The organism is Scandinavium sp. M-37 (assembly GCF_043558715.1).
GTDB classification, from domain to species: domain Bacteria; phylum Pseudomonadota; class Gammaproteobacteria; order Enterobacterales; family Enterobacteriaceae; genus Scandinavium; species Scandinavium vulneris_A.
On record NZ_JBIGIN010000010.1, the window covers coordinates 1 to 57,671 of the forward strand.

Annotated in this window: 47 protein-coding genes (1 of these 47 running past the window's edge); 15 read left to right on the forward strand and 32 right to left on the reverse strand. The window is 56.9% G+C overall.

What is annotated here, in order from left to right; all coding sequences use genetic code 11:
- Positions 1-161 precede the first annotated feature (161 nt).
- The 6 genes from ypfH to dapA all read right to left on the reverse strand — a co-directional run bounded on the left by ypfH (position 162) and on the right by dapA (position 6,705).
- The gene (gene ypfH / locus ACG0Z5_RS09315; protein WP_394446662.1) at positions 162-857 is read right to left on the reverse strand and encodes an esterase; all 696 of its coding nucleotides are present in this window, start codon (positions 855-857) and stop codon (positions 162-164) included.
- A gap of 78 nt (positions 858-935) precedes the next feature.
- Positions 936-2,936, reverse strand: coding sequence for a tRNA(Met) cytidine acetyltransferase TmcA (locus ACG0Z5_RS09320; RefSeq protein WP_394446664.1), 2,001 nt, complete (start codon positions 2,934-2,936; stop codon positions 936-938).
- A 3-nt stretch (positions 2,937-2,939) separates the two neighbouring features.
- Complete coding sequence (locus ACG0Z5_RS09325; RefSeq protein WP_394446666.1) at positions 2,940-3,824, reverse strand: neutral zinc metallopeptidase; 885 nt, start codon at positions 3,822-3,824, stop codon at positions 2,940-2,942.
- A gap of 127 nt (positions 3,825-3,951) precedes the next feature.
- Positions 3,952-4,665 (reverse strand): phosphoribosylaminoimidazolesuccinocarboxamide synthase, encoded by a 714-nt coding sequence (gene purC, locus ACG0Z5_RS09330; protein WP_394446668.1) that lies wholly within the window; start codon positions 4,663-4,665, stop codon positions 3,952-3,954.
- A gap of 113 nt (positions 4,666-4,778) precedes the next feature.
- Complete coding sequence (bamC, locus tag ACG0Z5_RS09335) at positions 4,779-5,810, reverse strand: outer membrane protein assembly factor BamC (RefSeq protein WP_394446670.1); 1,032 nt, start codon at positions 5,808-5,810, stop codon at positions 4,779-4,781.
- A gap of 16 nt (positions 5,811-5,826) precedes the next feature.
- On the reverse strand, positions 5,827-6,705 hold the full coding sequence (dapA, locus tag ACG0Z5_RS09340; RefSeq protein ID WP_319628043.1) for a 4-hydroxy-tetrahydrodipicolinate synthase: 879 nt from the start codon (positions 6,703-6,705) through the stop codon (positions 5,827-5,829).
- A gap of 154 nt (positions 6,706-6,859) precedes the next feature.
- Between dapA and ACG0Z5_RS09345 the strand changes: the two genes are divergently transcribed.
- A complete protein-coding gene (locus tag ACG0Z5_RS09345; RefSeq protein WP_394446672.1) occupies positions 6,860-7,432 on the forward strand; it encodes a glycine cleavage system transcriptional repressor in 573 nt (190 codons plus the stop codon).
- Positions 7,432-7,902, forward strand: coding sequence for a thioredoxin-dependent thiol peroxidase (bcp, locus tag ACG0Z5_RS09350; RefSeq protein ID WP_394446674.1), 471 nt, complete (start codon positions 7,432-7,434; stop codon positions 7,900-7,902). Before ACG0Z5_RS09345 ends, bcp begins: the two co-directional genes overlap by 1 nt.
- 37 nt (positions 7,903-7,939) lie before the next feature.
- Here the strand turns inward: bcp and ACG0Z5_RS09355 are convergent, their stop codons facing one another.
- The 4 genes from ACG0Z5_RS09355 to ACG0Z5_RS09370 form a co-directional block, all read right to left on the reverse strand.
- Entirely contained in the window at positions 7,940-9,076 is a 1,137-nt protein-coding gene (locus tag ACG0Z5_RS09355; protein WP_394446675.1) for a glycerate kinase, read from the reverse strand.
- Positions 9,077-9,081: 5 nt separating this feature from the next.
- The gene (locus tag ACG0Z5_RS09360) at positions 9,082-10,350 is read right to left on the reverse strand and encodes a GntP family permease (RefSeq protein ID WP_394446676.1); all 1,269 of its coding nucleotides are present in this window, start codon (positions 10,348-10,350) and stop codon (positions 9,082-9,084) included.
- Positions 10,351-10,415: 65 nt separating this feature from the next.
- Positions 10,416-11,597, reverse strand: coding sequence for a sugar diacid recognition domain-containing protein (locus tag ACG0Z5_RS09365; RefSeq protein WP_394446680.1), 1,182 nt, complete (start codon positions 11,595-11,597; stop codon positions 10,416-10,418).
- Between the two features lie 34 nt (positions 11,598-11,631).
- Positions 11,632-12,699, reverse strand: coding sequence for an AI-2E family transporter (locus ACG0Z5_RS09370; protein ID WP_394446683.1), 1,068 nt, complete (start codon positions 12,697-12,699; stop codon positions 11,632-11,634).
- Between the two features lie 223 nt (positions 12,700-12,922).
- Between ACG0Z5_RS09370 and bepA the strand changes: the two genes are divergently transcribed.
- Complete coding sequence (gene bepA / locus ACG0Z5_RS09375) at positions 12,923-14,386, forward strand: beta-barrel assembly-enhancing protease (protein ID WP_394446685.1); 1,464 nt, start codon at positions 12,923-12,925, stop codon at positions 14,384-14,386.
- A 9-nt stretch (positions 14,387-14,395) separates the two neighbouring features.
- Entirely contained in the window at positions 14,396-14,752 is a 357-nt protein-coding gene (arsC, locus tag ACG0Z5_RS09380) for an arsenate reductase (glutaredoxin) (RefSeq protein WP_394446687.1), read from the forward strand.
- Here arsC and ACG0Z5_RS09385 read toward each other — a convergent pair.
- On the reverse strand, positions 14,745-15,575 hold the full coding sequence (locus ACG0Z5_RS09385; RefSeq protein ID WP_394446689.1) for a helix-turn-helix domain-containing protein: 831 nt from the start codon (positions 15,573-15,575) through the stop codon (positions 14,745-14,747). The two genes, arsC and ACG0Z5_RS09385, sit on opposite strands and share 8 nt — an antisense overlap.
- Before the next feature lie 156 nt (positions 15,576-15,731).
- Here ACG0Z5_RS09385 and celB point away from each other — a divergent pair, with 156 nt between their 5' ends.
- The 3 genes from celB to ACG0Z5_RS09400 are packed head-to-tail and all read left to right on the forward strand — an operon-like array spanning position 15,732 to position 19,450.
- Positions 15,732-17,051 carry a PTS cellobiose transporter subunit IIC gene (gene celB / locus ACG0Z5_RS09390; protein ID WP_319785639.1) on the forward strand — a complete coding sequence of 440 codons (1,320 nt, stop codon included), beginning with the start codon at positions 15,732-15,734 and terminating at the stop codon, positions 17,049-17,051.
- Between the two features lie 2 nt (positions 17,052-17,053).
- Positions 17,054-18,007: a N(4)-(beta-N-acetylglucosaminyl)-L-asparaginase gene (locus tag ACG0Z5_RS09395; RefSeq protein WP_319628033.1), complete on the forward strand. Its 954-nt coding sequence runs from the start codon at positions 17,054-17,056 to the stop codon at positions 18,005-18,007.
- A gap of 3 nt (positions 18,008-18,010) precedes the next feature.
- The gene (locus tag ACG0Z5_RS09400; protein ID WP_394446692.1) at positions 18,011-19,450 is read left to right on the forward strand and encodes a leucyl aminopeptidase family protein; all 1,440 of its coding nucleotides are present in this window, start codon (positions 18,011-18,013) and stop codon (positions 19,448-19,450) included.
- Positions 19,451-19,529: 79 nt separating this feature from the next.
- Here ACG0Z5_RS09400 and ACG0Z5_RS09405 read toward each other — a convergent pair whose 3' ends face one another.
- The 5 genes from ACG0Z5_RS09405 to bglK all read right to left on the reverse strand — a co-directional run bounded on the left by ACG0Z5_RS09405 (position 19,530) and on the right by bglK (position 24,839).
- Positions 19,530-20,231, reverse strand: a complete 702-nt coding sequence (locus ACG0Z5_RS09405) for a DnaA inactivator Hda (protein WP_319628083.1) — start codon at positions 20,229-20,231, stop codon at positions 19,530-19,532.
- Positions 20,232-20,328: 97 nt separating this feature from the next.
- Positions 20,329-21,615 (reverse strand): uracil permease, encoded by a 1,287-nt coding sequence (gene uraA, locus ACG0Z5_RS09410; RefSeq protein WP_394446694.1) that lies wholly within the window; start codon positions 21,613-21,615, stop codon positions 20,329-20,331.
- A gap of 94 nt (positions 21,616-21,709) precedes the next feature.
- On the reverse strand, positions 21,710-22,336 hold the full coding sequence (gene upp, locus ACG0Z5_RS09415) for a uracil phosphoribosyltransferase (protein WP_319628030.1): 627 nt from the start codon (positions 22,334-22,336) through the stop codon (positions 21,710-21,712).
- Between the two features lie 183 nt (positions 22,337-22,519).
- Positions 22,520-23,950, reverse strand: a complete 1,431-nt coding sequence (locus tag ACG0Z5_RS09420; RefSeq protein WP_394446696.1) for a 6-phospho-beta-glucosidase — start codon at positions 23,948-23,950, stop codon at positions 22,520-22,522.
- A 13-nt stretch (positions 23,951-23,963) separates the two neighbouring features.
- Positions 23,964-24,839, reverse strand: coding sequence for a beta-glucoside kinase BglK (gene bglK / locus ACG0Z5_RS09425; RefSeq protein WP_394446698.1), 876 nt, complete (start codon positions 24,837-24,839; stop codon positions 23,964-23,966).
- A gap of 254 nt (positions 24,840-25,093) precedes the next feature.
- On the opposite strand from bglK, the gene purM reads away from it, so the two are divergent.
- The 4 genes from purM (at position 25,094) to ppx (ending at position 30,583) form a co-directional block, all read left to right on the forward strand.
- Positions 25,094-26,131 carry a phosphoribosylformylglycinamidine cyclo-ligase gene (purM, locus tag ACG0Z5_RS09430; protein ID WP_394446700.1) on the forward strand — a complete coding sequence of 346 codons (1,038 nt, stop codon included), beginning with the start codon at positions 25,094-25,096 and terminating at the stop codon, positions 26,129-26,131.
- A complete protein-coding gene (gene purN, locus ACG0Z5_RS09435; protein ID WP_394446702.1) occupies positions 26,131-26,772 on the forward strand; it encodes a phosphoribosylglycinamide formyltransferase in 642 nt (213 codons plus the stop codon). The genes purM and purN overlap by 1 nt, the downstream gene beginning before the upstream one ends.
- Positions 26,773-26,974: 202 nt before the next feature.
- On the forward strand, positions 26,975-29,035 hold the full coding sequence (gene ppk1, locus ACG0Z5_RS09440; RefSeq protein ID WP_394446704.1) for a polyphosphate kinase 1: 2,061 nt from the start codon (positions 26,975-26,977) through the stop codon (positions 29,033-29,035).
- Positions 29,036-29,038: 3 nt separating this feature from the next.
- Positions 29,039-30,583, forward strand: coding sequence for an exopolyphosphatase (gene ppx, locus ACG0Z5_RS09445; protein WP_394446705.1), 1,545 nt, complete (start codon positions 29,039-29,041; stop codon positions 30,581-30,583).
- Here the strand turns inward: ppx and ACG0Z5_RS09450 are convergent.
- Positions 30,563-32,818 carry an EAL domain-containing protein gene (locus ACG0Z5_RS09450; protein WP_394446707.1) on the reverse strand — a complete coding sequence of 752 codons (2,256 nt, stop codon included), beginning with the start codon at positions 32,816-32,818 and terminating at the stop codon, positions 30,563-30,565. The two genes, ppx and ACG0Z5_RS09450, sit on opposite strands and share 21 nt — an antisense overlap.
- Before the next feature lie 311 nt (positions 32,819-33,129).
- Here ACG0Z5_RS09450 and ACG0Z5_RS09455 point away from each other — a divergent pair, with 311 nt between their 5' ends.
- Together ACG0Z5_RS09455 and ACG0Z5_RS09460 are read left to right on the forward strand one after the other, a co-directional pair.
- The gene (locus ACG0Z5_RS09455; protein WP_394446709.1) at positions 33,130-33,327 is read left to right on the forward strand and encodes a YfgG family protein; all 198 of its coding nucleotides are present in this window, start codon (positions 33,130-33,132) and stop codon (positions 33,325-33,327) included.
- 125 nt (positions 33,328-33,452) lie between these two features.
- Positions 33,453-34,763, forward strand: a complete 1,311-nt coding sequence (locus tag ACG0Z5_RS09460) for an MFS transporter (RefSeq protein WP_394446711.1) — start codon at positions 33,453-33,455, stop codon at positions 34,761-34,763.
- Between the two features lie 88 nt (positions 34,764-34,851).
- Here the strand turns inward: ACG0Z5_RS09460 and ACG0Z5_RS09465 are convergent, their stop codons facing one another.
- Positions 34,852-35,298 (reverse strand): winged helix-turn-helix transcriptional regulator, encoded by a 447-nt coding sequence (locus tag ACG0Z5_RS09465; protein ID WP_394446713.1) that lies wholly within the window; start codon positions 35,296-35,298, stop codon positions 34,852-34,854.
- Between the two features lie 107 nt (positions 35,299-35,405).
- On the opposite strand from ACG0Z5_RS09465, the gene ACG0Z5_RS09470 reads away from it, so the two are divergent.
- Positions 35,406-36,599 (forward strand): MFS transporter, encoded by a 1,194-nt coding sequence (locus ACG0Z5_RS09470; protein WP_394446715.1) that lies wholly within the window; start codon positions 35,406-35,408, stop codon positions 36,597-36,599.
- Positions 36,600-36,655: 56 nt separating this feature from the next.
- On the opposite strand, the gene guaA is transcribed toward ACG0Z5_RS09470, so the two are convergent.
- Positions 36,656-38,233 carry a glutamine-hydrolyzing GMP synthase gene (gene guaA / locus ACG0Z5_RS09475; RefSeq protein WP_394446717.1) on the reverse strand — a complete coding sequence of 526 codons (1,578 nt, stop codon included), beginning with the start codon at positions 38,231-38,233 and terminating at the stop codon, positions 36,656-36,658.
- Between the two features lie 66 nt (positions 38,234-38,299).
- A complete protein-coding gene (gene guaB, locus ACG0Z5_RS09480) occupies positions 38,300-39,766 on the reverse strand; it encodes an IMP dehydrogenase (protein WP_394446719.1) in 1,467 nt (488 codons plus the stop codon).
- A 161-nt stretch (positions 39,767-39,927) separates the two neighbouring features.
- On the opposite strand from guaB, the gene xseA reads away from it, so the two are divergent.
- Positions 39,928-41,313 carry an exodeoxyribonuclease VII large subunit gene (gene xseA, locus ACG0Z5_RS09485; protein WP_394446721.1) on the forward strand — a complete coding sequence of 462 codons (1,386 nt, stop codon included), beginning with the start codon at positions 39,928-39,930 and terminating at the stop codon, positions 41,311-41,313.
- A 30-nt stretch (positions 41,314-41,343) separates the two neighbouring features.
- On the opposite strand, the gene ACG0Z5_RS09490 is transcribed toward xseA, so the two are convergent.
- The 12 genes from ACG0Z5_RS09490 to ACG0Z5_RS09545 form a co-directional block, all read right to left on the reverse strand.
- Complete coding sequence (locus tag ACG0Z5_RS09490; RefSeq protein WP_394446723.1) at positions 41,344-41,562, reverse strand: zinc ribbon domain-containing protein; 219 nt, start codon at positions 41,560-41,562, stop codon at positions 41,344-41,346.
- 48 nt (positions 41,563-41,610) lie between these two features.
- Complete coding sequence (locus ACG0Z5_RS09495) at positions 41,611-42,702, reverse strand: Gfo/Idh/MocA family oxidoreductase (protein ID WP_394446725.1); 1,092 nt, start codon at positions 42,700-42,702, stop codon at positions 41,611-41,613.
- Positions 42,703-42,776: 74 nt separating this feature from the next.
- Positions 42,777-44,255 (reverse strand): ribosome biogenesis GTPase Der, encoded by a 1,479-nt coding sequence (gene der / locus ACG0Z5_RS09500; protein ID WP_319628013.1) that lies wholly within the window; start codon positions 44,253-44,255, stop codon positions 42,777-42,779.
- An 83-nt stretch (positions 44,256-44,338) separates the two neighbouring features.
- Complete coding sequence (gene bamB, locus ACG0Z5_RS09505) at positions 44,339-45,517, reverse strand: outer membrane protein assembly factor BamB (protein ID WP_394446728.1); 1,179 nt, start codon at positions 45,515-45,517, stop codon at positions 44,339-44,341.
- Positions 45,518-45,527: 10 nt separating this feature from the next.
- Positions 45,528-46,148: a YfgM family protein gene (locus tag ACG0Z5_RS09510; RefSeq protein ID WP_394446730.1), complete on the reverse strand. Its 621-nt coding sequence runs from the start codon at positions 46,146-46,148 to the stop codon at positions 45,528-45,530.
- Positions 46,149-46,181: 33 nt separating this feature from the next.
- Positions 46,182-47,456, reverse strand: a complete 1,275-nt coding sequence (gene hisS, locus ACG0Z5_RS09515) for a histidine--tRNA ligase (RefSeq protein WP_394446732.1) — start codon at positions 47,454-47,456, stop codon at positions 46,182-46,184.
- 93 nt (positions 47,457-47,549) lie between these two features.
- The gene (ispG, locus tag ACG0Z5_RS09520; RefSeq protein WP_394446734.1) at positions 47,550-48,671 is read right to left on the reverse strand and encodes a flavodoxin-dependent (E)-4-hydroxy-3-methylbut-2-enyl-diphosphate synthase; all 1,122 of its coding nucleotides are present in this window, start codon (positions 48,669-48,671) and stop codon (positions 47,550-47,552) included.
- A 26-nt stretch (positions 48,672-48,697) separates the two neighbouring features.
- Complete coding sequence (gene rodZ / locus ACG0Z5_RS09525; RefSeq protein ID WP_394446736.1) at positions 48,698-49,729, reverse strand: cytoskeleton protein RodZ; 1,032 nt, start codon at positions 49,727-49,729, stop codon at positions 48,698-48,700.
- A 263-nt stretch (positions 49,730-49,992) separates the two neighbouring features.
- Positions 49,993-51,159, reverse strand: a complete 1,167-nt coding sequence (locus ACG0Z5_RS09530) for a bifunctional tRNA (adenosine(37)-C2)-methyltransferase TrmG/ribosomal RNA large subunit methyltransferase RlmN (protein ID WP_394446738.1) — start codon at positions 51,157-51,159, stop codon at positions 49,993-49,995.
- 149 nt (positions 51,160-51,308) lie between these two features.
- Positions 51,309-51,740, reverse strand: a complete 432-nt coding sequence (gene ndk, locus ACG0Z5_RS09535) for a nucleoside-diphosphate kinase (protein ID WP_319628006.1) — start codon at positions 51,738-51,740, stop codon at positions 51,309-51,311.
- A gap of 157 nt (positions 51,741-51,897) precedes the next feature.
- A complete protein-coding gene (pbpC, locus tag ACG0Z5_RS09540; protein ID WP_394446740.1) occupies positions 51,898-54,222 on the reverse strand; it encodes a peptidoglycan glycosyltransferase PbpC in 2,325 nt (774 codons plus the stop codon).
- 1 nt (position 54,223) lies between these two features.
- Positions 54,224-57,671, reverse strand: the 3' portion of a protein-coding gene (locus ACG0Z5_RS09545) for an alpha-2-macroglobulin family protein (RefSeq protein ID WP_394446742.1). Its footprint extends 1,508 nt past the window's final position; only the last 3,448 of its 4,956 coding nucleotides appear in the window; its start codon lies beyond the right edge, outside the window; it ends in the stop codon at positions 54,224-54,226.

Consider the following 57,671-nt stretch of genomic DNA (forward strand, 5'->3'; position numbering starts at 1 on the left):
AGTGATAAAACGAATGGCATACGGATACCGGGATAACGACTACTTTTTTATGAAGATAAAAGCAGCGTTCCCCGGTAAGGCGCGATGAACCTTTTTTATTGGGTCTGATAGCTGACTGCAGGTAGGTCTAACGCCCAGCCATCCACCTGAGCGTTTTCCATTTACAGAAACTCAACGATATCCCCGTCCTGCGGCTTGCTGCCGCTGAGCGCTTCGTCGAAATAGTGCTTCGGCACGGTAAAGCGCAGGTGATCGAGTGCGAGCTGCATGCTGCGGTCATCTATCGCGTGCCCGAGCTCGTCGACGATATCCAGGGTAACGTCGCCGCCAGCCTGGATGAGCGCTTCCTGAGCCGCTACCGCATAGGCCAAATCAATCACCCGGTCTTCACCACCGTGAATCAGATGCACGGTGGTCGCGGTGCTGGCCTGTGTCGGTAACGTGGCGAAACGCCCATTGAAGGCAATCACCCGTGATGCGAGACCCGGCGCGGCTTTGGTGCTTTCGAGCGACATGATAGACCCCTGCGAGAAACCAATCAGCGCGGTGGCCTGTGGGCTGACGCCGCTCTCTTTCTGCCAGTGGCGCACGGTATCGATAAAGGTCGGCATGATGGCATCGACACGCTGCTGACGGTTTTCTTCCGTTACGCCCTGCACCGAAAACCACTGCCGACCCGTAGAGCCGCACGGTTCAACGCCACCGACGCTAACAATCAGCGCGTCCGGGAACAGCGGCGCAAACCAGCTGCCAATCTGTCCCATCGCCACTGGGTTATCGCCCACACCATGAAACAGCAACAGCAGTTGTTTCGCCGGTGCCGACGGACTTTGCACAACAAAATGATCGTGTTTCATGGTTATCTCCTTACGTTGTTGCCCGAAAGTTTACGCCGCTGGAGGGTAATCACCATGACATTTAACTGAATGACTTGGTTAAAAAAATTGCAGGTTTTTGACCTGTTCCGCCAGCGTCCGGCAACGGTCTGCGTCGAGAAACTCCAGCGCGGTAGCGACTTCCTGGCGCTGCATCGCCAGCAGGGCTTTACGGCCGCCCTGCACTGAAAGCGGACTGTTTTGTGGCTGAAGGGCATTTCTCAGCGCAGGTAGCGGTAAATCAACCGACGTTATCAATCGGTTGAGGCTGCCCATTGCCGCCATCAACGGGCGATGGGCGAAGGCAAACCCGGCCAGTTCGCGCCAGTCGTCTTCTGTAAGAATAGCCTCTGACGGCGGACTCGCAGTCGGAATACCCTCATCTCGCCAGACAGCGAGCCAGGCCGCATCACGCTCGAAGCGGGCCTGTTCCCGGTCTGCCAGCTGATGGCCTGCGGCTGTGAGAGGATAAACCGCCATCGCGGTATAGCAGCCGCTACTGGCCTCACGATGCGTGCCAAGGCGCACCAGACGAAAGCCGCAGCGCTGCCAGAAACGCCACAGCTCGTCGGTGTAACCAAAGCTGACCGACAGGTAATCGCAGTCGGGTGCCCGGGCGATAACGCACTCAATCATTCGCTGGCCGATGCCGTGGCGCTGCCGCTGCGGGTGAATGGCAATCCGGCTGATACGTCGGCTACGCAGCGTTGCCGCCTGCGGGCTGCCGCCATGCGCCGCCAGAGACTGCGCCACCAGGTTGCCGCGCGGTCGACGAAAGCCTGCCCAGACCGCCTCGCTCAGCGCCGGGCTGAGGCCCCCCTCTTCCACCAGCCACAGCGCCCCGGTCAAAGCCTCTCCTTCATCGGCGCGGATAAAATGCTGGCCCGGGGCGTCCATCATCCGCCGTAAATCGAGCGGCGAGGTGCGATAGTGCGCGGCACTCAGCAGGCGATACATTGCCGTGGGCAGGTCGAGTGCCTGTTCCCAGGCACTTTGTTCCACAGGCTGAATGTTAAGCGGGCCGGGTGCCGACAGCGCAGGTAAGTGGTCGTCAAACAGCAGCGCGCGGCTGATAAACGCTTCAAGCGGACAGCCGCTGGCCCAGCGCACGGGTTGATTAAGAGTGAAGGCGGTCAGATGTGGAAAGCGGGCGCAGAACTTGAGCAAAAAACCGCGCCCGGTGCCTTCATAACCCTGCACGGTGGTGGTCAACAGCGTGCGGGGAAAACGGCTAACCAGCCGCTCGAGCAGCGGGCCGGGAATGGCGGCGGCTTCATCAACGATTAGCCAGTCGGCCTGTGCCGTGGAAGCCAGGAGCGCATCGGGGGCCATAAAGTGAAAATGCTCCCCGGCGAAGTGGGCCAGCACGTCGGTGGCGGCTTTCGCCGGAGCGGTGACGACTGCCGGGGTAGAGAGCTTACGCAGGTGCATTCCCGCCAGTGCCGATTTACCGCGTCCGCGTTCGGCGGTTACTACCGCCACGCCCGGCGGCAGAGTGCTCAGGGCGGCGAGGATCTCAGCCTGTTCGGCTTGCGGCTCCCCGTTCGCCGCGTGCCAGCGCGGACGAGGGATAAAGTCCGGTAATACCAAAGGCTGATGCTGTTGCCAGACCAGGGCCTCAGGATCGGCCTGTAAGGTACGGCAGAAATGGTGGACGAAATGCGGGGCGGGAATGGCGGCGGCGCTGTCGCTCCAGCGAACCGAATCGGTATCAGGCACCAACGGCCAGCGGCGGAAATCCGGCACCAGAAGAACCAACCAGCTGCCTGCGGTGAGCGTTCCGGCGAGGGCAGCGAAGGCCGCGACGTCAAAGCCACTCCGGGCATCAAAAAAGGCGTGTTCAAACTCACGCCCGAGCAGAGTTTTGAGCGCCGACGGCGCGCAGTAGGGTTCCGGCTGCGGGTCCGGGCTGACAAAAAGCCCATCGCCACCCAGCCACTGGCGCAGGCATGATGCCTGCTGCGCGCTCCAGTCGGCCTCGCCGCTGAGCACCAGCAGGCGACGAATGCCCTGCGCTTTCATGGTCGCGCTGAGCGCGAGAAAACCTTCCCTGTCGGTCATGATTTAGTTGAGCGCGGTTTTACCGAAGGTGTTGCACTGCGCCGGGTCGCCGCCGTCGAAGCCACGTTTGAACCAACTGTAACGCTGCTCAGATGTGCCGTGGGTGAAGCTGTCCGGTACTACGCGGCCCTGGCTCTGCTGTTGCAGACGATCGTCGCCAATCGCTTCGGCAGCGTTCAGCGCTTCCTGTACGTCCCCGGCTTCCAGCACGCCCTGCTGCTGCATACTGTGACCCCAGACACCCGCGAAGCAGTCCGCCTGTAACTCCATTTTGACCGACAGACGGTTAACCTCAGCCTGCGAGGCATTCTGCTGCATTTGACGCACTTTCGGCTCGATGCCGAGCAGTTTTTGCACGTGATGGCCGACTTCATGCGCAATCACGTAGCCCTGGGCGAAATCGCCATCGGCGCCAAGTTTGTTTTTCATGTCATCGTAGAAGGAGAGATCGATATACACGGTCGCATCTGCTGGGCAGTAGAACGGCCCCATTACCGACTGGCCGGTGCCACATCCGGTCCGGGTCGCGCCCCGATACATCACCAGCTTTGGCTGCTGATACTGACGGCCCATTTTCTGGAAAATCTGGCCCCAGGTGTCTTCGGTGGTGGCGAGTATAACGGAGGTAAATTTAGCGGCTTCGTCATCATTAGGGCTGATAGAGCGCTGTGTCGATTGCTGTTGCTGCATTGGCTGGCCGGTAAGCATGCCGGTGAGGTCGACGCCGTAATAGCCTGCGACCACCACCACAATCAGCAGAATAATTCCGCCTTTGCCGCTGGGGAGACGAAAACCGCCGCGCCCACCACCCATCATTGGGGGCATTCCGCCGGAATCGTTTCGTCTGTCTTCTACATTGTCGCTTTCACGACGACCTTGCCAACGCATAACAACCTCTGTATTTCGTGTTTCTGATACAGTGATCGTAGGCGGTTAAGCGGATAATTACCATAGTTAACAAGGCAGATAACAAAAGAGGATGCCAGGCATCCTCTTAGTTTATAAGGCGTTAGCCTTAATCCAGCTTAACGCCCAGACGACGCGCCACTTCTTCGTAGGCTTCAATCAGGCCGCCAAGGCTCTGGCGGAAACGATCTTTGTCCATTTTATCCATGGTGTTTTTATCCCACAGGCGGCTGCCGTCCGGGGAGAATTCATCACCCAGCACCACTTTGCCGTTGAACAGACCGAACTCCAGTTTGAAATCGACGAGGATCAGGCCCGCATCGTCAAACAGCTTCTTCAGCACGTCGTTGGCTTTGTAAGTCAGCTCGCGCATGGTCGCCAGGTTTTCTTTATTGACCCAGCCAAAGGTTTCGCAATAGGACTCGTTCACCATCGGGTCGTGCATTTCATCGTTCTTCAGGAACAGGTCGAACAGCGGTGGATTCAGTTCGATACCTTCTTCAATGCCCAGACGCTTGACCAGCGAGCCCGCCGCACGGTTACGGATAACGCACTCCACCGGCACCATCTCCAGCTTTTTAACCAGACATTCGGTATCGGACAGCAGCTGTTCCATCTGGGTCGGGATGCCCGCTTCTTCCAGTTTGGTCATGATGAAATGGTTGAACTTGTTATTCACCATCCCTTTACGATCGAACTGTTCAATACGCGCTCCATCACCGGCTGACGTATCGTTGCGGAATTCGAGCACCAACAGGTCCGGGTTTTCCGTGCTGTAAACGGTTTTCGCTTTGCCGCGATACAACTCAGCTTGCTTTTGCATCTTTCAATACTCCGGGTAGGAAATTAGACATTAAAATCGGGTTTTTCTGCCGACGCACACGTTTGCGTATGATAACAGAAAAAAGGGCCGGATTGCTCCAGCCCTTTTATTTCTTACTTAAATGCTGCCTGGAATACGGCTACCAAGGCATCGTTCTGCGACTGGGTCAGCGTATGTCCTTTCGGATCGATGAACTGCATGCTGCTGCGGTTATCGAGGTCGCCGACCTGGAGTTTGTAGTCTCCAGAGCTCAGACCTGGATCGCTTGCACCGAGGTCACGCCAGCCGCTGTCAGACAACGGTTTGTAGGTGACGTTGATGCTGCCCTGAGAACGGGTGCTGTCAGTCACTTTCATGCCCGCTTTCTCAAGCGCTGCTGGCAGTTTCTGCCACACCTGATTGAACGGTCCACGCACCACCAGCATTGGCAGGCCGGTGTCATCCGCAGCGCTCTGCACGTCAAAGGTTGCCCCATCACGGCTCTGCGCGGCGTTCTGCGCGGTAGTCGCGTTCTTATCGAGACCCGCAGAAATCACGTTCAGCATTTCAGCGCTGTAACGCTGCAGGGACGCGGCGTCCGCTACCGGTTTGCCAGCCTGTTCCAGATTCAGCAGTTTCACCACCACGGCTTGTTGATAGCCCTGCGGTTTGACGGAGACCTGATAACGACCACGATACTGCTGATCTTCATCCAGACGGCTCCACTGGACCCAATCGGTGGTCAGAGACTGAGAGGCATCATCACGCTTGTCGATGGTGTAATTCTTGCCCTGAATGATGCTCACGACCTGCGGCCACAGGTTACCGCTACGGCCACTTTCGACCAGCAGCGACGCGGTATCGCCGGTGAACTGGGTACGCGCCCCGGATACCAGAGCTAACGGCTGCGCAGGCGGACGAATGTCCAGCGCTTTACCCGTGGCACCGTCGCCGCGAGCAACCGGGATGTTGTAGTCGCCGTTCTGAATCGGCAGGATCATGCCAGCAGGCGCGTGAAGTTCAGCCAGCGGCGGCGCCTGCAGATAGGCCTCATCACCACTCACCTGGCGCTTATAGCGCGAATCCGAACTACAGGCTGCGAGCAGCAGAACAAGCGAAACACCCGCAACTTTTGCCAGCTGCGACTTCTGTACTGAGTAAGCCATCAAATCTCCCTAAACTTTACAGCAAACCGGCATGCTTCAGCGCGGATGCCACCTCGTCACGGCCATGGGCAGTGATCGGGGTCATTGGCAGGCGCAGCGTATCGGTCGCCACAAGACCCAACTCCATACACGCCCATTTCACTGGGATAGGATTGGGTTCGACAAATAATTTATTGTGCAACGGCATCAGACGCTGGTTAATCGCACGCGCTTCGGTAAAGCGACCTTCGGCGGCCAGTTTACACATTTCTGCCATTTCGCGCGCGGCTACGTTAGTGGTCACGGAAATGACCCCGTGGCCGCCCAGCTGCATGAAGTCGAGCGCGGTCGCATCGTCACCACTGAGCAGAATAAAGTCGTCTGAAACCAGCTCTTTGATCTGGTGAACGCGACTTAAGTTCCCGGTGGCTTCCTTAATACCGATAATATTTTTTACGTTGGCCAGACGTCCTACGGTTTCCGGCAGCATGTCGCAGCCGGTACGGGACGGCACATTATACAGAATTTGTGGCAAATCAGTATGTTCTGCAATCGCTTTGAAATGCTGGAACAGGCCTTCCTGCGTCGGGCGGTTGTAGTATGGGGTTACCGTCAGGCAACCGACAATACCGCTGTTATTGAAGCGCTGGGTCAGGCTGATCGCCTCTGAGGTGGCATTTGCCCCCGTGCCTGCAATCACCGGAATGCGGCCATCGGCAAGATCAACGGTCATCAATACCACATCCCCATGCTCGTCATGGCTGAGAGTGGCAGACTCACCGGTAGTCCCTACCGACACAATCGCCGAGGTTCCATTGGCGACATGGTAATCAATCAGTTTTTTCAGGCTGGAGCGGTCGACCTGACCTTTGTCATCCATCGGCGTGACAAGCGCTACAATACTTCCCGTGAACATGGGCCATCCTCAGTGCAGATGTGCGGACAAGAGCCTCAATGGTACGTTTGGTCTTGTTATAAAAGCAAGAGACCGGAGGCACTCAGGATGTTGTATGCCGGTTTTTTTTATGCTTTCCTAGACGCAACCTCCCCTTTTCACAGGAAGAACAGGTTTGACAGCCTCCCTACATCACTATTTGGTGATTACCGCGCTGGGTGCCGACCGCCCAGGGATCGTAAACACCATCACGCGTCACGTCAGTAGCTGCGGCTGTAATATCGAGGACAGCCGCCTGGCGATGCTCGGCGATGAATTTACCTTTATTATGCTGCTCTCCGGCACCTGGAATGCCATTACCCTCATTGAATCTACGTTGCCGTTAAAAGGGGCGGAACTGGATCTGCTGATTGTGATGAAGCGCACCTCGGCACAGCCACGCCCGGCGCAGCCTTCCACCGTATGGGTGCAGGTGGAAGTGCCTGACTCACCGCATATTATCGAGCGCTTCACCGGGCTGTTGGACGCGCACGGGATGAACATCGCCGAGCTGGTTTCCCGCACCCAACCGGGTGAAAAAGAGCGCGCGCCGCAGCTGTTTATTCAGGTAACCGCCCACAGTCCGATGTCGCAAAATGCGGTAAAGATCGAGCAAGCGTTTAAAGACCTGTGTACAGAACTGAAAGCGCAAGGCAGTATAAACATCGTCAATTATTCACAGCATGATGAACAAGATGGAGTTTCGTAATGACCCCACTGAAAGCCGGTGACATCGCACCGAAATTTAGCTTGGCCGATCAAGACGGTGAGCAAGTAAATTTAACCGACTTCCAGGGACAGCGCGTTCTGGTTTATTTCTATCCGAAAGCCATGACTCCGGGCTGCACCGTGCAGGCCTGTGGCTTACGCGACAATATGGACGAGTTAAAGAAAGCGGGTGTTGAAGTGCTGGGTATCAGCACCGATAAACCGGAAAAGCTCTCCCGTTTTGCCGAAAAAGAACTGCTGAATTTTACCCTGCTCTCTGACGAAGACCATCAGGTCTGCGAACAGTTTGGTATCTGGGGCGAGAAGACCTTCATGGGTAAAACCTACGACGGCATCCATCGCATCAGTTTCCTGATCGACGGCGATGGCAAAGTCGAGCACGTATTCGACAATTTCAAAACCAGCAATCACCACGACGTGGTGCTGAACTGGCTGAAAGAGAACGCCTGATAGCTGTGTGCCCGGTGGCGCCACCGGGCACACAAACTCAATGACCAGCCATCTTCCATACCGCCGCCACGTTACGGGCGGTCAGTCGCAGATTATATTCCGCCGCCTCTAAGGCTTCCGGCAACGTTACCACCCCGGTCAGAATCGAAAACGCGGCATCAATCCCGTGCTGATACACCACCTCGTGATCGTTTTTCAGGCCACCGGCCAGGGCGATAACCGGCTTACCGTGCAGCTTAGCCACCCGCGCCACGCCAATTGGCGTCTTGCCGAAAATACTCTGGCTATCGAGCCGCCCTTCACCGGTGATGACCAAATCCGCATCCTGCACTGCCTGTTCAAGCTTGAGCGTTTCGACCACAATCTCAACCCCGGCCCGCAGTTCGGCGTTCAGCAGCCCGAGAAGCGCGCTGCCCATGCCGCCTGCCGCGCCTGCCCCCGGCGCGTTCAGCACTTCACGCCCGGTCTGCTGTTCGATGAGGGCGCCCCACTGTGCCAGCGCGGCTTCGAGTATGTCGACCCTCTCTGGCGTCGCCCCCTTCTGCGGCCCGAATATCGCCGATGCGCCCTGCGGGCCACACAGCGGATTATTCACGTCGCAGGCCACGGTCAGCGTCACGTCACCCAGTTTCGGGTGGCACGCGCTGAGGTCGATGCTCGTAAGCGTGCTGAGCGCCTCACCGCCGGGTGCCAGTTCCTGCCCTTGCGCATCGGTCAACCGCGCACCGAGGGCCTGCATCATGCCTGCCCCACCGTCGTTAGTCGCGCTGCCGCCAATACCCAGAATGATGCGCTTCACGCCGCGCTCGAGCGCCGCCTGAATAAGCTCTCCGGTGCCGTAACTGGTGGTTATCAGCGGATTACGCTGCGCCATCGGCACATGATGCAGCCCAGACGCCGAGGCCATCTCAATGATGGCCGTTTCGCCATCGCCCATCAGTCCCCAGCGCGCCTGTACCGGCAGCCCGAGCGGGCCTCTCACCTGCAGATGCTGATACTGGCCGCCGCTGGCTTCCACCATCGATTCCACCGTGCCTTCGCCACCATCGGCCATCGGCACTTTGACGTACTGTGCGTCCGGGTAAATCTGGCGAAATCCCTGTTCAATGGCGGTCGCAACCGCCATCGCCGACAAACTTTCCTTGAATGAATCCGGGGCAATAACAATTTTCATAACGGTTATCCTGCAAGTCCAAAGACGCCAAACATCAGGGTAGAAACAATCGTAATAGCCAGACCGACCAGCGTTTCATACGGCATCAGTTTCAGACGTTCGCGGATGATCATACTGACGCTGCCCCCGGTGGCGTGGAAGAAGCTGCCGTGCGGCAGATGGTCGAGCACCGTGGCACCGGCGTGGATCATCGCCGCTCCGGCCAGGGCGGAAACGCCCAGCTCAATCAGCGTAGGCGCAAACACGCCCGATGCCACGGCGGTGCCTGCGGTCGTTGAGGCGGTCGCCATCGACATGATCGCCCCGGAAATCGGTGCCAGCAGATACGCCGGTAAACCCGAGGCGGTCAGGCCGTTAATCAGGACATCCTTCAGTTCCGAATTGGCGATGATCCCTGCCAGCGTACCGGTGCCCAGCAGCATGATCGCCACCGGCGCCATACGCGTCAGACCGGCGGTCATATAGTGGTTGCTTTGCTTAATGCGCCCCATCAGCAGCGCCCCGATCAGCCCGCCAAGCGGCAGCGCAATCAGCGGATCGATAGCAATCCCGGCAATCGGACGCAGCGACAGCAGCACAATCGCCACCAGCGGAGCACTGATTGAAACCAAAAAGCCCGGCTTTGCGCGCGTGTCGCCGTGGGAAATCACTTCGTCTTCGGTGACCGGGCTGCCTTTTTTGCTCAGCCGTTTTGCGAGCAGATAGGCCAGCGCCAGCCCGAACAGGCCCGGGATCACCCCGGCCAGCATCACCGAGGTCAGCGGCACGTGGAAGTTATCAGCAGCGGCAATGGCGTTCGGGTTAGGCGACATCACGTTCCCCGCTTTACCGCCGCCGACCATCGCCAGCAAAATGGCCGTTTTTGACAGCGAAGCCCGACGGGCAATCGACAGCGCAATCGGGGCCACGGTGATCACCGCCACGTCGATGAAAACCCCCACCGCCGTCAGGCACATTGTAGCAATAGCCAGCGCCAGCAGGGCCCGCGTTTCGCCCACCTTCTTCACTACCGTTTCGGCGATGGTGTTGGCCGCACCGGATTCAATCAGCACGCCTGCCAGCACCCCGGCCGCGAGAATACGCAGCACGGCGTTAGTGATGCCCTGCGCCCCGGTCACCATCAGCGTCACGGTTTGCAACAAATCTGCACCGCCCACCAGGCCACCCACCAGCGCCCCGACCATCATGCCGTAAGCGGGAGAAACCTTTCTCAGAATTAAAACAATGGCCACCACCAGTGCAGCAATGGCTCCTAATGCGGATATCGACGTCATGCGTTGCGCCTCCATGTTGTGAAGGCGCAGTATGCGAACGATCGTCGACGGTTTACCTGGCGCTTTTAACGAACTTTGGCCGTCGAAGAGGGGGGTAAATTGTGGGATCCGACAGATTCACATTGCAGCTCCATGCCGATATACAGCCAGAGCATATTCTTCAACTCGTTGATTTTTATCTGGGTAATCTCTTCGCAACGCTGCAAACGGTAACGTAAGGTATTGACGTGAATGTGCAGCGCCTTCGCCGTTTGAGTAAGGTCACAGTTCTGCTCAAACCATGCCCGCAGGGTTTGTTGCAGGACGCCTTTGGGATCGCTCGCCACCAGATGCAGCCACAGACGCGACAGTTCCTGCACCTGCCAGCTCTCGGACACGCCGCCGAGCAGCGCAGGCAGCGCATGGTCGTGATAGAAAACGTACTGATTTTTGAGCTTCTGCCGTTTAACCAGCGCCTGGGTGGCGCGGGCTGACTGTAACGAGCGGTGCAGCCCGGTATCGCCGGGGAAATAGCCGCCAATAATAATCCGGCTAAAGCCCGAGGAGGTCGCCCAGGACTTAAAGCTTTGCAGGGCGCTCATCTCCTGGCGGACGTCCCATTCGCCATTTTTCAGAACGATAGGTTTGATGATTATCAGCTCATTGAAATCGGTGAAGGTCACCAGATGGTCACGGGCGCGGGTATCGAAATAGTCAATCAGATTGCGCAGCGCTTCCCTGTCCGGCTGGCGCAGTTCGATAACCATCACCACCCGCGGCTGCGCCAGGTCGATCCCCAGATATGCCGCCATCGACTGCAGCGATTCCGGGGAGTTTTCAAACTGAATCAGCTTGTTGATCAACTCCTCTCGATAGCGCTTATCCCACTGTTTCTGTTCGATAAGCGCCATGTGCTCGATGATCAACTCAGAGGCCATTTTCACCAGTTCGGCGTAGGCTCTGACTTTGTCCGGCTCGCCGGTAATGCCCAGCACGCCAATCAACTGCCCGTTAAAGGAAATCGGCAAATTAATGCCCGGCCGTACGCCCTTCAGCTGATTGGCGGTGGCTGAATCAATCTCGACCACCCGGTTCTCTTTCAGCGCCAGAATCGCCCCTTCATGGCGCTGCTGAATACGCGCAGGCTCCCCGGAGGCGATAATTACCCCATGTTCATCCATCACGTTAACCGAGTAGGGGATGATGCGCATCGCGCGCTGGACTATCTGCTGCGCGGTGTAATCCTTTAAATAATGGCTTCTCAACATCGTTGTTACTCAGCCCCTGTGAGCCCTGAAGCGTTTAGTCCGTATTCTCAACCGCCACGGTATCCGGCCAGGCGTGAACCACCGCTTTGATAAGCGTCGCCAGCGGAATGGCGAAGAATACACCCCAGAAACCCCACAGGCCGCCGAAAATAACCACCGACAGAATGATCACCAGCGGATGCAGGTTCACCGCTTCGGAGAACAGCACTGGCACCAGCAGGTTACCGTCGAGGCCCTGAATAATCAGATATACCGCGAACAGGCTCCAGAACTCGGTGCCGAGCCCGAACTGGAACAGCGCCACGCAGATAACCGGAATAGTGACCACGAACGCGCCGATGTAGGGGATTAATACCGACAGCCCTACCAGCACCGCCAACAGCAGCGAGTAATTGAGGCCAAAGAGGATGAAGCCAATCCAGGTGGCCACCCCAACCACGATCATCTCCAGCACTTTGCCGCGAATGTAGTTGGTGATTTGCTGGTTCATCTCCTTCCATACCTGCCCCGCCAGCCCGCGATTACGCGGGAGCACGCGGCGCACCGCGTTCAGCATCTGCTCTTTATCTTTGACGAGGAAGAACACCATCAGCGGCACCAGCACCAGATAGACCGCCAGCGTCAGCAGCCCGACCAGCGACGCCAGCGAATATTTCACCACCGAGTCGCCCATACCGAGCATACGGGTGCGCAGATTTTCCGCCATCGCGTCAATAATTCCGGCATCCATCAGGGCCGGATAACGACGCGGCAGCGTGGCGGCGAAATCAGAGAGCTTGTTAAGCATTCCGGGCATATCACGGATCAGATAGATGCCCTGTTGCCAGGCCACTGGCATCACCACAAACGCCATTAGCATCAGAATGCCGACAAAAAAGATCAGGACAATGGAGGTGGCCCAGCGCCGCGAGCAGCCAATGCGCTCCAGTCGGACGGTAGGCCATTCAAGCAGGTAGGCCAGAACAATCGCCACCAAAAGCGGGGCCAGCAGCCCACTGAAGAAAAACAGAATGCCGAAACCGGCAACTAAAATGACCAGCAGCGCTATCGCTTCCGGGTCGCTAAAACGACGACGATACCACTGCATTAACATTTGGAGCATAACCACACCGTTCCCTGAATTGCGGGCAAAAGGCCCGCGTGAATTGTATCGAAATGTCACAAAATTGCCTGCGCTTTTTAACCCCCATCGCACCGGATAGCAAAAGTCACGCCGGGGTATTTCCAGGCGTGCAACAGCCAGCTAAACTGCCAGTGCAGCCGACAGTGGAACGTTACGCCGTGTTGTCGGTCAAACTGGCACACCCTACTTACAGGACCGAGTTATGTTCAGGCAGTTAAAAAAAACGCTGGTTGCGACTCTCATCGCGTCGTTGACCCTGGGCCCGGCCTTACCCGCCTTCGCGGACCCCGCAGACTCGCTGCCGGATATGGGCACCACCGCAGGAAGCACCTTGTCTATCGGACAAGAGTTGCAGATGGGCGACTTTTATGTGCGTCAGTTGCGCGGCAGTGCGCCGCTTATTAACGATCCCCTGCTGGTGCAATACATCAACGGCCTCGGTATGCGCCTGGTGTCGCATGCTAACTCGGTGCGAACCCCGTTCCATTTCTTCTTAATTAACAACGACGAGCTTAACGCCTTCGCCTTCTTCGGCGGAAATGTGGTGCTGCACTCAGCGTTGTTCCGCTATGCCGATAGCGAAAGCCAGCTGGCGTCGGTCATGGCGCACGAAATTTCACACGTCACCCAGCGCCACCTTGCCCGTGCGATGGAAGATCAGAAGCGTAATGCGCCCCTGACCTGGGTCGGCGCCTTAGGTTCTATTCTGCTGGCGATGGCCAGCCCGCAGGCCGGGATGGCGGCGCTGACCGGCACCCTGGCAGGCACCCAGCAGGGGCTTATCAGCTTCACCCGTCAGAACGAAGAAGAGGCTGACCGCATCGGCATTCAGGTGCTGCAACGTTCCGGGTTCGATCCGCAAGCGATGCCGCAGTTCATGGACAAACTGATGGACCAGTCACGCTATTCGTCCAGACCGCCAGAAATGCTGCTGACGCACCCCCTGCCGGAAAGCCGTCTGTCCGATGCCCGTAACCGCGCCAACCAGATGCGCCCGGTGGTGGTGCAGTCTTCGGAAGATTTCTACATGGCCAAAGCACGCACGCTGGGCATGTATAACAACGGTAAAAACCAGCTGGATACCGATCTGCTCAATACCTGGGCGAAAGGCAATATTCGCGAGCAGCGCGCCGCCCAGTACGGTCGCGCCTTGCAGGCGATGGAGTCCAGCAACTATGCGGAAGCCACGAAACAATTGCAGCCATTGCTGGCCGCCGAGCCACAGAACGCCTGGTATCTCGACCTCGCCACCGACATTTCGCTGGGGCAGAATAAAAACGATGAAGCGGTCAATCGCCTGAAAGCGGCGAAAGATTTGCGCGTCAGTCCGGTGTTGCAGCTGAACCTCGCCAACGCCCTGCTGCAGTCAGGCAGAGCGGCGGAAGCCGCTACCCTGCTCAATCGCTACACCTTTACCTACAAAGACGACGTGAACGGTTGGGATTTGCTGGCGCAGGCAGAAGGCAAGCTCGGCAATCGTGACCAGGAACTCGCCGCTCGTGCCGAAAACATGGCGCTGGTTGGCCGCCTCGATCAGGCGATATCCCTGCTGAGCAGCGCCAGTTCGCAGGTCAAACTCGGCAGCCTGCAACAGGCCCGGTATGATGCGCGTATCGATCAGTTCCGGCAGTTACAAGAGACGTTTAAACCCTATACCAAGATGTAAGGACCCCCGATGAGTCATGCGGTTACGATTTACCACAACCCACGCTGCTCCAAGAGCCGCGAAACCTTAGCGCTGTTGAATGAAAACGGCGTTGAGCCGGAAGTGGTGCTGTACCTCGACACCCCACCGACGGCGGAAACGCTGAAAAAACTGCTGAAAATGCTCGGCATGAACAGCGCCCGGGAGCTGATGCGCCAGAAAGAAGATCTGTATAAAGAACTGAATCTGGCCGACAGCGCGCTGAGCGAAGACGCGCTGATTGCCGCAATGGTTGCTCATCCGAAGCTGATTGAACGCCCGATTGTGGTGAAAGACGGTCAGGCGCGAATTGGCCGCCCGCCGGAACAGGTGCTGGAAATTATCTAGACCGTAACGCCGCAGCGTAGGTTTGTAGAAAACCCTGCGGCGTACACTCCCCCAGTTTCTTCTGCGTTTTCCCGGTATTCCACAGTTCGCACAACCGTTGCACCAGCGCATCTGCATCCTTTGCAGCGGGGATAAGCGTCGGCAATGGCTCGCTGAAAGCGAGGGTCGTCATACCCGGCGGCGGCAGACGGGTGGTAGTCATGCCCGGTACGTCAATCTCCAGCCACTTCACACTTTCCGTCTCAAGACATTGAATCTCAACCGGACAGAGTGCCAGGGTGTCATTCAGCCAGTTTTTGACCAGCGCCAGCGAGATGCCGGAATAGACCCGCGCCTGACACCAGCCGCTAATCGGTTCCCGAGCCCACAGCAAATGGCGATCGCCGCCGTCATCCATCACCAGCGATAAACGCCGATAGTGCAGCTGTAAGGTCCCTGGCACCGCGCCTGCCTTCAGCGCTTTTTTCCCCTGCGCCGGGCTTTTGGGACGCTGATGTGCAGGGTGCAAATAGCGGTTCAGCGTGGCGCGCGACACCGCAATTCCTAGCCCGTCGTTTACCATAAACAACAGCTCATCCAGCGGCGCATGCAGAGTGTCGCGCAAGGCATTCACCAGTGCCACCTGCTCAGGTCTCATTGCTTTGTGTATCACATTCGGGGTGGTGCTCCGATCGCCCGCCTGCTCGCGATTGCGCCAGCGCCGGACGGTAGTAACCGAGATCCCCAGCTCTTTTGCCAGCTCACGGTCGCTTTTGTCGGACTGTTGCAGATAGCGGCGCACGCGTGGCGTGGTGGTGGCATTGGCGTGCAGCTTAATTTCCATCGTCATCCCCAGTGAATTTTCACAAACTAATCATATGAGATTTATATGATTAACACGCTGGCATTGTGAGCGGTTTCACCTTTCATCTGCCACCTTTCATTGATAATCCGCATACATAACACACAACCAAACAGTCAGTCTCGTGCGGAGATCACAATGAACAATGTTCTGGGATTTTTAGAAGCCAAACTGATGCCGCTGGCGGCGAAAGCCGCGCAGCAACGCCATCTGTGCGCCATTCGTGGCGCCTATGTTTCATTCATGCCGTTTATTATTGTCGGGTCGATTCTGCTGGTGATTTCATCGTTCCCGAATCAGGGCTATCAGCAATTTATGTCTCACACCTTTGGTGACAGCTGGAGCAGCATCGTCGAAATCCCGTTTAACGCGGTGTTCTCGACCATGTCGCTGTTCGTCAGCTTTCTGGTCGCTTATCGTCTGGCTGAGCACTATAAAGAAGACCGCGTCTCCTGCGGCATTCTGGCGCTGGTGAGCTTCCTTATCCTGACCCCGTTTATCAAAGTGGCGGAAAACGGCGGCATCACGGTTATCCCGGTGGAGTGGATTGGCAGCAAAGGCCTGTTCGTGGCGATGATTGGCTCGCTGCTGTGGACCGAGCTGTTCTGCTGGCTGAAGCGCAAAAAACTGGTCATCAAGATGCCAGACGGCGTGCCGCCTGCGGTGCAGGAATCTTTCGCCGCGCTTATCCCGGCGCTGGTGGTGATGATCCTGGTGCTGGCTATTCGCATTGGCTTTGAAAATACCCATTACCACACCATTCACCAGTTCATTTATGAAGTCGTCGCCACGCCGGTGCGCCACTACGGCACCTCTTACTTCGGCGCGCTGATGACGGTGTTCAGCATCACTATCCTGTGGTCGGTGGGAATTAACTCCGGCTCCATGATCAACGGCATTATTCGTCCGCTGTGGATGGAAAACCAAACCGACAATATCGCCGCCATTCAGTCAGGTGTCACCCCGCCGCACATTATCACCGAACAGTTTTTCGACATGATCTGGATGGGCGGCGCGGGGGCTACGCTGTCACTGGTGATTGCGATGCTGATTTTCGCCCGCAGTAAAAACATGCGTGAAGTGGCCCGCCTCGGGGCCGGGGCATCGATTTTCAATATTAATGAACCGGTGCTGTTCGGCCTGCCGGTAATCATGAATCCAATCATGCTGATCCCGTTCAACCTCGTGCCGCTGGTGCTGGTGACGATTCAGTATGTGGCAATGAAAATCGGCGCGGTGGCGGTGACCACCGGGGTATTTATCCCGTGGACGCTGCCGCCGGTGCTGAGCGGATTTATCGTCACCGGACACCTCTCGGGCAGCGTGATGCAAATCCTTAATCTGCTGATCGGCGCGATGCTGTATCTGCCGTTCATGCGCATTCTTGACAAGCAGTATCGCGCGGCGGAAGTCGTTAGCGAAAATGAAACCAGCCCGTTAGCAAAACAGGAGTCGTAACGATGTGGGGAATTATTGCAACCTGGCGTATGGCGCTGGAAGGGGTGACCGAATCCGCGTCGGCGCTGGCCGCAGGGAGAGCAGCATCCGCCGCCGTGGTGGATGCCGTTGCCGCCGTTGAAGACTTTCCGCTGTATAAATCCGTCGGCTACGGCGGTCTGCCCACTGAAAACGGTGAAGTGGAACTGGACGCCGCGTTTATGGACGGCGATAGCCTGGCGTTCGGCGCGGTGGGCAATCTCATCGACATCGCCAATCCGGTGCGGGTGGCGCAGGCGTTGAGCCGCCAGCGTTACAACGCGCTGCTGGTCGGCCAGGGTGCGCGCGAATGGGCGCTTGAGCAGGGATTCGCTGAGAAAACCATGCTCACCGACCGGGCGATGCAGCACTACCGTAAGCGCTGTCGTGAAACGCTCGATAAAGGCCTCAGCCCGTATGACGGGCACGATACCGTCGGCATTATCGGCCTCGATCAACAGGGTTCGATGAGCGTCGCCACCTCCACCAGCGGCCTGTTTATGAAAAAACGTGGCCGCATCGGGGATTCGCCGATCATGGGCTCCGGCTTTTACTGCGACAGCGAAACCGGGGCGGCCACCGCCACCGGCGTCGGAGAAGACCTGATGAAAGGCTGTACCAGCTATGAAATCGTCCGTCGCATGGCGGGGGGGATGTCACCGCAGGCTGCGGCGGATTCGGTGGTGTTCGAACTGGAAGATAAACTGATGTCGCGTTTTGGTCGTGCTGGTGACCTGTCGGTGGTGTGCATGAACCGTCACGGAGAGTTCGGCGCGGCGACCAACATCAAAACCTTCTCGTTCGTGGTGGCGACCGCTACCCAGCCGCTGACCGTGTATCGCGCCGAGCGTCGGCAGGAACAGACCCACTACCAGCCGGTGGACGACGAATGGATGCAGGCCTACGCCGCACGCATTCGCGCCCCGATTGAGGAGTAAGTTATGCAATACCGTTTAATCACCCAGCCATGTGCCGTGCCGCACGGTAGCCATCTGATCACCTCCCCCGACAGTCCGCTGCTGGCCACCCTGGATATGGCGCAGTTGCCCGACATGGTCGCCCAGGCCAAAAACGGCGAACTGGCGGATAGCCGCTTTGGCTGCGCGCCGTTCGCCCGCATCACTCTGGTGCCCGCTTCAGCCTGGCAGGATACCTTGACCGACAGCCTGGTGGCGCATTTGCGCCCGCTGTTTAAAAGCCCGATCAGCGAAAACGTGGTGCTGGATGGCACCCCGCTGACCGAGAGCCGGGTGCGCGATACCGTGCTGCGCGTGTGCTTCAATCTCGCTCATAGCCTGGACGATTTGGGGCTGAAAACCAGCGGAGACTCGCGCCTGCGGATCAACACCCTGAGCGTATTCTGCCTGCCCTCACAAGAGGACGTTTTACAGGCTGCGCTGCGTCAGCAATATGCGGTGGCGAACGGAATGTTGGCCGCGCGTCGGCTGGCGGATATGCCGTCTGAGACCTGCACCCCACAGTTTGTGGTCGAGCAGGCGCAGCAGCTGTGCGCTCAGTTCCCGGCGCTGCGCTGCGAGGTGCTGGATGAAAAAGCGATTGTTGAGCAAGGTCTGGGCCTGCTGCACGCGGTCGGCAAAGGTTCATCGCGCCCTCCCCGCCTGTTAGCCATCCATTATGACGGAGCAAAAGACGGCCCGGTACGCAGCTACGTCGGCAAAGGCGTGACTTTTGACACAGGCGGTCTGTGGCTGAAAGAAGGCGCGGGCATGTACACCATGAAATACGACATGTGCGGGGCGGCAAACGTGCTGGGATTGATGCTGAGCATCGCCGAACTGGCGCTGCCGGTGCGGGTGATGGGCGTTTTAGCATTGGCCGAAAACGCCATCGGCCCGGACGCCATGCAGCCCGGCAGCGTGGCGCGCGCCTGCAACGGTATGACGGTGGAAATCAATAACACCGACGCCGAGGGCCGCCTGGTGCTGGCCGATGCAATCGCCTGGGCCAGCCAGCGTCACGCACAGACGCACTCTATTATCGACATGGCGACTCTCACCGGGGCGGTGGTAAAAGCGCTGGGTTATGAGTTGAGCGGGTTGATGACTCAGGATGAGATGTTACGCGAACGTCTGACCAGGGCAGGATTAAAAACCGGGGATGACGTCTGGTCGTTGCCGCTGGACGGACGCCTGAAAAAGCAGACCGAGAGCGCGATTGCCGACCTGTGTAATACCCCGACCAACAACGCGGCGATCAGCGCCTCGGCGGCGTGGCTGCTGCATCACTTCTGCCCGGCGAATATCCCGTGGGCACATCTCGACGTCAGCGGCACCGCCCTGTGGCGCGAAGGCGGCAGAAGCGTGGCCTCCGGGCGACCGATTCCGCTGCTGATGCAGCATTTACTGGACGATCTGCAATAACGGCAGCGCCCGGCGGCGCAAGCTTGCCGGACCTACGAACGATTGTAGGCCTGTGCAAGCGCAGCGCCGCCGGGCGAAATCACAGCTTGAGAATTTCTTTCACAAACGGAATGGTCAGCTTGCGCTGGGCGGTGATCGACGCCCGATCGAGCTGATCGAGCGTCATAAATAGAGTACGGGTCTCGCGGTCGAGGCGCTTCATCAGGAAGCGACAGACATCTTCCGGCATCTCGAAGCCGCGCATTTTAGCCCGTAGCTGCAACGCCTGAAGTTTGTCCTCATCGGACAACGGTTGCAGCTTGTAGATCTGACCCCAATCAAGACGCGAGGCTAAATCGGGCAGGCCTAAATTCAGCTGACGTGGGGGGCGATCGCCGGTGATCAACAGCCGGGTTTTACCGGATTCGAGCACGCGGTTATAGAGATTGAAGATAGCCATTTCCCAGGGTTCATCCCCGGCCACGCATTCGATATTATCGATGCACACCAGCGCCAGATTTTCCATGCCATCCAGCACTTCCGGCACGAACCAGGTACGTTTATCCAGCGGCACATAGCCTACGGCATCCCCGCGCTGCGAGAGTTCGGCACAAGCGGCATGCAGCAAATGACTGCGGCCCGCGCCTTCGCGCGACCAGACGTAAATGTATCCGCTATGATCCTGACGCAGCATGGTTTGCACCGCGGCAAGTAAAGAAGGGTTATCGCCCGCCCAGAAACTCGCAAAGGTTTCGTCGTCGGGAAGATAGAGTGGCAAAGAGAGCTGAGCCGGAGCGTTCAGAATGACCTCAACATGGAACTGCTAAAAACGCGGTGAGTGTACCACAAAAGGATTGCCAGAGAGAACCGGGCGGATCGTCCGCCCGGCTGCACGATCTTTACGCAGACTTATCGCTGTCCGCCGGATCAAGCACCACTTCTTCCGGGCGTAACACGCTGATCAGTTTGAAAATAAGGCTCAGTGCAACGCCTACGATGGTCGCCAGCGCCATCCCTTTCAGCTCTGCGGCACCGATGTGGACCGTCGCACCGCTGACGCCGATGATCAGGATAACGGCGGTCAGGATCAGGTTTTGCGTTTTGTTGTAATCCACTTTCGATTCAATCAGCACGCGAATACCGGATGCGCCGATCACGCCGTACAACAGCAGGGAAACGCCACCGATCACTGGCACCGGGATAATCTGAATAGCCGCCGCCAGCTTGCCGACGCAGGAGAGCAGAATGGCGATGATCGCCGCCCCGCCGATGACCCAGGTGCTGTACACGCGAGTGATCGCCATTACGCCAATGTTTTCACCGTAGGTGGTGTTCGGCGTCGATCCGAAGAAGCCGGAAATGACGGTGGACAGGCCGTTGGCAAACATTGAACGATGCAGGCCCGGGTCGCGGATCAAATCTTTTTTGACGATATTCGCCGTCACCACCAGGTGGCCTACGTGCTCGGCAATCACCACCAGCGCGGCAGGCAAAATGGTAAAGATAGCGAACCATTCAAAGCGCGGGGTGTAGAAGGTTGGCAGCGCAAACCACGGCGCGTTGGCAATCGGTGCGGTATCAACGATACCCATCGCAAACGACAGCGCGTAGCCGGTCAGCACGCCAATCAGAATCGGGATAATCGCCAGGAAACCCCGGAACAATACCGAGCTGAATACCGTTACCCCTAACGTCACCAGCGCAATCATAATGCTGGTGGTATTCGGCGCCGTCCCCGCCGCAGGCAACAGGCCCGCCATGTTCGCCGCCACGCCCGCAAGCTCCAGACCGATAACCGCCACAATCGCGCCCATCGCCGCTGGCGGGAACATCACATCCAGCCAGCCGGTCCCGGCTTTTTTCACGATGAACGACACGATGCAGAACAGCACGCCACACATGATGAAACCGCCAAGCGCCACTTCATAGCCCAGCGGCAACAGCAGCAGCACAGGGGAAATAAACGCAAAGCTTGAGCCTAAGTAGGCCGGAATTTTACCCTTACAGATGAACAGGTACAGCAGCGTACCGATCCCGTTGAACAGGAGAACCGTTGCCGGATTGATGTGGAACAGGAAAGGCACCAGCACGGTTGCGCCAAACATGGCGAACAGATGCTGCAAACTAAGCGGGATGGTCACCAATAGTGGCGGTCGTTCACTTACCCCGATAGCGCGGCGCGTCATAGTTTTATCCTCTGTCTGAGTGTTGTTGTGGGTCTTGGTGTGTTTTAGTCAAAAAAAAGCCGACTCTCAAAGTCGGCTATTTTTAATGAATCACTTATTTGGTACCAAAAATCTTGTCACCGGCATCCCCGAGACCCGGAATAATGTATCCGTGCTCGTTGAGGCCCTGATCAATGGACGCGGTGTACAGTTCAACGTCCGGGTGCGCTTTCTCCAGCGCGGCGATACCTTCCGGCGCCGCCACCAGAACCAGCACCTTGATGCTGTTACAACCGGCATTTTTCAGCAGGTCGATAGTGGCAATCATTGAACCACCGGTCGCCAGCATCGGGTCAACCACCAGCGCCATACGCTCGTCGATGTTGGAAACCAGTTTCTGGAAATACGGAACCGGCTCGAGGGTTTCTTCATTACGGTAGATACCAACGACGCTGATACGCGCGCTTGGCACGTGCTCCAGCACGCCTTCCATCATGCCGAGACCGGCACGCAGGATTGGCACTACGGTAATCTTCTTGCCTTTGATCTGCTCAACCTGCACCGGACCATTCCAGCCTTCGATGGTGACGGTTTCAGTTTCCAGGTCAGACGTGGCTTCATAAGTCAGTAAGCTGCCAACTTCTGAGGCGAGTTCACGGAAGCGTTTGGTGCTGATGTCATGCTCACGCATCAGGCCCAGCTTGTGTTTGACGAGTGGGTGTTTCACTTCCACAATCTTCATTCTCTTTCTCCTCTGAGGGGCAGCCACAAAAAAAATCGCCGGATTATACCGCTTTTTAGCGAACGCGCCATACCTGTTCTCATTGACGGCGATCAAGCAAAGTGATTAACACCTTGTTACTCATTCTAAACTAAGGATAAAAATAAACCCCGCCGAAGCGAGGTTTTTAGTTTTTGACGCGATTTATAACGATTCGCCGTTGCTGCTGATAACCTTTTGATACCACGCAAAAGATTTTTTGCGGCTGCGTTCCAGGGTGCCATTGCCTTCATTATCTTTATCGACATAGATAAAGCCGTAGCGTTTTTTCATTTCGCCAGTCCCGGCAGAGACCAGATCGATACAGCCCCACGGGGTGTAGCCCATCAGATCCACGCCGTCTTCCACCACCGCTTTTTTCATTTCAGCAATGTGCGCCGAAAGATAGTCGATGCGGTACTGATCGTTGACGCTGCCGTCGCTTTCACGCACATCGATGGCGCCAAAACCGTTTTCGACGATGAACAGCGGCAGCTGATAGTGATCCCAGAACCAGTTCAGCGAGTAGCGCAGACCCACCGGGTCAATCTGCCATCCCCAGTCGGATTTCTTGACGTATGGGTTGGAGACCAGGCTGGTGGTTTCGTCGTAGTCGAGCTGCGGGTTATCCGCCGTCGCTTTGGTGGCGAACGACATGTAATAGCTGAAACCGATGTAATCGACGCAGCCCTGGGTCAGGGCGGCCTTGTCTTCGGCGGTGATATCCAGCGCGAAACCGCGACGGGCGAAGTAATTCAGCAGATGCTGCGGATATTTGCCACGCACGTGGACGTCGGTGAACCAGTAGCGGCGGTGCATGGCGTTCATCGCCATCATCATGTCGTCCGGCGCGCAGGTCAGCGGGTAAATCGGGCACATGGCAATCATGCAGCCGATTTGCAGCGACGGGTTAATTTCGCGGGCGGCTTTCACCGCCAGGGCGCTGGCCACCAGCTCGTAGTGCGCCGCCTGATACATAATCGGCTCGCGATCTTCACCCTCTTCATATTTGATGCCGGAGTTAGTGAACGGCGCAAAATCTTCGTGGAAATTTGCCTGGTTGTTGATTTCGTTGAAGGTCATCCAGTACTTCACTTTGTGCTGATAGCGGCTGAATGCCACTGTCGCGAAGCGCACGAAGAAGTCGATGACTTTACGGTTCCGCCAGCCGCCGTACTCTTTCACCAGGTGATACGGCATTTCAAAATGCGACAGGGTGATAACCGGTTCGATGCCGTATTTCAGGCATTCATCGAACAGATCGTCGTAGAATTTCAGCCCGGCTTCGTTCGGCTCCAGCTCGTCACCTTTCGGGAACAGGCGCGTCCACGCAATCGAGGTGCGGAAGCATTTGAAGCCCATTTCGGCAAACAGTTTGATGTCGTCTTTATAGCGGTGGTAAAAATCAATCGCCTCGTGGTTCGGGTAGTTCTTCCCTGGCAGCACGCCGTCGGTGATTTCACGCGCCACGCCGTGGGCTCCGGCGGTCATCACATCGGCAACGCTTGGGCCTTTTCCGCCCTCTTTCCAGCCGCCTTCCAGTTGATGCGCCGCTACGGCACCGCCCCACAGAAAATCGCTTTTAAATCCGGACATAACAACTCCCTCTTTAACGTTCAGACTGCTGATTAAAATGGTAAACCGCGCCGAGTAAACCGGCGTCGTTGCCGTGGCTGACGGTATCGACGTAATCGTCAATGCCGAACCAGGCCAGATGCTGTTTAAGCTGTGTCAAAAAGCCCGGGCGTTCGGTGATGCCGCCGCCGAGCAGTATGGTTTGTGGGTCGAACAGATTGACCAGGTTGTACAGGCCGCTGGCAATGCCGTTGAAGAAATCATTTACCAGCCGCTGGCAGGTAACGTCCCCCGCATCGCTGGCGTCGAATATCTCTTCGCCGCTGACCTCATCAAGTGATTTGCCGATGTGCGTAGCGTAACGGCTACGGAGGACGCGCAGGGTGCAGGTGGCGTTCATGGTGTAGTGCGTAGGATGGCGGCTGCCGGGGCGGTCGGTAAACATGTAGCCAAATTCGCCGCCGCGAAAACGGGCTCCACGCACCAGCTGGTTATTGCAGAAAATCGCGCCGCCGATGCCAGTGCCAATAGTCAGCACCAGAAAGTCGCTCATCTGCGCCGCTTTCCCCTGCCAGCGTTCCGCCAGCAGCACGCAGTTGGCGTCGTTTTCAATCGCCACCGGTAAGCGGGTGCGCTCTTCAAGCCACTGTTTAATGGCAAAATGGTCGAACTTGCGGATAGCCCCGCCCATTTCGATGAAACCGGTATGCGGGTTGACATACCCCGGGGCGCTGATAGCAATGCCTTCACATTCGGGATGCGCTTCAAGCCAGCTGAGGATCCCTTGCAAAATGGCGTCACCATCACTGTTTTTTATCGGCGTTTTTCCTTTCGCAACGAACTCCCCTTCACGAGTGAGTACGCCCATTTTCAGCGCCGTTCCACCAATATCAAATGCGGCAATGTGCATCTGTGCTGTTCCTCCTGGATGCCATTTCAGAAACCGGTTTCAGTCCGATATTGTGGGCTGTGCCAGCATCCTGCAAGCATTAAACTGTACCCGGTTTCATTTTCGTGAAGCGGTTCAAATTTGGTCAGCGCAACGGCTGAAACGGGTAAATTAACGTCGATGTAAGATATCCGTCACCCAGGCTCGCAAACGTTTGCTTAGACTGGTAGAATGGCGCCGATTTTATTTGCTAACGCCCTTCGTGGAGACTTGCAGTGACCGACAAAACCTCTCTCAGCTATAAAGATGCCGGTGTTGATATTGACGCGGGTAATGCTCTGGTTGACCGAATCAAAGGTGTGGTGAAGAAAACCCGCCGCCCTGAAGTAATGGGTGGCCTGGGTGGATTCGGCGCACTGTGCGCACTGCCGCAAAAATATCGTGAGCCAGTGCTGGTTTCCGGTACGGATGGCGTCGGCACCAAGCTGCGCCTGGCAATGGATCTCAAGCGTCATGACACCATCGGCATCGACCTGGTGGCCATGTGCGTTAATGACCTGGTGGTTCAGGGCGCAGAACCGCTGTTCTTCCTCGATTACTACGCCACCGGCAAACTGGATGTGGATACCGCAGCCAGCGTAATCAGCGGCATCGCCGAAGGCTGCCTGCAGTCAGGCTGTGCGCTGGTCGGCGGCGAAACGGCAGAAATGCCGGGCATGTATCATGGCGAAGATTACGACGTGGCCGGCTTCTGCGTTGGCGTGGTCGAGAAGTCTGAAATCATCGACGGCAGCAAAGTGGCCGATGGCGACGTTCTGGTAGCGCTGGCCTCCAGTGGCCCGCACTCAAACGGCTACTCGCTGGTGCGTAAAATCATTGAAGTCAGCGGCTGCAGCCCGGAAACCACCGAGGTCGACGGCAAACCGCTGGCCGATCATCTGCTGGCCCCGACCCGCATCTACGTCAAAAACGTGCTGGAGCTTATCGCTAACGTCGACGTCCATGCCATCGCCCACCTGACCGGCGGCGGCTTCTGGGAAAACATTCCGCGCGTGCTGCCGGATAACACCCAGGCCGTTATCGACGAATCCTCCTGGCAGTGGCCGTCCGTGTTCAACTGGCTGCAAACGGCAGGTAACGTCAGCCAACATGAAATGTATCGCACCTTTAACTGCGGCGTGGGCATGGTGATTGCCCTGCCAGCCGCTGAAGCGGATAAAGCCGTGGCGCTGATGAATGAGAAAGGCGAGCACGCCTGGAAAATCGGCTATATCAAAGCCTCCGATTCTGAGCAGCGTGTGGTCATCTCGTAATGAAGAACATCGTGGTGCTGATTTCTGGCAGCGGAAGCAATTTGCAGGCAATTATCGACGCCTGCAAACAGAAAAAAATCAACGGCACCCTGCGGGCAGTGTTCAGCAATAAGGCCGACGCGTTCGGCCTTGAGCGCGCCCGTGAAGCAGAAATCCCGGCTCATGCGCTCAGCGCCAGTCAGTTTTCCAGCCGTGAAGCGTTTGACCGCGAGCTGATGCAGGAAATTGACGCCTACGCCCCTGACCTGGTGGTGCTGGCAGGCTATATGCGCATTCTGAGCCCGGAATTCGTGGCGCACTATCAGGGTCGTCTGCTGAACATCCACCCTTCCCTGTTGCCGAAATATCCGGGCCTGAATACCCATCGTCAGGTGCTGGACAACGGCGACGAAGAGCACGGCACCTCCGTGCATTTCGTCACCGATGAACTCGACGGCGGCCCGGTGATTTTACAGGCCAAAGTGCCGGTGTTTGCCGGGGATGTGGAAGAAGACATCATCGCCCGTGTGCAGCATCAGGAACACGCCATTTATCCGATGGTAGTGAGCTGGTTTGTCGAAGGTCGCCTTGAAATGAAAGGCAACAGCGCATGGCTGGACGGCGTTCAGCTCCCTGCACAAGGCTACGCTGCCGAAGAGTAATCGTAAGCCGCCTGCCCGTCGTGGCAGGTGCTTCCTCCCACCTCCCATATGCTTCCATACCGCTGAATAATAAAAATTCTCTATCGCAGGTTCACGACAAACAGATTATTGTCATACTTCACTGACACAGTTGGACATCGGCGGTTAAAGCTCGCCATAATGTGAATGCTGTCCGCGTCAACCAACCGGAGTGTGAGTAGTAATGGGTCAGGATAAGCTGTATATCGAAAAAGAACTCAGCTGGTTATCGTTTAACGAGCGTGTTCTCCAGGAAGCGGCGGATAAAAGTAACCCGTTGATAGAGCGTATGCGGTTTTTGGGGATCTACTCCAATAACCTGGATGAGTTCTATAAGGTCCGTTTTGCCGAACTGAAGCGCCGCATTATTATTAGTGAAGAACAAGGCCTAACCGCCCATTCCCGCCATCTGCTGGGAAAAATTCAGGCGCGCGTGCTAAAAGCCGATCAGGAGTTTGACGGCCTCTATAACGAGCTGCTGCTCGAAATGGCCCGCAACCAGATTTTCCTGATTAACGAACGCCAGCTATCGGTCAACCAGCAAAGCTGGTTACGTCACTACTTCAAACATTATCTGCGCCAGCACATCACGCCTATCCTGATTAACCGGGAGACGGACCTGGTGCAGTTCCTGAAAGACGATTACACCTATCTGGCGGTGGAAATCATCCGTGGCGAAGAAATTAGCTATGCGCTGCTGGAGATCCCGTCCGATAAAGTGCCGCGTTTCGTGAATTTACCGCCGGAAACGCCGCGCCGCCGCAAGCCGATGATCCTGCTCGACAATATTCTGCGCTATTGTCTCGATGACATTTTCAAAGGCTTCTTTGATTACGACGCGCTGAATGCCTATTCCATGAAAATGACCCGTGACGCCGAATATGACCTGGTGCACGAGATGGAATCGAGCCTGATGGAGCTGATGTCCTCCAGCCTCAAACAGCGTCTGACCGCCGAGCCGGTACGTTTCGTGTATCAGCGCGATATGCCCGATGCGATGGTCGAGATGCTGCGTAAAAAATTCGCCATCACCCGCTACGATTCGATCGTCCCCGGTGGGCGCTACCATAATTTTAAAGACTTCATCGGTTTCCCAAACGTGGGCAAAGCCAATTTGGTGAATAAACCGCTGCCGCGTCTGCGCCACATCTGGTTTGATAAATTCCGAAATGGCTTTGATGCCATTCGCGAACGCGACGTGCTGCTGTACTATCCGTATCACACCTTTGAGCACGTACTGGAACTGCTGCGTCAGGCGTCATTTGATCCGAGCGTACTGGCAATCAAAATCAATATTTACCGCGTGGCGAAAGACTCACGCATTATTGATTCGATGATCCACGCCGCGCACAACGGCAAAAAAGTCACCGTGGTGGTTGAACTGCAGGCGCGCTTCGACGAAGAAGCCAACATCCATTGGGCGAAGCGCCTGACGGAAGCGGGAGTCCACGTTATTTTCTCGGCCCCAGGCCTGAAAATTCACGCCAAGCTGTTCCTTATCTCGCGTAAGGAAGGCGAAGACGTGGTGCGTTACGCGCATATCGGCACCGGTAACTTCAATGAAAAAACCGCCCGACTGTATACCGACTATTCGCTGCTGACCGCCGATGCGCGCATCACCAACGAAGTGCGCCGGGTGTTTAACTTCATCGAGAACCCTTACCGTCCGGTGAATTTCGAATATCTGATGGTCTCGCCGCAGAACTCGCGTCGGCTGCTGTATGAGATGATCGACCGCGAGATTGCTCACGCGCAAAACGGTCGGCCGTCCGGTATTACTCTGAAGCTGAATAACCTGGTCGACAAAGGCCTGGTGGATCGTCTGTATGCGGCATCCGGTTCCGGCGTGCCGGTGAATCTGCTGGTGCGCGGCATGTGCTCGCTGATCCCGCAGTTAGAAGGCATCAGCGAAAATATTAACGTCATTAGTATTGTTGACCGCTATCTTGAACATGATCGGCTCTATATTTTTGAAGATGGCGGCGCGAAACAGGTGTGGCTCTCTTCCGCTGACTGGATGACGCGCAACATCGATTACCGTATTGAAGTTGCGACGCCAATCCTCGACTCGCGCCTGAAACAGCAGGTGCTGACCATTGTGGATCTGCTGTTTAGCGATACCGTGAAAGCCCGTTTTATCGACAAAGAACTGAGTAATCGCTACGTGCCCCGCGGCAATCGCCGCAAAGTCCGGTCACAGCTGGCGATTTACGATTACATCAAATCACTTGAGCAGCCCGATTAATCTATGCCCATCAAAACCAAAACGAAACGACCGCAGGAGATTGCTGCGGTCGACCTGGGATCGAACAGTTTTCATATGGTGATTGCGCGCGTCGTCGACGGCGCGCTGCAAATTATTGGTCGCCTGAAACAGCGCGTCCATCTTGCCGACGGCCTGAATGAAAACAATATGCTCAGTGAAGAGGCGATGGAACGCGGCCTGAACTGTCTCTCACTGTTTGCCGAGCGCCTACAGGGGTTCTCCCCGACCAGCGTTTGCATCGTGGGCACGCACACTCTGCGCCAGGCGCTAAACGCTCCGGAATTTCTTAAGCGGGCGGAGAAAGTTATCCCCTACCCGATTGAAATTATTTCGGGGAACGAAGAAGCGCGCCTGATATTTATGGGCGTGGAGCACACCCAGCCAGAAAAAGGCCGCAAGCTGGTTATCGACATCGGCGGCGGCTCGACGGAGCTGGTTATCGGCGAAGACTTTACGCCGCAGCTGGTGGAAAGCCGTCGAATGGGCTGCGTAAGCTTTGCGCAGGTCTTCTTCCCGGGCGGGGTTATCAGCAAAGAGAACTTCCAGCGCGCTCGTCTGGCGGCGGTGCAGAAACTGGAAACCCTTTCGTGGCAGTACCGCATTCAGGGCTGGAACGTGGCGATGGGCGCATCCGGCACCATCAAAGCGGTGCATGAAGTGCTGGTCGAAATGGGCGAGAAAGACGGCATTATTACGCCGGAGCGTCTTGAGAAGCTGGTTGAGGAAGTGCTCAAGTTTAAGAGCTTTAGCGCCCTCAGCCTGCCGGGGCTGTCGGAAGAGCGTCAGGCGGTGTTCATGCCGGGCCTGGCCATTCTGTGCGGGGTGTTCGATTCGCTGGCGATTAAAGAGCTGCGTCTGTCCGACGGGGCGCTGCGTGAAGGCGTGCTGTACGAAATGGAAGGCCGCTTCCGCCATGATGATATTCGCAGCCGTACCGCCGAAAGTCTGGCCAGCCAGTACAATATCGACCGTGAACAGGCGCGTCGGGTGCTGGATACCACCAATCTGATGTACGAGCAGTGGGTGCAGCAGAATCCGAAACAGGCACATCCACAGCTGGCGGCGCTGCTGAAATGGTCGGCAATGCTGCACGAGGTGGGGCTGAACATTAACCACAGCGGGATGCATCGCCATTCGGCGTACATTCTGCAAAATAGCGATTTACCGGGCTTCAATCAGGAACAGCAGACGCTGATCGCGACGCTGGTACGGTATCACCGTAAAGGGGTCAAGCTGGACGACCTGCCGCGCTTTACCCTGTTTAAGAAGAAGCAGTTCCTGCCGATGATCCAACTGCTGCGCCTCGGCGTACTACTGAACAACCAGCGCCAGGCGACGACCACCCCGCCGACGCTGCGACTGGTCACCGATGAAAATCACTGGACGCTGTATTTCCCACACGACTGGTTTAGTCAGAACGCGCTGGTGCTGCTCGACCTGGAAAAAGAGCAGCAGTACTGGCAAGCGGTGACCGGCTGGATGCTGAAAATCACCGAGGAAGAAGCCTCACCAGAGATTGCGGCCTGACAATATCGGTTTACTACTCCCGGCAGCCAGATTCTCTAAGGGTTCTGGCTTGCCGATGTAATAGCCCTGTAAATAGTCAATGCCCAGCTCCAACGCCGCCTCACTGAGCGCCTGCGATTCAACGTACTCCGCCACCACCTGCATATTCTTCATCCGCGCCAGATGACAAATAGATGAGACAATCTGGTAATCGAGGCTGCTCGATAACAGGTTCTTGATGAAACTGCCGTCGATTTTCAGGATGTCAGCGCTGACCTTTTTCAGCCGCGAGTAGCTGGCATATCCCGTGCCAAAATCATCAATCGCAATCCGACAGCCAAGCGCCTGGAGCTGGTTCATGTTTAGCAGCGCCTGATCCGGGTGACTCAGCGACTGACTTTCCGTAATCTCAAAGATCAGCTGCCAGCCCTGAATATTGTGACGTTTCAAAAGATCGGCGACCGCTTTCGGGAACTGCGAGCCACAGGCCGATGACGGAGAAATGTTCACCGACAATCTCAGGCCGGGCAGCGTTTCGCGGTGGCTGTCCATAAACTGCAGCGTATTTTCCAGCACCCAAAGATCTATCCGGGATGACATGCCAAACTCATGCGCCACCGGGAGAAATTCTTCCGGGAGGATCAGTTGGCCGTCTTCACCTTTGAGGCGCAGCAGCACTTCGTGATAGCTGTCACCGCGAATGCCGACAATCGGCTGGGCCATCAGGCTAAAATGCCCGTGTTCCAGCGCCAGCTGCAGGCGGTTCATCATGGTGACTTTATCTTTCAGACGCTGCTGTAGATGCACCGCGTTGCGATGCTGCAAATTCTCCGGAGAACCGGTCACCAGCGACGCGTTGGCGATTGTGCTCAATTCACCCAACAGCATCGGCAGCTGCATCACCGGAGAGCGCACATGGCAATAGCTGACGCCCACGTTCGGCTGCAACGGCATCCCATCCCAGATGAAGCGGAATTTTTTTATCCGCTCATCAATCGCCGCAATACGCGCGGCGTGGTCTTCGGTATTCAGCCGAATCACCATATCGTGGCCGGACAGATGATAAATGCACTCTCCCTCATGCAGCTCTGGCTCAAGCCATTTACCCAGATTCTGTTTGTATTGAATGCGCACCATCATGCCGTAATGCCGCCCGAGCACTTCCAGTTCGGGGATACGCAGGAAACAGATAACCGACCACGGCGTGGCCGCCAGCTTGCGAGTGAGCGCCCACAGATTAGGCAACTGAACGACCGGATCGATAAACGCCATCCGCTTGACCCTGGCATGAATAAATCGCTGCCGGGTCGCAAGCATCGCCATATAAATCACAATAAAAGAGAACACCAGATAGCTGGATGAGGTGATCGCCAGCTGGTTGCTGTAACTCGCATACACCGGTACGTACCGATAGAAAAAGTGAATGCTAACTATCAGCAATAGCGTCCAGATGATCGCCATCAGCCGATAGCCGAAACGCATCGACCCCCACAGCATCACCGGCAGCAGCAGCGAAAGCGTGTAGTTGGTGGTGAAGATCGACGCCGAATTAGCCATCGGAATAAACAGTAACCCCATGAGAACCAGCACCGCCAGCGACCAGATAACCATTTCGGAGGTCGTGACCTTGGAATCGATTTGTAGGCGTAACTGCGAGATGAAGGATTTCAGGTAGCGGGGATGACGGAGTATACGGATCACCAGATAACACAGCGGTACGCCGGTAAAACAGCCCACCAGCAGTGATTGATAATTGATTAAACTGTGCAGCGTTAGCGGTCCGGCGCCTGCCAGCGACAGTCGCGCGGGAAGGATCTCAAAAAAGACGCAGGCCAGCAGTAAAAACTGAAACACCGTGGCGGGGAAAAACACCTGCCAGAATATCCGCTGCGGCATTAAGCGGGCGCAACCATAGGACAGGGCGTGCCGTCGCGGGGCAAAGACCCGATAACCGCCCCAGCTTAGGATCAACGGAATTAAAAAGTGAAAGGTGATGCAGAGGCTTTCCGGCACGTTCATACCGGGACAAATCACCAGCCAGATGCCAGCCACGATCCCCGGCAATGCCTTCAAGCCAAAAAAGAGCATCAGCGACAGCAGTAGCGCGAGGGGCAGATAGTAGAGCGAAACCACGCCGCCATCGATCAGCGCAAAAGTATTCGCCATTCGGGCAACGGGCAGCAGCAGTAAAGGCAGGATTAACGGAAGTCCCCACCACTTATCGCGATTGTCTTTGTAGAATTTAGTAAGGTGCATAGATGCTCATAAGAGGACCCAATTCCTGATGGGCAGATTCAGACAGGCATCCAACCTGATTTCGACACCCGCAAAAATCACAGTGCGGAGTGGGGCAAGAGATTATAGTGAGTATCCGCTCAGGCAATTTGACATAAATCAACGAAGGGCCGCTGAGCCCCCTTGTACTCACATATCCTTATCCACGACCCATTGCATCCGCACTTTCGCTTTTTTTGTGCAATTTTCACGCAGTTGTTAATTGACCCTGCTGCCCCGCTGTGCCTTAATAGGCCCATCGCCCGAAACGGGTATTTTTACAGGAACCCTCAGTGAGCCAGGCAACCCCAATGCGCAAACGACATCAATTCAATAGTCGCATGACCCGGATCATCATCCTTATTAGCTTCCTCTTTTTCTTTGGCCGCTTCGTCTACTCCTCTATCGGCGCCTGGCAGCATCATCAGGACAAGAAAGCCGCACAGCAATCGAGCCAGGTCGTCACAGAACCCCAGGTCCGTACCGAGTAAAAAATCCGATAAATCTGCGTCCACAGCACCGTTTCCCCGCGTTTCCGTCCCTGCATTTGCATCCTACGGCAAAACCAAGCACGATTAAGGTGAACCCGTAACGAACAGCCAATACAGGGAAACGTATGAAAAATGTCCTGAATACCTTTCTGCCGCTGTACACCACCACCCTGCTGATGCTGCTCGGTTCCGGCCTGTTGACCACCTATATTTCACTGCGTCTTGCGCATGAAGAGGTCAGCGGCACGGTTATCGGTGCGATTACCGCTGCTAACTATCTCGGTCTGGTGATTGGTGGCAAAGTCGGTCACAACCTGATTGCCCGCGTCGGGCATATCCGCGCCTATGTCTCTTGTGCAGGGATTATCACCGCTTCCGTGGTTGGTCACGGACTCAGCGATTTCATTCCGCTGTGGATTTTTCTGCGCCTGGTGATCGGCCTGTGCATGATGTGTCAGTACATGGTGCTGGAAAGCTGGCTTAACGATCGCGCGGAGTCTTCACAGCGCGGCGCCATCTTCGGCCTGTACATGGTCGCTACCTATCTTGGCCTGTGCGGCGGGCAAATCATCCTGATGGCCGCGGCCGGAACGGGGCCGTCGATGCTACTGATTGTGGCGCTCTGTTTTGCCCTGTGCCTGGTGCCTATTGCGCTCACCACCCGCACCACCGCGCAGCCAATGTCGCCTGCGCCAATGGAGTTAGGCTACTTCTTTAAGGCTATCCCGAAGCTGCTGGCCGCCACGCTGGTCATGGGCATGGCCGCCGGAGCATTCTACGGCCTGGCGCCGGTGTATGCCATTTCGCAAGGCCTCTCCACCCGGCAGACCGGCCTGTTTATGGGGGTCACTATTTTTGCCGGCATGGTGTCACAGTTTCCGCTGAGCTGGCTCTCCGACCGCTACGACCGTCAACATTTGCTGTTTTACACCGCCATCCTGTTCGCGGTCGCCTCTCTGCCGCTGTCGGTGTTACCGCATCTCGGCTTTTACTGGCTACTCGGCACGGCGTTCGTATCCAGCATGGCGATGTTCTCGCTCTATCCGCTCGGGGTCGCCATCGCCAACGACCGCGTAGAGCCAGAACGCCGCGTTTCGCTTACGGCGTGTCTGCTGATGGCCTTTGGCGTCGGGGCCTGTATCGGGCCGCTGGTCACCGGGGCCATCATGCAGCCGTTCGGCGGCAACGTGCTCTATTTCTGCTTTACGCTCTGTGGGGCAACCATCGCACTTATCACTTGGATCCGAAAACGCCAGCCGGAGATTGTGGTCGATGCGCCGATGCCGCACGTGGTAATGCCCGACAGCCTGACCTCATCGCCGCTGGCGGTGGCGCTTAATCCGGGAATGGATGAAGAGGTCATTCAGGAGGTGATGGTGGATACGCCGGAAACCGAAGCAACCGACACCACGGATGAGACGAAGACGGCCTCGTAATTCAAGGCCATCACTGCATTATGACAGGGCGGCTTGGGTCGCCCTTTTTTGCAGGCTTTTCTGCCAGGAATCAACAAAGTGCTACAGGCTATTTAATCTTCTGTACCTCGGTCGCGTCGGGCGCCAGCACCATCCCGTCGTGCGCTGTTGGCGCCATAAAGGGAACCGCCCGGCCGGTACGCTTGTCGATAAGCACCGAGTGGCGTTCGCCACGCGCAAACAGATGTTGCTCCCCCCACTGTCGCAGTGCCACCACCACGGGAAAAAGGCTTTCACCTTTTTCCGTCAGCACATATTCCTGATATGCCGTCCCATCCGACGCATCCTGCATGGCGAGGATATCTGCCTCGACCAGCTTACGCAGTCGGTCGGAGAGGATGTTGCGCGCCACGCCCAGACTGCGCTGAAAATCCCTGAAACGCCGCATGCCATCGAAGGCATTACGCACGATGAGGAGCGACCAGCGATCCCCGATCAGATCGACACTGCGGGCAACCGGGCAAGGTTCATCGGGCATAGATTTTGGGGGCGTCATCGGATCCTCTCACGGGATAATGGTGGCTTTCTGGTTGCATTTTAAAACTACATAATCTAGCCTTCAACTAGTTTCATTTTAAAACCAGAAACCTAAAGGTCGGGATCATGAAGACGTCGATTGCATTACCGCTAACGACAGACATGCCGCGCAGCCTGGTATGGCTGTTCGCCATTGCCAGCGGCCTGAGCGTGGCCAATGTCTATTACGCGCAGCCCCTGCTCGATGTGCTGGCACGCGACTTCGGCATTAGCCCTGCGGCAGTCGGCGGAGTAGTGACCGCCACGCAAATCGGCTGTGCCCTGGCCCTCTTGTTGCTGGTGCCGCTGGGCGATCTGCTCGACAGGCGTCGTCTGATGGCCATACAACTGGTGGCGTTAGTGGTCGCCCTGATCGTCGTCGGCCTGGCGCATTCTGCCCCCATTCTGCTGGCGGGGATGCTCGCGGTGGGCCTGCTGGGCACGGCGATGACGCAGGGGCTGATTGCCTATGCCGCCAGCGCGGCGGCGTCGCATGAACAAGGTCGGGTGATTGGAGCCGCACAAAGCGGCGTGTTCATTGGCCTGCTGCTGGCTCGGGTGTTTGCAGGAGGTGTCAGTGACCTCGCGGGCTGGCGAGGGGTGTATCTCTGTGCTGCCGGATTGATGCTGATGATTACGCTCCCGCTGTGGCGACGGCTGCCTGATCTAGCGGCCACAACCCAGTCGATGAGCTACCCGCGCCTGATTGCCTCAATGCTGACGCTGCTGCGGGAGGAAAAAGTGCTGCAGGTACGCGGCATGCTGGCGCTGCTGATGTTCGCCGCGTTCAATATTTTCTGGAGTGCGCTGGTACTGCCGTTAAGCGCACCGCCCTACAACTTCTCGCATACCGTCATCGGTGCTTTTGGGCTGGTTGGTGTGGTCGGGGCGCTGGCCGCCACCCGCGCCGGGCAATGGGCGGATCGGGGATATGCCCAACGCACCAGCGCGGCGGCGTTGGCGGCATTACTGTTAGCCTGGTGGCCGCTGTCACAAATGGAATGGTCACTCGGCGTGCTGGTTATCGGCATTATCCTGCTCGATTTAGGTGGGCAGGCACTACACGTCACTAATCAGAGCCTGATTTTTCGTACCCGCCCCGAAGCCCATAGCCGCCTGGTGGGCCTGTATATGCTGTTTTATGCCGTCGGCAGCGGTCTGGGCGCTATCGCCACCACCGCGACCTATGCCCACGCGGGCTGGCAAGGCGTGTGTCTGCTGGGAGCGGCAGTCAGCCTGGTCGCGCTGGGATTCTGGTGGGTGACGCGTAAAACGGCTTAAACAAAAACAAAAAAGCCCGCAGTTACGCGGGCTTTGAGGCTAGATTCGATGCGGGATTATTCCCACTCAATCGTCGCTGGCGGCTTACCGCTGATGTCATACACCACGCGGGAAATGCCGTTCACTTCATTAATGATGCGGTTGGACACGCGGCCGAGGAAGTCGTACGGCAGGTGCGCCCAATGCGCGGTCATGAAGTCGATGGTTTCGACCGCACGCAGGGAAACCACCCAGTCGTATTTACGGCCATCGCCCATCACGCCCACGGAACGAACCGGCAGGAACACGGTGAACGCCTGGCTCACTTTGTTGTACAGGTCCGCTTTGTGCAGTTCTTCGATGAAGATAGAATCGGCGCGACGCAGCAGGTCGCAGTACTCTTTCTTGACTTCGCCCAGCACACGTACGCCGAGGCCCGGCCCCGGGAACGGATGACGGTACAGCATGTCGTACGGCAGGCCCAGTTCCAGACCGATTTTACGCACTTCGTCTTTGAACAGCTCACGCAGCGGCTCAACCAGACCCATCTTCATCTCTTTCGGCAGGCCGCCCACGTTGTGGTGAGATTTGATGACGTGCGCTTTGCCGGTGGCTGAGGCCGCAGATTCGATAACGTCAGGGTAGATAGTGCCCTGCGCCAGCCATTTCACGTCTTCCAGCTTCAGCGCTTCTTCATCGAACACTTCCACGAATACGCGACCTATGATTTTACGTTTCGCTTCCGGCTCGTTTTCACCCGCCAGGGCAGACAGGAAACGCTCCTCGCCTTCAACGTGAACGATGTTCAGACCGAAGTGGTCGCCGAACATGTCCATCACCTGCTGAGCTTCGTTCAGGCGCAGCAGGCCGTTGTCGACGAATACGCAGGTCAGGTTTTTGCCGATGGCACGATGCAGCAGCATGGCGGTAACGGACGAATCCACGCCGCCGGAGAGGCCGAGGATCACTTTATCGTTGCCGACCTGCTGACGAATACGCTCGACGGCATCATCGATAATTTTTGCCGGAGTCCACAGGGCTTCACATTCGCAGATATCGCGCACGAAACGCTCAAGCATACGCAGACCCTGACGGGTGTGGGTCACTTCCGGATGGAACTGCACGCCGTAGAAGCGTTTTTCTTCGTTGGCCATAATGGCGAACGGGCAGGTTTCGGTGCTGGCTACGGTGACGAAATCGGACGGGATCGCGGTGACTTTGTCGCCGTGGCTCATCCAGACGTCGAGCAGCGGTTTGCCTTCGGCGGTCAGGGCATCTTCGATACCGCGAACCAGCGCGCTGTCGGTTCTGATTTCAACCTGCGCATAGCCAAATTCACGCTCGTTAGAGCCTTCAACATGACCGCCCAGCTGCATTGCCATGGTCTGCATGCCGTAGCAGACGCCAAGAACCGGGACGCCGGCTTCAAACACATACTGCGGTGCGCGCGGACTGTTGTCTTCGGTGGTGCTTTCCGGGCCGCCGGACAGGATGATACCGCTCGGATTGAACTCACGAATTTGTGCTTCGGTAACGTCCCAGGCCCACAGTTCACAATAGACGCCCAGCTCACGAACGCGGCGCGCTACCAGCTGAGTGTATTGAGAACCAAAATCGAGGATAAGAATGCGATGTTTATGAATATTGTCGGTCATTGACGGTAATTCCAGGGCAAGTGAAACAAAATCAAACGCCCGGCATAAGCCGGGCGCGGGGAATAATCAAGAACCCAAGCGGTAGTTCGGGGACTCTTTGGTAATCGTCACGTCGTGTACGTGACTTTCCTGAATGCCCGCCCCGCTGATGCGTACAAATTCCGCTTTAGTACGCAGCGCGTCGATGGTACCACAGCCGGTCAGCCCCATACAGGAGCGCAGGCCGCCCATCTGCTGATGAATGATCTCTTTCAGACGGCCTTTATAGGCCACGCGGCCTTCGATACCTTCCGGCACCAGTTTGTCAGCGGCGTTATCGGTCTGGAAGTAACGGTCAGAGGAACCTTTAGACATTGCGCCGAGGGAGCCCATGCCGCGATAGGATTTGTAAGAACGGCCCTGGTAGAGTTCGATTTCACCCGGTGATTCTTCGGTACCCGCCAGCATAGAACCCACCATGACAGCGCTAGCGCCTGCGGCAATTGCTTTGGCGATATCGCCGGAGAAACGGATCCCACCATCGGCGATAACCGGAATACCCAGGCCTTCCAGCGCTTCAACGGCATCGGCAACGGCGGTGATTTGCGGTACGCCCACGCCGGTGACGATGCGGGTAGTACAGATAGAACCAGGGCCGATACCCACTTTGACCGCGCTCACGCCAGCGTCAGCCAGGGCACGAGCCCCCGCGCCGGTTGCCACGTTACCACCGATGATTTGCAGATTAGGGTATTTGGCACGGGTTTCGCGAATACGTTGCAGTACGCCTTCGGAATGGCCGTGAGAGGAGTCAATCAGCAGCACGTCTACACCTGCCGCAACCAGCGCATCAACGCGCTCTTCGTTACCGGCACCAGCGCCAACCGCAGCGCCTACGCGCAGACGACCATGCTCATCTTTACACGCCTGAGGTTTACGTTCTGCTTTCTGGAAATCTTTAACGGTGATCATGCCGATCAGGTGGAAGTTCTCGTCAACCACCAGCGCTTTTTCCACACGTTTTTCGTGCATCTTACCGAAGACCACGTCGCGGGCTTCACCTTCACGCACGGTGACCAGACGCTCTTTCGGGGTCATGTAGACGCTAACCGGCTGGCTCAGGTCGGTGACGAAACGCACGTCACGACCGGTGATGATGCCGACCAGTTCGTTGCTTTCCGTTACCACAGGGTAACCGGCGAAACCGTTACGCGCGGTCAGCTCTTTCACTTCGTGCAGAGTGGTGGTTGGCAGAACGGTTTGCGGATCAGAGACCACGCCAGATTCGTATTTCTTCACGCGGCGAACTTCTTCCGCCTGGCGCTCGATAGACATGTTTTTGTGAATAAAGCCGATGCCGCCTTCCTGAGCCAGGGCAATTGCCAGGCGCGCTTCCGTCACGGTATCCATTGCCGCAGACAGCATAGGAATGTTCAGGCGAATGGATTTGGTCAACTGCGTGCTGAGATCGGCAGTATTCGGCAGAACGGTGGAATGAGCGGGAACGAGGAGGACGTCGTCAAACGTCAGTGCTTCTTTGGCGATACGTAGCATGGGCAATATCTCTACCTGGGTGGTTAATAAATATTGCCGTGGCATTATACAGAGCGTAATCGGTTGCATCCACACTTTTTTGCAAAAAATGCTTGCGATCGCTTCTGAGCAAGTTACTATCGACTGAATAACCTGCTGATTTAGAATTTGATCTCGCTCACATGTTGCCTTCTCATTCCCCCGCAATTTTTACCGTTAGCCGCCTGAATCAGACGGTGCGTTTGCTGCTTGAGCAGGAAATGGGGCAAGTGTGGATCAGCGGCGAAATCTCCAACTTTTCTCAGCCCTCTTCCGGCCACTGGTACTTTACCCTCAAAGATGACAACGCCCAGGTGCGCTGCGTGATGTTTCGCAACAGCAATCGCCGGGTCACGTTTCGACCGCAGCACGGTCAGCAGGTTTTAGTCCGGGCAAATATCACGCTGTACGAACCGCGCGGTGATTACCAGATTATCGTCGAAAGTATGCAGCCCGCGGGCGAAGGGCTGTTGCAGCAGAAATTCGAACAGTTAAAAGCACAGCTGAATGCGGAAGGCCTGTTCGATCAGCAATTCAAACAGCCGTTGCCGACGCCTGCGCACTGCGTCGGGGTCATCACCTCGAAAACCGGGGCCGCGCTGCACGATATTCTCCACATTCTGAAACGCCGTGACCCGTCGCTGCCGGTGGTGATTTATCCCACTCAGGTGCAGGGTGACGATGCGCCTGCACAAATCGTTCGCGCCATCGAACGGGCAAACCAGCGTGAAGAGTGTGACGTGCTGATTGTTGGGCGCGGCGGGGGTTCGCTGGAAGATTTGTGGAGCTTTAACGACGAGCGCGTGGCACGGGCCATTTTTGCCAGTCGCATTCCGGTAGTGAGCGCAGTCGGGCATGAAACCGATGTAACCATTGCCGATTTCGTGGCTGATTTGCGTGCCCCTACCCCTTCTGCGGCTGCGGAAATGGTGAGTCGTAATCAGCTGGAACTGCTGCGCCAGGTACAGTCTGCGCAACAACGGCTGGAAATGGCGATGGACTACTTTATCGCCAACCGTAACCGTCGGTTCAGTCAGCTTCAGCATCGACTGCAACAGCAGCATCCGCAGCTGCGCCTCGCACGCCAGCAAACGGTGCTCGACAGGCTGCGTCAGCGCATGAATTTTGCGCTGGATAACCAGTTGAAGAAATCGACCCAGCGCCAGCAGCGCATGGTTCAACGCCTGAATCAGCAAAACCCGCAGCCGCGAATTTATCGGGCGCAGACGCGCATTCAGCAGCTGGAATATCGCCTGACACAAACGCTGCGGGCACAGCTCAGCACCTCGCGTGAACGTTTTGGTAATGCCGTGACGCATCTTGAAGCCGTCAGCCCGTTATCGACCCTGGCACGCGGCTACAGTGTCACTACCGCCGCCGATGGCACACTGGTGAAAAAGACCAAACAGCTGAAAGCGGGCGACACCTTAACGACCCGCCTTGAAGATGGGGTGGTGGAAAGCGAAGTGACAAAAGTGACTGCGGCGAAGAAAACGCGGACGCGTAAAGCGAAACTCCAGGCCCGATAAGCAAAGCACTATCGGGCATTTCCTGGGTTTTTATGGCGCGACGACAAACTCCACGCGCTTTTTCGAAATTAATCCATGGCCGTTCTGGCAAAAATAATCCACCGCCCCGCAAGCCTTTAACACTTCCAGCGGCTTATGGCATTCCGGACACCGCGCCTGCACTGCGTGATCCTGCTCGCACTGCGCGCAATGGGCTTTATCGCCCTGCCGCTCCAGCGGATGGTTACAAACCGGACAGTTCAGTTCCATAGGGACTCCTTAGGTCTTCGGAAACATCAGTTTATTTTACCACGGACCTCAATGCGGGCCGCGCAGCTGTTGCTGTAATTGCAGCAGAGCCGTGACTTCTGCGATTCGTCGCTGAGTCAGGATGCTGACCTGCTCCGGCATGCGTGCAAATATGCTGTTGGCGCCCAGGATAAATCGACCCAGACAGCGACCGTAGATCGGGCCATCCAGCGTCCAGCGCTTAACGGTTTCGTCCTGCCAGATCTCCAGCACGTCCTGCGCTCCACGGCGATCCTGGCTGAGCACCGTCCCGTTATGCAGATGCAGGCGAATGCCTTTTTGCCCGCCGGCTGGCCCGGCGTATTTATTCAGCCAGATCTCCAGCGGAATGCCGCCCAGCTCGCCCTGCAGATGCGCGCTGCCTTCGGCTGTGGTGACGTCACCCGGGGTAATGGCGTTGCCCAGCCGGTCTTTGGCCTCGCACAGCGTCAGGCGGAGTTGATTATTCACGCCCACCGCGGCCAGCGTTTCATGCATCATCGCCAGCACGTGGGTGCCAATATCGACAATCACCCCGTCAGGGTGGCGAAGCTGGCGGGTATCCGGTTCGCCGGTGGCAAAGTTGAGGGCGATCGGTTCGCCCTGGGCGTTAAACCCGCTCGGCTCCAGCAGATAACCTTCAATTTTTGCAATATCCGCCAACGACAAAATCGGCGTACTCACCAGGGAATACGCCGCCTCCGGCTGCCAGTCGCTGTCAGGGTCGCCATGCGCCAGTTGTGCCACGCCATCACGCGCCATCCAGTGATCGAACGCCAGCACCCGGCTGGCATGTTCAGGCCGGGCCAATAACTCCTGAAGCCGAGCCAGCTGCGCCAGCGTTGCCGCCACCGGTTTCTCCACCACGATGCGCGGCACGGCCGTTTGCAGCACCTGTTCCAGCACCGGTAAGTGCGCCAGCGAGGCGGTAGTTATCAACACCATATCTGGCTGGGTCGCCAGTAACGCCTCCAGAGAATCACAGCGCGTTATCCCAGCGGGTGCGCGGGCCGCGTCAACATCAAAACCAAAGCACTGCGCAGGCGATATATTCAGACGCTGAAGCGCCGGTAACCAGGCGGTGTCGATTACCGAACCCAGGCCAATAAATCCGAGTTTCATCGTTAACCTCACAGACAAAAAAACCCGCCATCAGGCGGGTTAGTATCAGTACCGCGCCAGCTTATCAGCCGCGCTTACTTACCTTTTTTGATGTGTTTAATCAGACGCTTACGTTTACGCATCTGGTTCGGGGTAAGGGTATTACGCTTGTTCGCGAACGGGTTTTCCCCTTCCTTGAACTGAATGCGGATTGGTGTACCCATGACGTCCAGCGATTTGCGGAAGTAGTTCATCAGGTAGCGTTTGTAAGAGTCCGGCAGGTCTTTCACCTGGTTGCCGTGGATAACCACAATCGGCGGGTTGTAACCCCCGGCGTGGGCATATTTCAGCTTCACACGACGACCACGAACCAGCGGCGGCTGGTGATCTTCTGCCGCCATGGTCATGATGCGGGTCAGCATCGCGGTGCTCTGGCGACGAGTTGAGCTGTCGTAGGCTTCGCGAACGGACTCGAACAGGTTACCCACGCCGCTACCGTGCAATGCAGAAATGAAGTGCACGCGGGCAAAGTCGATGAAGCCCAGACGGAAGTCGAGGGTCTCTTTGACCTGCTCTCTCACTTCATTGCTCAGGCCATCCCATTTGTTGACCACGATAACCAGTGAGCGCCCACTATTGAGGATAAAGCCGAGCAGCGAGAGGTCCTGATCGGAAATGCCTTCGCGGGCATCAATAACCAGCATCACTACGTTAGCGTCTTCAATCGCCTGCAGGGTTTTGATAACCGAGAATTTTTCTACGGTGTCAGTGATTTTGCCACGCTTACGTACCCCGGCGGTATCGATGAGGATATATTCGCGTTCATCGCGTTCCATCGGGATATAAATGCTGTCACGGGTGGTGCCCGGCATGTCGTAAACGACCACACGGTCTTCACCGAGGATACGGTTAGTTAGCGTTGACTTACCGACGTTAGGGCGACCAACGATAGCCAGTTTGATAGGCAGACTCTGCGGGTCAAAGTCGTCTTCCGGCTCTTCGACAGGGACGCCATTCTGTTCCGCTTCGAATTGCGCCCAGTAGGCAGCGTCTTCATCCACTTCTTCAGCAGGTGCAATCTCTTCCATAAACGGCAGAAGCGCTTCTTCAATCAGGCTGGTAACACCGCGCCCGTGTGAAGCGGCAATCGCGTGAATATCACCTAAGCCCAAAGACCAGAAATCCGCCATCGCCTGATCCGGATCGATGCCATCGGTTTTGTTGGCCACCAGGAAGGTCGCTTTTTCGCGTGAACGCAGGTGCTTAGCGATAGCCACATCCGCAGGCATCAGCCCCGCACGCGCATCCACCATAAACAACACAACGTCAGCTTCTTCAATCGCCAGCAGCGACTGTTCTGCCATGCGCGTTTCCACACCTTCTTCCGTGCCATCAATACCACCGGTATCGATACAGATAAACTCGCGGCCTTCCACTTCAGCACGACCGTACTTACGGTCACGAGTCAGACCCGGGAAATCCGCGACCAGCGCATCTCGCGTGCGCGTCAGACGGTTAAACAGCGTGGATTTTCCAACGTTAGGGCGCCCGACAAGCGCGACCACAGGTACCATGATAAATGCCTCTTAAAATCTAAAAACAGTAAAACGGCCCCTGCTAAAACAGGGGCCGTTTGCAATGCATACCGCGAACAGACTTAACGCGTAAGGGAGTACAGCGTACCGTCTTTCGCCTGGATCAGCAGTTGACCATCGGCCACCACAGGATCGGTCAGAAATCCTGAACTGTCCACTTTTTGCTGAGCAACAAAGCGGCCATCCTGCGGGTTAATCCAGTGCATGTAACCTTCGCTGTCGCCGACGACCAGGCTGCCATTATACAGCACTGGGGATGTCAGCAGACGGTGCAGCAGATCGCTCTGCGTCCACAGCGTCACACCACCATCGGTGCTGAGCGCCAGCAGACGGTCGTTCTGATCGACCAGATAAATACGGTTGCCGTCGACGATAAAGTCGTTGACCGAGCCCAGTTCACGTTTCCACATCACCTGGCCGCTACGCAGATCCATCGCGGTCAGATTGCCGTTGTACGCCAACGCGTAAACCGTACCGTCCACGATAACTGGCGTGGTATCGACGTCGCTCAGACGATCGATTTCGGTCGGGCCGGTGGCCTGGGAAATACGTTGCTGCCAAATCAACTGACCCTGCTGCATCAGCACAGCGCTCACACGACCGTTATCACCGCCAACGATGGCGGCGCCAAAGGCGGTTGCCGGAGCGGATTCACCGCGCAGAGACAGCGCTGGCATGTCGAGGTTAACGGTCCATTTCACCGCACCGTCGCTTTCATTCAGGGCCTGCATCTGACCATTGCTGGTATGGATAAGCACCACACCGTCGCTCACCACCGGACGCGATAATGCTTCACCGGCAACACGGGTCTGCCACGCAACGGTACCGTCACTGGTGTTCAGCGCATAAACCTGTGCTTTTTCAGAGCCAACATACACGTGGCCGCCGTTTACCGTCAGGCCACCAGAGAGCAGCGCCGGTGTATGTGAGAACCAGCCGTCTTTCTCAGCCAGGTTCACGGACCACACTTCTTTCCCGCTTTCTGCGTGCAGTGCCTTCACGGTACCGCTACGGTCTGCCGCATACACCACGCTATCAGCATAAGCCGGGTGCAGATTGGAGTAGAAATCGCCAATGCCGCTACCTACAGACTCGCTCCAGGAGGTCGTCGGGGTAAACTGATTTTCAACCGTTGGCAGCGGGGACATTTTGACAACGTCTTCTTCGCTGTTAAACAGTGAACAACCGCTCAATAACGTAACAGACAGCAGTCCTGGCAAAAGTAATTTACGCAATTGCATCGGGTCCCTCTCAGATGGACAAATTATTCATTTTCATGCGCATCATTTCGCTGAGCGCCGGTGAAGCATCACTTTTTACGCCAGCTTCCCAGGCGGCGCGAGCCCCCTGCTTATCGCCTTTGCTTAACAGGATTTCACCGCGTAAGTCCGCGACGATAGCTGTCCAGCCTTCCCCTTTGATACCCTCAAGGGTTTTCAGTGCTGCATCAGGCTGTTTCATTTGCAGCTGAACGCGGGCCAGACGCATGTTGATAACCGATTTCAGGTTATCGTCAGGCGCGGCAGCCAGGCCCAGCTGCAGTTGTTTCTCGGCTTTATCCAGCTGGTTAGCGTCAACAAACTGCTGAGCCAGTTCCAGCGCGGCAAATGCGCCGTAGGCATTCTTTTCGTCTGCCGCGATTTTCTGCGCAGCAGCATAGGTCTCTGGTTTGTCCGCTTTCAGCGTCGTCATGGCACTTTCATAGGCCTGTGACGTCTCACGGGAATTGTTTTCCTGATGTGAGGACCAATAACGCCAGCCAATCAGCGCTCCAATCCCCAGCACAACGCCCACCACCAGCGCTTTGCCGTTTTCAGCAAAGAAATTTTTAATCGCGTCGACCTGTTCGTTTTCGTTACTGTAGACTTCCACGCAGTTCTTCTCCTGAATAATAGTCCCGGGCGATTAGCCCAGCAGTGTGCGCAAATGCGCGGCAACGCTGTCCTGCGTTACAGTCGTCTGCTCACCAGAGCGCAAGTCTTTAATCACCACATTACCTTCGGCCACTTCAGATTCACCCAGCACCAAGGCAACGCGTGCGCCCCACTTGTCTGCCCGAGCAAACTGCTTCTTGAAGTTACCACCGCCGTGGTTTGTCATCAGTTTGATGGCCGGCATTTGGTCACGCAGCTCTTCAGCCAGACGCAGTGCGGCGGACTGAGTACCGGTGCCAGAAGCGACCAGGTATATATCGACAACAGGATCGGCTTTAAATTCCGGGTTGACGGCCTGAACCAGTAAAACTAAACGTTCAAGACCCATCGCAAAGCCAACGGAAGGGGTAGCACGACCGCCGAGCTGTTCCACTAAACCGTCGTAACGGCCACCCGCACAAACGGTTCCCTGGGAACCGAGGCTGCTGGTCACCCACTCGAATACGGTGCGGTTGTAGTAGTCGAGACCACGAACCAGACGCTGGTTCACGGTGTAGGCAATCCCGGCATCGTCGAGCAGCGCGCACAGGCCTGCAAAGTGTTCACGGGATTCATCGTCAAGGTAATCGCCCAGCGCCGGTGCGTTATCAAGCAGCGCCTGAACGTCCGGATTTTTCGAATCCAGCACGCGCAGCGGGTTAGTATACATGCGACGTTTGCAGTCTTCGTCGAGTTGGTCTTTGAACTGTTCCAGATAGGCCACAAGCGCTTCACGATAATTCGCGCGGGCTTCCAGTGAACCGATGGAGTTCAGCTCAAGGCTAACATGTTCGGAAATCCCCAGCGCACGCCACCAGCGCGCGGTGAGCAGGATCAGCTCAGCGTCGATGTCCGGGCCCTGCAGGCCAAACACTTCACAACCCAGCTGATGGAACTGACGATAGCGTCCTTTCTGCGGACGTTCGTGACGGAACATCGGGCCGATGTACCACAGACGCTGTTCCTGATTGTACAGAAGACCATGCTCGATGCCGGCGCGTACGCAGCCCGCAGTCCCTTCGGGACGCAGCGTTAGGCTATCGCCATTGCGGTCCTCAAAGGTATACATCTCTTTTTCAACCACGTCGGTAACTTCGCCGATAGCGCGTTTGAATAACGGGGTCTGCTCTACAATCGGCAAACGGATTTCACTGTAACCGTAGCTGCCGAGCACCTGTTTCAGAGTGCCTTCAATGCGCTGCCAGAGAGCGGTTTCGCCCGGCAGGTAATCGTTCATGCCGCGGATGGCTTGAATGTTTTTTGCCACGTTTTTTCTCTTTATAGATACAAAAATGAACCCTGACGCCCGGGGCGTCTGCGGGTTCAATCATACACGGGAAGCGTGCAGCTTCCCAATACGTTATTTTGCTTCGACCTGCTGCACGTCGATACGGCGGGCTTCGTCAAGAATGCTGGCCTTGGCACGAATGCGGGCTTCGAGCTGGCTAATCATGTCGTTATTGTCGAGACGGTCTTTACGGACGCCGTCTTCATACAGGCCGCTTTTCTTATTGCCGCCGGTCACGCCGAGCGTGGACACCAACGCTTCACCCGGGCCATTCACCACGCAACCGATGATCGATACGTCCATCGGGGTGAGGATATCTTCCAGGCGCTGTTCGAGGGCATTCACGGTACCGATCACGTCAAACTCCTGACGCGAACAGGTTGGGCAGGCAATGAAGTTGATCCCACGCGCGCGGATACGCAGCGATTTGAGAATATCAAAGCCCACTTTGATCTCCTCGACTGGATCCGCCGCCAGCGAAATACGCAGCGTGTCGCCGATCCCTTCAGAGAGCAGCAAACCGAGGCCAATCGCCGACTTCACGGAACCGGCACGCGCGCCGCCCGCTTCGGTGATCCCCAGATGCAGAGGCTGATCGATTTGCTTGGCCAGCAGGCGATAAGACTCTACGGCGAGGAACACGTCAGACGCTTTCACGCTGACTTTAAACTGATCGAAGTTCAGACGATCGAGATGATCGACGTGGCGCATAGCGGACTCAAGCAGCGCCTGAGGCGTCGGCTCGCCATACTTTTCCTGCAGATCTTTTTCCAGCGATCCGGCATTCACGCCGATGCGGATAGGAATGTTTTTATCGCGCGCGCAGTCGACAACCGAACGAATACGCTCTTCGCTGCCAATATTGCCGGGATTGATACGCAGACAGTCCACGCCATACTCAGCCACTTTCAGCGCAATGCGGTAATCGAAGTGGATATCAGCGACCAGCGGTACGTTGACCTGCTGCTTGATGAGCTTAAAGGCTTCGGCAGCGTCCATGGTCGGGACCGAGACGCGGACGATATCCGCGCCAACGCGCTCGAGGGCTTTAATCTGATTGACCGTTGCTTCCACATCGGTGGTGCGCGTGTTGGTCATGGACTGCACGGTGATAGGAGCCCCATCACCGATTGGCACGTTCCCAACGTAAATGCGTTTGGATTTTCTACGTTGAATCGGAGCCTGGTTATGCATGCGAAATCTCCCGCGTTACGCGTCTGTTACTGAGCCTGTGCCGGTGATTGTTCGGCATTAAGCGTCAGACGTGCAACCTGGTTTGTTCTGATAAAACGGCTCAGGTCGACAGGTTTACCCTGGAACTGAATCTGAACGGCCGCCGGTGCGCCGATTTTGAGTTTGTACGGCGCCTGGCCTTCTAAATTGAGCGTGCCGTCTTTACGCTGTAAACCGCTGAACAGTTTTTTACCGGTAGAATCGGTGACTTCCAGCCAGCAATCTGCGTTGAAGTTCATCACCAGCGCGTTCGGGCTAGCGTTTGGCGTGACCGCAGCCTGATCGGTTGGCAGCGTGGCTGCCGGGGTAGCCGCCGCCGTTGCGGTGCTATCCACGTTAGCCTGAGACGGCGAGACGACCGCATTGTTTTGCGGATTCGTTTGTGCGGTGCTCTGTGCATCTGGCGCGGTTTGCGCCGGTGCAGTCTGTGCGCTTGCCGCAGGTGCGTTAGCATCCGCAGCAGGGGCTGATGGTGCAGTGTCAGCCGTGGCGTCTGGCGCCTGAGTCTGTGAACCGCTGGTATCCAGCGGGACATTTTGGCTGCTGTCGTTAGCATTCAGTTCAGCACTGGACTGATCGGCCATTGTGGTGATTTCTTCCTGCTGCGCTTTGTGGTTCTGCCACCACCATGCGCCAGTCAGACCGACAACCACGAACAGGACCAGCCAGGTAAAGCTCATCAGCCAACCGTCTCGTTTCTTGCGACGTTTGCCCAAAGACATTCTCTGCATTGGTGCCATTTTGGCCGCGCGAACCGGAACCTCTTTCGCCAGAATAGGCAAAAGCTCTTCTTCAGGAATATGAACAAGACGGGCATAGGATCGGATATAGCCACGCAGGAAGGTTGAAGCGAGTGAGGCCGGCGCCTTGTCGTCTTCAATATCGCGAACGGTGGACACCTTCAGGCATAAGCGTTCAGCGACAGCTTGCTGGCTGAGTCCGAGTTGTTCACGGGCGTTACGCAGACGCGTCCCCGTGCTTTGTGCTGCTTGTGGGTCTTGAGTGGCTTCAGTATTCATTCGCTACAGCTGCTGCTACGTAAATTTAGGTTCTGGTGGCGGAAAAACCGCACCGCGAAACATCTGATTGCCCGTCATCCGACAGACAGTATAAACACGTTCGGCTAACCCCTTAAACGTAAGGCTAACCTGTTGTTGCCCCGCTACATACTGCCTTAATCCTGGCATAAACGCACCGTAATTATTAATCGGATCAGTGCGTTTCGGTTATTCCTTAAACATTTTAGACTCCGCGCAGAAAATCGTGCGCGGAGTACGGTCTATCAGACCGCTTTCACCTCAATCGGTTCACCCTGCATACGTTTACGCATTGTCCGCTTGGTACGGTCGATAACATCGCCCGCCAGCTGGCCACAGGCCGCGTCAATGTCGTCGCCGCGGGTTTTACGCACGATGGTAGTGAAACCGTAGCCCATCAGCACTTTAGAGAAACGATCGATTCGGCTGTTGGAGCTGCGACCATATGGCGCACCCGGGAACGGGTTCCATGGGATTAGGTTAATCTTACATGGGGTATCTTTCAGCAGCTCTGCCAGCTGATGCGCGTGGTCAGTTTCGTCATTGACGTGGTCAAGCATCACGTACTCGATGGTCACACGACCCTGATTGGCGTTAGATTTTTCCAGATAACGACGTACCGCACCGAGGAAGGTTTCGATGTTGTACTTTTTGTTGATCGGGACAATCTCATCGCGAATTTCATCGTTCGGCGCATGAAGGGAAATCGCCAGCGCGACGTCAATCATATCGCCAAGTTTGTCCAGCGCTGGCACAACGCCAGAAGTAGACAGGGTGACACGACGTTTAGACAGACCGAAACCGAAATCGTCGAGCATGATTTCCATCGCCGGAACCACGTTGGTCAGGTTGAGCAGCGGCTCTCCCATGCCCATCATCACCACGTTGGTAATCGGACGAACGCCGGTCTTTTTCTGCGCGCCGATAATTTTCGCCGCACGCCAGACCTGGCCGATAATTTCCGAAACACGCAGGTTACGGTTAAAGCCCTGCTGCGCCGTGGAGCAGAATTTACATTCCAGCGCACAGCCGACCTGAGAAGAGACGCACAGGGTGGCGCGATCGTCTTCCGGGATGTAGACCGTTTCAACGCGCTGATCGCCGACGGCGATAGCCCATTTGATGGTGCCGTCAGAGGAACGCTGTTCTTCCACCACTTCCGGGGCACGAATTTCAGCGACTTCTTTGAGCTTGGCGCGCAAAACTTTGTTGATGTCAGTCATCTCATCAAAGTCATCGCAGCAGTAGTGATATAACCACTTCATTACCTGATCGGCGCGGAAAGGCTTTTCGCCTAAGTTATTGAAAAACTCGCGCATCTGCTGACGGTTTAAATCCAGCAGGTTGATTTTGGCATCTTTATTGGGAACCGTCAGTGAGACGTTATCAGGTGTGACAATTTGTTCAGACATAGTGTATTCCGGCCTCGTTATTACACGTTATGGCCCCTGGAGGGTTGAAAAAGAAACGCCCCGGCGAGCAAGCTGCTCATCCGGGGGCGTTGCATTGTACAAATTCTGGCGCATGGATGCCACGTTTGCACGTGGCATTTACGAAATAATTAGCGGGTACGTGCGCAGACTTCGCCTTCTGCGAAGAAGTAAGCAATTTCGCGCTGAGCAGATTCTACAGAATCAGAACCGTGGGTGCCGTTTTCGGTGAAGCTGTCAGCGTAGTCAGCACGCAGGGTGCCAGCCAGCGCGTTCGCCGGGTTGGTTGCGCCCATCAGGTCACGGTGACGCTGAACGGCGTTTTCGCTTTCCAGTACGGAAACCACGATTGGACCAGAGGTCATAAACTCTACCAGACCGTCGAAGAATGGTTTGCCGTCGTGTTCTGCATAGAAGCCACGAGCCTGCTCAACGGTCAGGTGCAGCATTTTAGTACCGACAATCTTGAACCCTGCTGCTTCAAAGCGCGCAAAGATGCTGCCAATAACGTTTTTTGCCACCGCGTTCGGCTTGATGATGGAAAAAGTACGTTCAATAGCCATGATAACCTCTAATTTCTGTGCTGTTGTTGTGCATACGACTGTATGATCTGGCGCGCATTATAATGAGCAATAATGCCCCTGCATATGGACGAAGGTAACATTTTGTTAAAATAAGACGAATATCAGCAACACAACCGGGTAACTCGCTGAAATTCATCTACTGCAGGGTAAAACTGGCTGCCGCTATCTGGCCCGCTTCATCCATCACCACCAGCTGATACTCCCCGGTATTTTCCAGCGACAGCGTCACGTTCGGCCCGGTATTGTCCGTCGGCTCACCATTAATAAACCACCAGCGTCGCCCCTCTCCGCCCTGGGTTTGTAACGCCAGCGCCGCCAGTTTTTCACCCGGCAGGCGTTTGATGATTGCCCCCTCACGCACGCCGGATAAAGTCAGCGGGATGAGATCCTGCTGATGCATCGGTGGACAGGTTTTAGAGGCGACAGGTAATCGCGCAGCCCGCCGTTCAGACGGGGGTAACCACGGCTCCAGCGGTAGCGGCCAGACATCGAGCGTGGTCTGCCTGGCACCGGGACAATCCGCGGCCACCCGCTGGCCTTGTGCATCCAGCCATACCGGGAAACGAATGCCCCGCAGTCCATCCTGACCGGGCAATAACAGCGTCGGCGGCTGGCTGTTATCGAGCAGCCAGGTCGACAATCGGCGGCGGCAGTTGTTGTCCCCCACCGCCAGCGACTGACCGCCCGGCCAACAGATAGAGCCTGTACTCACCGAGGCCGGACGCGGATCCGCAGGCAGACCATTCTTCGCCGATGCTGCCCGCGACAGCAGCAAATTACTCACCTGATTGAGCAGGGGGATCGCGCTGATAAAGCCGAACTGACCGACCACCGGCGTGCCGTCCGGTCGCCCGGTCCAGATCCCTACCACGTATCGGGCGTTGATGCCGATAGCCCATGCATCGCGATAGCCGTAGCTGGTGCCGGTCTTCCACGCCAGCGGCACCACCGCAGGCATCGATCCATCCGGCAGCGGTTGATCCTCACCCGCCAGAATGCGTCGGATTATCCACGCCGAGCCGGGCGACAGCAGCGGTCGCTCAATCAATGGGTCCCCCGCGAGCATCCGCAGTCGTCCCGCCTGACCGTACCGGGCAAAGGCGCTGTAAGCAGCCGTAATATCCGCCAGGCGCGCCCCTGCTCCGCCGAGGATCAGTGACAGATTGGGCTCCGCGCCGTTAGGCAGAATCAGCGGCAGTCCCGCATTTCGCAGCCGCGCGGCAAACTGTTTCGGCCCATAGGCTTCCAGCACCTGAACGGCCGGGAGATTTAGCGAACGCACCAACGCATCGCTCATGCTTACCGGGCCGTGAAAACCGCTGTCAAAATTACCTGGGCGATAGTCGCTGAAACGGCGTGGCACATCCTGTAACAATGATGCCGGGTGAATCAGCCCGTCGTCCATCGCCAGACCATATATAAACGGTTTCAGCACCGATCCCGGCGATCGTACCGCGCTGACCATATCGACATGCCCAAAACGGCTGTCATCGCTGATATCTGCCGATCCCACCCAGCCACGGACTTTCATGTTGGTGTGATCGACCACAACCATCGCCAGCGAACTGCGCGGCGGCAGGCGTGATTTCCAGTTCAGCGCCATCTCTTCCAGTTGACGCTGTAAGGACGCGTCAAGCGTGGTGACCACTTTTTCGCTGCGACTTCGCGCCAGCGCGCGGCGGGAAAATAGCGGGGCCAGTTGAGGCATCTGGCGTGGGAACAGCCAGACCGGTTCCTGGCGTGCCTCTTTCACCACCTGCGCAGACCACACGTTCTGCGTCACCATCCGGGCCAGCACTTTATCGCGTGCGGCCTGCGCACGCTCCGGCCAGCGGTCCGGACGCAGACGGCTCGGGGCCTGAGGCAGAACCGCCAGCAGTGCAGCCTCGGAATAGCTGAGCTGCTTCGGTGGTTTGCCAAGATAAGCCCAGCTGGCCGCGCCAATCCCCTGTAACGTCCCGCCGAACGGGGCCCGATTGAGATACAGCGTCAAGATTTGGCGTTTATCCAGATGCCACTCCAGCTGAAGAGCCCGCCAGAGCTGGCGTACTTTCCCGCCAAAAGTGCGCGAGTGTGGGTCAAGTAACCGCGCCACCTGCATGGTGAGCGTGCTGCCGCCCGAAATAACTTTCCCGGCGCGAAGATCTTGCCATGCGGCGCGCAGCACCGACAGTGGATTGACGCCGGGATGCTCCCAGAACCAGCGATCCTCATACTGAATAAGCGCCTGCAGGTAACGCGGGGAAACGTCTTCAATGGTCACCGGATAACGCCAGATCCCTTCGGCATCGGCAAAACGCCACAGCGGCGTGCCATCTTCGGCAACCACCACGCGGGCAGGCGTAACCTCATTGAGCGGTAATGGCCACAGACGATCGGCAATAATGATCGCCAGCCAGATAAAAACGAGAAATCCCGCCAGCCACAGCCAGCGGGATTTTTTCAGACCAGAAAATGTCATCTTACGGAACGATAATCAGCGGCCCACTGGCAGCCCCGGTCGCACGCCACTGCGGAACATACATCGATTCCACCTGTGGCACCGGCACCGCGTAGGAGCCCGGCGTCACGGCCCGCGCCAGATACACCAGCGTCACCGGCTGCCCTTCATTCACCGCAACCGCTGCAACAAAGCGGTCATCGCGGAACTCAATGTGCTGCACATCCGCCTGCTGCATCTGGTTGAGCAAGTTCTGCACCTCAGCCCCGTTATCCTGCAGGCTGGCGCTGCTGTTCGCCAGGTTCTGGTTTTCCAGTTCCAGACCCGCGGGCAGCAGGTCAACCACTAAGGCATCCGGCACGTTCTGGCTGGCGTTAATTTGCAGATGCACCAGCACCAGGTCGCCACTGCGCAGCGACGACAGGGATTTAAGCTGGCCGTCAGTGCCGAGGAACTGACGTTCAATCCGCAGCACATTGCTGGCTGGCTGTGGCGCATACTCCGGATAGCCGCTGCTGTCCAGACGCAGCCACAGCGGCTGCGGGCCGGTGTTTGTCACGTTCAGGGACGTCAGCTGGTCGGCAGTCAGATTCCGCGACTGCGCTTTGTCTGCGATCAGCGGTTCCGTTTGCAGCGAGGTCTGCGCCTGCCAGTTGCCCGGTAAATCCTGCAAACCTTTTGCCGCCAGGAACAGGGCGTTCATCTCCTGTGTGGACAGCCAGCGCTCACTGAATGCCTGCTGAGACAGGGCATTGAGCAGCGTATTTTGCGCGTCCGGCAGCAGCTTGTTCTCTTCCAGCAGGCTGAGCATCAGCGCGTTATCGCGAAGCTGGCTGCCGTAGTCGGCCATCCAGTGATTTTTATCACTGCGCGGAGTGGTCTGCGCCAGCGCAATCGCCTCGTTACCGCGCGGGGTATCGCCCATCGCCTTCAATGCCAGACCGAGCTGAAGCAGCGGCAGACCGGCTTTCGCCTGAGCATGACGCTCCCAGATTTCGCGCAGGGCACCCAGCGGCGCTTTCTGCTGACGCGCCAGAACCAATGCCGCATAAGACTGCACCGCAAAACGGCTCGCCTGGCTGTCATCGGTGTAACGAATGGTCATCAGACCCGGCTCCTGCAAATAGCGCAGCAGGCGGTTATTGCCTTTGGCGATCGCGTCCGCCGAAACGCTGTAGCCCTGCTCGCTCGCGCGGGTCAGGAAATCCATCACGTAAGCGGTAAGCCAGTACTCTTCTGAACCTTCTTTATCCCACAGCGAGAATCCGCCATCGTCGCGCTGCATTTGCAGCAGTCGGGCGATACCGATATCCACCGCCGCACGGCGCTGCTCATCGCTGTCACCCTTGATGCCCAACGCTTTGAGCTGCTCGGCATTGGTGTACAACTGCGGGAACAGGCCGCTGGCAGTTTGCTCCAGGCAACCGTACGGATAGGCTTTCAGTTCGCGGATGTAGCGGCCCAGATTCAGCGGCGGCTTGCCGCTAAACAGCAGCTGGCTTTGCAGCGTTTGCGGAATAAAGCCCTGCAAATGCGAAGCCGGTGCCGTCCAGCTTTCACCAGGCTGCAAGGCAATCCCGGAATTCACGGTTTGCGCCGGGAACGCCGGACGGACGCCAATTTTCCACTCTTTTTGCAGCGGGGTGAAGGTTTCCCCCGGCAGCGTCAGGCCGCTGACGGTAGCCTGCACGGCTCCGTCACCAAAGCCATCCTGTGCGCTAACCGGAATAAACACCGTCATGCGCGCCCCCGGTGCGAGTTTGAACGGCTCTGGCTGTGCGCCCTGCAGTTGCAGCAGCCCGTTGGCGGTCAACTTCACGGTTAAGGTTTGCGGCTGATCGGTCAGGTTAGTGACATCCATCGTCAGACGGCTGTTGTCTCCGCCCGCCAGGAATCGCGGCGTGTTCAGCTCGGCAATCAGCGGCGCGGCAACGACCACTTTACTGTCGCTGCTGCCAAAATCATCGGCGGTCCAGGCCTGGGCCATCACCCGCAGTTCGCCGTTGAAATCGCCAATCGGCAGGGTGACCGTGCCTTCACCTTTGTCATCCAGCGTCACCGGCTGCGCCTGTTGTGCCACGATAGTGACGTGGTTCACCGGCGGTTTACCGCCGCGTTTAAGTTCATCGCCGTCGCCACCAAAACGCAGACTGGCCAGACGCCCCTGGCCTTCAATCACCTGACCGTAAATGTCATAGATATCGGCGCCGTAACGTTTCTGCCCGAAGAAGGCATTCCACGGATCCGGCGTGGTGTAATCGGTAATGTTCAGCACCCCGCTGTCCACCGCGGAGACCAGTACGTTCACCTGTTTAGGCAACGCGCCGTCTTTGGCACTGGCTTTGATTTTTACCGTGAGCGGCTGATTAGGGCGCATTTTCTGCGGCGCATCGAGCGCGATATTCAGACGACGATTTTCATCCCCGAGCGGTAAATGCAGCAGACCCACCGCGCGTTTCGGCGTGGCGGATTTGGATTTGTCGCCCGGACGGATAACCAGCGTGCTGAGATACAGGTCGTGTCGGTTCCACTTCTGATCGACCGGAATCGACAAGTCCATGCCTTGCGCCGGAACGTCAATTTCCTGCCACCACAGCGGGCCTTCACTGGATTCAACCATCGCATAACCTTTGCCTGCCGCCGGGGCCGCAATGTGTAACTTGATGGTGTCGCCTGGTTTGTACGACGGTTTATCGAGCTTCATGGTTACGCGGTCAGGACGCGCGGCCCCCGTACCGTCGCTGTTATCCTGCCAGCTGTACCCGGCCCAGAAACGCATACTGCTCACGGTCTCATCCGGCGCTTTGACTTCCAGGCGATAAGAACCCCACTCCACCGGGAAGCTGACCTTGCCGGTTTCATCGGCTTTCAAGTCTATCGTCTGCTCGCCTTCAATCAGGTCCTTTTGATCGAACTGGGACAACCAGCCATCGCTGTCTGACCAGTTCCAGTAATAGTCACGACGTTCACGGACCAGCCTGACCTGCAAACCGCTGACCGCCTTTTTCTCGCCCTGCGCATTGGCATACACGATATCGAACCCGGCGGTGCTGTTTTCATCGACCATCGGTTGATTAACGGTGGTGTCGGTCCGATAGTCGTACACCGCTTTACGGGTGAATTGTGGACGGATCCCCGGCAGCGTGTCGGCAGGCCAGACCGCCTGTTCCGCACGGCGCGTGACCGGGCGACCGCCGGATTCCAGCAGGCTCGCCTGCAGGATCACCTGCAACGGAGAATGGGTCTCCTGCCACTGGCTGTCGACATCGACGTTGCCACGCCCTTGTGCATCGAGTTTGATCTGTACTTCGTCCAGCGTACGGGAGAGATTGTCCTCGGCGATATCGCCAAATTCAAAGCCCGGCAGCGCGGGCACAGCGTCACGCAGCGGACGCAGGAACAGTTTGCCCTGCAGGGTATTGCCGTTGGCGGGTGCGCCATACAGGTAGTAACCGGACACGCCAAACTTC

What these genes read in the sequence shown, in the direction of transcription:
- ACG0Z5_RS09495 (WP_394446725.1), bottom strand. Translation starts at nt 42,702, where the DNA reads ATGAAACTCGGATTTATTGGCCTGGGTTCGGTAATCGACACCGCCTGG.
- celB (WP_319785639.1), top strand. Translation starts at nt 15,732, where the DNA reads ATGAACAATGTTCTGGGATTTTTAGAAGCCAAACTGATGCCGCTGGCG.
- ACG0Z5_RS09450 (WP_394446707.1), bottom strand. Translation starts at nt 32,818, where the DNA reads ATGCACCTTACTAAATTCTACAAAGACAATCGCGATAAGTGGTGGGGA.
- ACG0Z5_RS09490 (WP_394446723.1), bottom strand. Translation starts at nt 41,562, where the DNA reads ATGGAACTGAACTGTCCGGTTTGTAACCATCCGCTGGAGCGGCAGGGC.
- ACG0Z5_RS09460 (WP_394446711.1), top strand. Translation starts at nt 33,453, where the DNA reads ATGAAAAATGTCCTGAATACCTTTCTGCCGCTGTACACCACCACCCTG.
- bcp (WP_394446674.1), top strand. Translation starts at nt 7,432, where the DNA reads ATGACCCCACTGAAAGCCGGTGACATCGCACCGAAATTTAGCTTGGCC.
- arsC (WP_394446687.1), top strand. Translation starts at nt 14,396, where the DNA reads ATGAGTCATGCGGTTACGATTTACCACAACCCACGCTGCTCCAAGAGC.
- upp (WP_319628030.1), bottom strand. Translation starts at nt 22,336, where the DNA reads ATGAAGATTGTGGAAGTGAAACACCCACTCGTCAAACACAAGCTGGGC.
- guaB (WP_394446719.1), bottom strand. Translation starts at nt 39,766, where the DNA reads ATGCTACGTATCGCCAAAGAAGCACTGACGTTTGACGACGTCCTCCTC.
- bamC (WP_394446670.1), bottom strand. Translation starts at nt 5,810, where the DNA reads ATGGCTTACTCAGTACAGAAGTCGCAGCTGGCAAAAGTTGCGGGTGTT.
- ACG0Z5_RS09470 (WP_394446715.1), top strand. Translation starts at nt 35,406, where the DNA reads ATGAAGACGTCGATTGCATTACCGCTAACGACAGACATGCCGCGCAGC.
- ppk1 (WP_394446704.1), top strand. Translation starts at nt 26,975, where the DNA reads ATGGGTCAGGATAAGCTGTATATCGAAAAAGAACTCAGCTGGTTATCG.
- ACG0Z5_RS09355 (WP_394446675.1), bottom strand. Translation starts at nt 9,076, where the DNA reads ATGAAAATTGTTATTGCCCCGGATTCATTCAAGGAAAGTTTGTCGGCG.
- bamB (WP_394446728.1), bottom strand. Translation starts at nt 45,517, where the DNA reads ATGCAATTGCGTAAATTACTTTTGCCAGGACTGCTGTCTGTTACGTTA.
- ispG (WP_394446734.1), bottom strand. Translation starts at nt 48,671, where the DNA reads ATGCATAACCAGGCTCCGATTCAACGTAGAAAATCCAAACGCATTTAC.
- purC (WP_394446668.1), bottom strand. Translation starts at nt 4,665, where the DNA reads ATGCAAAAGCAAGCTGAGTTGTATCGCGGCAAAGCGAAAACCGTTTAC.
- ACG0Z5_RS09420 (WP_394446696.1), bottom strand. Translation starts at nt 23,950, where the DNA reads ATGTCCGGATTTAAAAGCGATTTTCTGTGGGGCGGTGCCGTAGCGGCG.
- uraA (WP_394446694.1), bottom strand. Translation starts at nt 21,615, where the DNA reads ATGACGCGCCGCGCTATCGGGGTAAGTGAACGACCGCCACTATTGGTG.
- ppx (WP_394446705.1), top strand. Translation starts at nt 29,039, where the DNA reads ATGCCCATCAAAACCAAAACGAAACGACCGCAGGAGATTGCTGCGGTC.
- ACG0Z5_RS09325 (WP_394446666.1), bottom strand. Translation starts at nt 3,824, where the DNA reads ATGCGTTGGCAAGGTCGTCGTGAAAGCGACAATGTAGAAGACAGACGA.
- bepA (WP_394446685.1), top strand. Translation starts at nt 12,923, where the DNA reads ATGTTCAGGCAGTTAAAAAAAACGCTGGTTGCGACTCTCATCGCGTCG.
- ndk (WP_319628006.1), bottom strand. Translation starts at nt 51,740, where the DNA reads ATGGCTATTGAACGTACTTTTTCCATCATCAAGCCGAACGCGGTGGCA.
- ACG0Z5_RS09530 (WP_394446738.1), bottom strand. Translation starts at nt 51,159, where the DNA reads ATGTCTGAACAAATTGTCACACCTGATAACGTCTCACTGACGGTTCCC.
- ypfH (WP_394446662.1), bottom strand. Translation starts at nt 857, where the DNA reads ATGAAACACGATCATTTTGTTGTGCAAAGTCCGTCGGCACCGGCGAAA.
- ACG0Z5_RS09465 (WP_394446713.1), bottom strand. Translation starts at nt 35,298, where the DNA reads ATGACGCCCCCAAAATCTATGCCCGATGAACCTTGCCCGGTTGCCCGC.
- ACG0Z5_RS09360 (WP_394446676.1), bottom strand. Translation starts at nt 10,350, where the DNA reads ATGACGTCGATATCCGCATTAGGAGCCATTGCTGCACTGGTGGTGGCC.
- bglK (WP_394446698.1), bottom strand. Translation starts at nt 24,839, where the DNA reads ATGCACATTGCCGCATTTGATATTGGTGGAACGGCGCTGAAAATGGGC.
- ACG0Z5_RS09400 (WP_394446692.1), top strand. Translation starts at nt 18,011, where the DNA reads ATGCAATACCGTTTAATCACCCAGCCATGTGCCGTGCCGCACGGTAGC.
- ACG0Z5_RS09370 (WP_394446683.1), bottom strand. Translation starts at nt 12,699, where the DNA reads ATGCTCCAAATGTTAATGCAGTGGTATCGTCGTCGTTTTAGCGACCCG.
- dapA (WP_319628043.1), bottom strand. Translation starts at nt 6,705, where the DNA reads ATGTTCACGGGAAGTATTGTAGCGCTTGTCACGCCGATGGATGACAAA.
- xseA (WP_394446721.1), top strand. Translation starts at nt 39,928, where the DNA reads ATGTTGCCTTCTCATTCCCCCGCAATTTTTACCGTTAGCCGCCTGAAT.
- pbpC (WP_394446740.1), bottom strand. Translation starts at nt 54,222, where the DNA reads ATGACATTTTCTGGTCTGAAAAAATCCCGCTGGCTGTGGCTGGCGGGA.
- ACG0Z5_RS09365 (WP_394446680.1), bottom strand. Translation starts at nt 11,597, where the DNA reads ATGTTGAGAAGCCATTATTTAAAGGATTACACCGCGCAGCAGATAGTC.
- ACG0Z5_RS09395 (WP_319628033.1), top strand. Translation starts at nt 17,054, where the DNA reads ATGTGGGGAATTATTGCAACCTGGCGTATGGCGCTGGAAGGGGTGACC.
- guaA (WP_394446717.1), bottom strand. Translation starts at nt 38,233, where the DNA reads ATGACCGACAATATTCATAAACATCGCATTCTTATCCTCGATTTTGGT.
- ACG0Z5_RS09320 (WP_394446664.1), bottom strand. Translation starts at nt 2,936, where the DNA reads ATGACCGACAGGGAAGGTTTTCTCGCGCTCAGCGCGACCATGAAAGCG.
- rodZ (WP_394446736.1), bottom strand. Translation starts at nt 49,729, where the DNA reads ATGAATACTGAAGCCACTCAAGACCCACAAGCAGCACAAAGCACGGGG.
- ACG0Z5_RS09385 (WP_394446689.1), bottom strand. Translation starts at nt 15,575, where the DNA reads ATGGAAATTAAGCTGCACGCCAATGCCACCACCACGCCACGCGTGCGC.
- purN (WP_394446702.1), top strand. Translation starts at nt 26,131, where the DNA reads ATGAAGAACATCGTGGTGCTGATTTCTGGCAGCGGAAGCAATTTGCAG.
- der (WP_319628013.1), bottom strand. Translation starts at nt 44,255, where the DNA reads ATGGTACCTGTGGTCGCGCTTGTCGGGCGCCCTAACGTTGGAAAATCC.